The following is a 57,671-nucleotide window of genomic DNA, read 5'->3' on the forward strand; positions in this document are numbered from 1 at the left end:
CGTGGGGCCCGAGATGACGGCCGAGTGCAGGAAGTTGCGCTGGCCGAAGCGGCACGGCACGCTGCCGAGGCATTCCCGGTGCACCTGGATGTTGGCACCCATCCGGAGGAGCGCTTCAGTGAAGCCGAAACGGTTCTCGTAAACGGTTTCGTGGACGATTGATACGCCCTCGGCCTGCGTCAGGGCAACAACGAGCGGCTGCTGCCAGTCGGTCATGAACCCCGGGTGCACGTCCGTTTCCAGGACGAGCGGGTTCAGCTTGCCGCCGCGGTGGTAGAAACGGATGCCGTCCTCGCCGATGTCCATGCCGCCGCCCACCTTGCGGTAGGTGTTCAGGAACGTCATCATGTCGCGCTGGGATGCACCCTCGACAAAAATGTCTCCGCGCGTCACAAGCGCAGCTGAGGCCCAGGATGCGGATTCGTTGCGGTCGGAGAGGGCGCGGTGGTTGTAGCCGCCCAGGTCCTTCACGCCTTCGATCCGGATGGTGCGGTCCGTCTGGACGCTGATGATGGCGCCCATCTTCTGCAGCACGGCAATGAGGTCGATGATTTCCGGCTCCGTGGCGGCACCGGAGAGCTCCGTAATGCCTTCGGCACGGGTGGCGCTGAGCAGCACCTGTTCGGTGGCTCCCACCGACGGGTACGGCAGGGAGATCTTGGCCCCCTGAAGTCCCTTGGGCGCGGAAATGTGGATGCCGCCCGGGCGCTTTTCGACGACGGCCCCGAACTGACGCAGGACGTTCAGGTGGTAGTCAATCGGGCGGTCGCCGATCTTGCAGCCGCCCAGGTCCGGAATGAAGGCCTCACCGATCGCGTGGATCAGCGGCCCGCACAGCAGGATGGGGATCCGGGAGTCGCCGGCGTGGGCGTCAATGGCGGTGCTGGACGCGGTCTTGGCGCCTTTCGGATCCAGGGTGAGGTCCCCGGTGACGGGGTCCTTTTCGACGGTGACGCCGTGGAGCTGGAGCAGGCTGGTGACAACCTCGACGTCCTTGATTTCAGGGACGTTGCGCAACACGGACGGCTCGTTGCCCAGGAGGGCAGCCACCATGGCCTTGGGGACAAGATTCTTGGCCCCGCGAACGGTGACGCGGCCAGTCAGCGGGACGCCTCCGCGGATTGTCAGAACACTACTCATATACCGGTTTCCTCACGACTACTCGCCCCCAAATCCTTACAAAGGCTCCAGCTAAGCATAGGAGCTTGCGTTACCGATCTGAAATACGGCGCGCTCCGCCAGGGTCCATGAGGGGGCACAGCAGGGACCGGGCCCGGGCGCGGCACCGTCCAGGAGCGGACCCGCAGCGTGGCGCGCCCGTCCGACAATACCGTCCGGTAATACCGTCCCGTCTAGGACAGCCGCGCCGGGAGGGTCTTCGGCTTGAAGGCAGGCCTGGTCGTCTCGTAGATCGTGATGTCTTCCTCATGCTGGAGGGTCAGCCCGATGTCGTCCAGGCCTTCCAGCAGGCGCCAGCGCGTGTAGTCGTCAATCTCGAACGGTGCCACGATGTTGCCGCACATCACGGTCTTCGAGACGAGGTCCACCGTCACTTCGGTGCCGGGGGCGTTCTCAAGCACCTTCCAGATGAGCTCAATGTCATCCTGGGCGAGTTCAGCCGCCAGGAGGCCCTGTTTGCCGGAGTTGCCGCGGAAGATATCGGCGAACCGGGAAGACAGGACGGTCTTGAAGCCGTAGTCCTTCAGTGCCCACACGGCGTGCTCACGGGAGGATCCGGTGCCAAAGTCGGGCCCCGCTACGAGCACGGAGCCGGCGTTGAACGGTGCCTGGTTCAGGATGAAGGCCGGGTCCTTGCGCCAGGCGGCGAAGAGTGCGTCCTCGAAGCCGGTGCGGGTGATGCGCTTGAGGTAAACGGCGGGGATGATCTGGTCGGTGTCCACGTTGCTCTGGCGCAGCGGTACGCCGATCCCGGTGTGGGTGCTGAACTTTTCCATGGCGGATCCTTCGGTGCTGGGTAGGTCTAGGCGTCGTCTAAACGGCGTGAACTAGTCGGCGTTATCTAGGCTGCGCTGGTGCTGACGGCGGCGGACTCCGGGGCGGGGTCCAGATCCGACGGCGAGCTCAGCGTTCCTCGGACCGCCGTCGCCGCCGCGACTACCGGCGAGACGAGGTGGGTGCGGCCGCCCTTGCCCTGGCGCCCCTCGAAGTTGCGGTTGGACGTGGAGGCGCAGCGCTCTCCCACTTCCAGCTGGTCCGGGTTCATGCCCAGGCACATGGAGCAGCCGGCGAAACGCCATTCGGCGCCGAACTCCTTGAAGACCTTGTCCAGGCCTTCCGCTTCGGCCTCGAGCCGGACGCGTGCCGAGCCCGGTACAACGAGCATGCGGATGTTCGGGTCCTTGGTACGGCCGCGAATGACGTCCGCGGCAGCGCGCAGGTCCTCCATCCGGGAGTTGGTGCAGGACCCCAGGAAGACCGTGTCCACCCGGATCTCCTTCATCGGCGTGCCGGCTTCCAGGCCCATGTACTGCAGGGCCCGTTCGGCCGCGGCCTTGGCGTTTTCATCGCCGAAGTCCTCGGGCGAGGGAACCTTGGAGGACAGCGAAACGCCCTGGCCGGGGTTGGTGCCCCAGGTAACAAAAGGTTCCAGGGTGTCGGCGTCCAGGTCCACCTCGACGTCGAACGTCGCGTCGTCTTCGGTGCGCAGGGTGTTCCAGTATTCGACGGCGGCGTCCCACTCCGCGCCCTGCGGCGCGTGCGGGCGTCCGTACATGTAGTCATAGGTGGTCTGGTCCGGGGCAACCAGGCCTGCACGTGCACCGGCTTCGATGGACATGTTGCAGATGGTCATCCGGGCTTCCATGGACAGCGCACGGATGGCGGAGCCCCGGTATTCCAGGACGTAGCCCTGCCCGCCGCCGGTGCCGATCTTGGCGATGACGGCCAGGATGATGTCCTTCGCCGAAACACCGGGACGGAGCGTGCCCGCGACGTTGATCGCCATGGTTTTGAACGGCTTCAGGGACAGCGTCTGCGTGGCCATCACGTGTTCCACCTCGGACGTGCCGATGCCCATGGCCAGTGCGCCGAATGCTCCGTGCGTTGACGTGTGCGAGTCGCCGCAGACCACGGTCATGCCCGGCTGGGTGAGCCCGAGCTGGGGGCCCACCACGTGGACGATTCCCTGCTCGGCGTCGCCCAGGGAATGCAGGCGGACGCCGAATTCCGCGCAGTTGTTGCGGAGGGTCTGGATCTGCGTCCGGCTGGTCAGATCGGCGATAGGCTTGTCGATGTCCAGCGTGGGGGTGTTGTGGTCCTCGGTGGCGATGGTGAGGTCCGGGCGGCGCAGTTTGCGGCCGGCCAGGCGGAGCCCCTCGAACGCCTGCGGGGACGTGACTTCGTGCACGAGGTGGAGGTCGATGTAGAGAAGGTCCGGCTGGGCGTTGGCACCTTCGCCGTCGCCTTTGCGCACCACGTGCGCGTCCCAGACTTTCTCGGCCAATGTCTTTGCCATGGCCATCTCCCTTCACTGCTGTTGGCTGTTTGTATCCACTGAACCAGCACGCCCGCGTAATACGCCAGCCAAATGATTTGCATCTCAGATATTGAGACGGCAATATCAGTACATGGACAATTCTAGTGGAGTCGGCGTCATCGATAAAGCGGCCCACGTGCTTGACGCACTTGAGGCCGGACCCACCACCCTGGCGCAGCTGGTGGCTGCCACCGGACTGGCGCGTCCCACCGTGCATAGGCTTGCACTTGCACTGGTTCATCACCGGTTGGTGAGCCGCGACATCCAGGGGCGCTTTGTGCTGGGCAGCCGCCTGGTGGAGCTCGCGTCCGCCGCGGGCGAGGACAGGCTGATCGCTTCCGCGGGGCCGGTCCTGATGCAGCTGCGCGACGCCACCGGCGAAAGCGCGCAGATCTTCCGCCGGCAGGGTGACTGGCGCGTGTGCGTTGCGTCGGCTGAACGCCCCATCGGCCTCCGGGACACCATCCCGGTGGGTACGCAGCTTTCCATGAAGGCCGGCTCCGCCGCCCAGGTGCTGCTTGCCTGGGAGGACCACGACCGCCTCCTCGAAGGACTGCAGGCCGCGCGCTTTACGCCCACGGTCCTGGCGGGAGTACGACGGCGGGGCTGGGGCCAGAGCCTCGGCGAACGCGAGCCGGGGGTCGCCTCCGTTTCGGCGCCTGTCCGCGGTCCGTCCGGACGGGTGATTGCCGCCGTCTCGATTTCCGGACCGATTGAGCGCCTGACGCGCCAGCCGGGCCGGCTGCATGCCGAAGTCGTCTGCAATGCCGCCCGTGTCCTCACCGAGGCCCTCCGCAAAAACAACGACTGACCCGGCATACCACCCGCCGGACGCGGTTTGCCCGGCGTCCCCAGCCCGTTCGCGGGTTATAGGCTGTGCCCATGAAGAGCTATGCGGTATTCCTGCGCGGCATCAATGTGGGCGGCATCAACATCAAAATGTCGGACCTCAAGAACGCGCTGGCGTCCCGCGGCTTCACCGGAGTGAAGACCCTCCTGGCAAGCGGCAACGTGGCCCTGGCCAGCAGTCTCGGGGCGTCAGCGGTCAAGAAGGACGTCGAAGCCTGCCTGCGTGAAACCTTTGGTTATGACGCGTGGGTAGTGGTACTGACCGCCGACAGGGTTGCCGCGATCGTGGAGGCGTGCCCGTACCCGGCCGAAGACAAGGCGACCCACACCTACATCACGCTCAGTTCGGACAAGGCCCTGCTGGACGAACTGTTCGAGTCAGGCGCCCGCCTGGACGGCACCCGGCAGCAAAGACTGGGTCCTGAGGCGATGGCCTGGCTGGCACCCGCCGGCGGCACCCTGGACAGCCCGTTCAGCAAGGTGTCGTCCAAGGTCCGCTACAAATCCAGCACCACCACACGCAACCTGCGCACCATGATCAAGGTGCGCGACGCCACGGCAGCGCTGCAGGAAGGCTGACCGCGGCAGGAACGCTAGCCGCGGCCCGCGGACTTCAGGGCCGCGTTGAAGGACTTCAGCCTGCTGACCTCGACTTCCACCGGTTCGACCACCAGCCTGTCCGCCACGGCAGCGACGGCCGCGTTGAGCTTTTTCCGCGCCGCGGCGGCCCGCAGTCCGGCAGCAGCGCCGGCGATGACCTTCGCGGCAATGGCCAGGACAATGCCAAGCACCGCTCCCCCGGCAATCAAGAGGGTGGGCACAGGCCACCCCTCCACCCTGGGCACTTCCGGAACCGGCAGCTGGAGATAGCCGAGGCCTGCAAGGACGCCCAGCCAGGCGAGTCCTCCCAGGGCTGCCAGAAGGGCCAGCCACTGGACGGTGTTGAAAAGGCCCCACCACCACGATTTGCGTCCGGCCAGCAGGTCGGTGCCGGCAATGGCCTGGTCCAGCGCGTCCGGCAACTGGTCCCGCCCTTCGCGCGCCGCACTGCGGATGGCCGCACGCCAGGGCCCGGGAGCTCCGGTACTGGCCGCGTCCGCGAATTCCCGCACAGCCGCGTCCGTCCTGGCGCGTTCCGGCGCACCCGCCGGCGGCAGCGATGTCCTGTTGACCTCGGCGCTGGCCCCTTCACGGCGGAGGTTGAGCCGCCGCAGCGGGTCGGGACGGAACCGGACCAGCCAGCGGGTCAGGGGCCAGCCGGTGCTCCGCGTTGCTTCGTGCCGGTACGACCGCGACACGGCTTCGACCACGAGCGGGACGTTGGCGGCCGCCGCAAGCTCGTCGGCCAGGCGCGACCGGGTGCCGGCCCTGACACCTGCCGCTTCCCCGCTTCCGGAGGCCGCCGCGAGCTGCGCCGAGGCCTTGGAAACATCCGCCGCCAGCCGCTGGGATAACGCCTGCCGTTGCAGCGCCACGTGGCGGATGGCCGCCCGGACTTTGTCCACGCCGGTCCCCGTCAGGGCAGAGGCACCGAGGACCTGGACTTTGCCCAGTCCGTCACGGGCCAGAATGGCTTTGAGCGATTCCAGCACGGGGGCAATGTCCGGTGGCGGAAGCAGGTCGATCTGGTTGAGGACCACCAGGGTGACCGCTCCGTGCGAAGCCAGCGGCGCAAGGAAGTCGTTGTGCACTGCTGCGTCCGCATATTTCTGCGGGTCCAACACCCACACGAGTACGTCCACCTGCCCCACCATCCGCTGGACAATTTCCCTGTTGGCGGCTTTCGTTGAGTCGAAGTCGGGCAGGTCCAGCAGGATCAGGCCCGTGGATTCATCGGCGAATCCCGGCACTGCCGAGGAAAGGTGCCGCTTGTTCACCCCGAGCCAGTCCAGCAGCGGTTCACTGCCCTCTGTTCCCCAGACGCCGGCCAGGGGTTCCGAGGTTGTGGGACGGCGGGCTGCCGCCGTCGCGACGTCAGCGCCGCTTACCGCGTTGAAGAGCGAGGACTTGCCGCTGCCCGTGGCACCAAAGAATCCCACCACCGTGTGCTCCGAGGACAGCGAACGGCGCGAACTGGCGCGTTCAAGGACCTGCAGCACGTCATCCAGCGACTCCTCGGGAAGCACCCCGCCGGCAAGCTCCCGCGCGTCGTTCAGGGCTTCCAGCCGGGTGTGGAGCCGGGAGGCTTCCCTGGTCCCGCTGTGCCTGCTCACGCGGACTCCGCCAGCCGCTGCAGGGCGCGGGCATGGCCTGCCAGCACGTCCGGTGACTCGCCGGCGGCAAAGTCCAGCCGTTCGAGGAAGCGCTGCTGCTCTTCCTGCAGCAGGTTCTGGCACCGCGCGTTCAGGTCCTCACGCGCCGTCTGAGCCAGGCGCCGCACGGCATCTTCACCGAAGACGGCTTCCAGGAGCCTTTGACCGACGATGGCGGTCCCGCCTGCCACGCCGACCTCCAGGCCACTGAGTCCGGCAGTCATGGAGAATACAACGATCATGAGGGCGGCACCGAGCCCGTTGACCCCGAAGGAGAGCCACCGGGCCTGCGTGCGCTTGCCTTGGCCTTCGGTGCGGATGAGCTCCATCAGCCCTCCCTGCCACGCCCGGATCTCTGCCGCGACCCGGTCCGGGAAGCCCGCGCTGGTGCCGGAAAGGTCGTCGGTGCCCAGCAGTTGCCGGCCCGCAGGGTCCGAGCGCCAGCGCTGGTCTGCATCCTCGGCCGCATTCGCCGCTTCGTCCATGATGACGGCCTGCAGTCCGGTTTCGATGGCTGTTTCGACTCTAACCGCCGGGGCAGGCTCTCCACGGAAGAACGCACCCACCCGGTCCCGCATGCGCCCGATGTTTTGTTCCAGGACGCGGAAGAACTCGCCGGTGCCCACGAAGTCCTGCCAGCGGGCAAGGACTTCACCGCGCAGGAGGGCACCGTCCCGTGTGGCCTCCAGAATCCGGGCCACCGCGTCCTGATAGGCGGTGCGGACATCCTTGGCCAGCACTTCCGCCGCCTGCTGCTGCTCCTGCGAGGCCTGGGCGAGGGCCGCGACGCGCCCGCTGAGCGAGCGCACGGTGCCGTTCAGCGTCCGCCGGGCAATCTCGGCCCGACCCGCCGCATCTGCCGCCAGTTCGCGCAACCACCGCCCCAGGGGTTCCACGGCTTCGGCGGGCAGCATTCCGAGGCGATCGAGGGCGACCTCCCGGACAATGAACAGCTTCGCTGCGCCGAGGCCTTCCTGCTGCAGCATCGCCCGGAGGTCCGCGCTCACCTCCGCCTCTGCGGCAGGGGGCACCCGGTCCAGTACCACGGCCACCATGATGTCCCTGGCTGCGGCGTTGAGGAGCAGTTTCCAGGGGACGGCGTCAGCATAGCGATTGGCTGTTGTGACAAATACCCAGAGGTCGGCCGCCGCGAGCAACTGTCCTGCGAGCTTCCGGTTGTCATCCGAGACAGAGTCGACGTCCGGAGCATCCAGCAGCGCAATCCCTTCCGGCACGGCCGGATGCCCCACCAGCACCAAGGACGATATTGCGGCGGCATCCGGTGCGGCGCCGGCGCGGTTGGCTGGCACCTGAGCGTCCACCACAACACCCCTGATACGGCTCAGGCTCGGCAGCACGCGCTGGTCTTCGAACCAGCCTGAGTCAACCGGATTGTGCAGCAGGATCGGCTGTCTGGTGGTTGGGCGGATGGCACCGGCCCTTGTGACGGGGTGGCCCACGAGGGCATTCACAAGGGTGGATTTCCCGGCACCGGTGGATCCTCCCACGACCGCCAGAAGCGGAGCGTCGAGGCTGCGGAAACGCGGAAGGATGTAGTCATCCAGCTGCGACAACGCATTCCTGATGTCAAGGCGGGCGGAGTCCGCTCCCGGCAGTGCCAGCGGCAGCACGGCCGCGCTGAGGTCGCCGCGGACGGCTTCGAGCAGCTCCACGGCAGCAGCAGCCCGTGAGTTTGGCGCTGCCGGGCCCGGGGGCGGACTCTCAGATGGGGACGTCACAGCTTCATCATGCCAGTTCAGCCCCGGTCCGGCGCGCGAATCCGGCGGCAGTAACGCACGGAATGCACGGACGACAGGAAGAACCCAATGGCCCGCGGTGGAAAGAAGAAGGAAAAGCAAAACGGCCCCGGGCTGTTGCCCGGGACCGTTTCAATGGTGACCCCAGCGGGATTCGAACCCGCGTTACCGCCGTGAGAGGGCAGCGTACTAGGCCGCTATACGATGGGGCCGCGTACTTCCGGATAGCATTTCTGCTATCAGGCTCAGTGATTGTTTCATACACAGAGCCGGTGTTTCAAATCGACTAAACCGCTTTGAAACCGCTGATCCGCAGCACCGGAGTGCAGTTTTTCAGAGCTGGGATACCAGGACTCGAACCTAGAATGACGGTACCAGAAACCGTAGTGTTGCCAATTACACCATATCCCAATGACGCTTTCGGGCCGGATATTCAGGTCTAAACCTTTGCTCCGAGCGCCTCAGCACGAGTAATTACTTTACCCGAGAGTTTTGGCTGGCACAAATCGGGGCCCCTGGGCGCTCCAGGGAGAACGCCGCACGCCCCAGCCGGGAGGCAATCCGCACTGCGGGCCGGGAAATTCCTTGCAATTCCGGGCGAAACAAGTTTACTCTCGGTAAGTTACCAATCAGTAACTACTCACCTGGCCCCTTCCCGACCGGCAGTTTCACGTCCAGCTCCACGTGTTAGCTGCGTCACGGTCGGGGGCGTCCAGGGACAACAGCTACAGCCAGAACCGTCGAGAGGAACCTCCGTGCCACAGAGTCGTGCCACTGCTCCCCCCAACAACCGCATCCGCACCCGCACCCAGCAGATCGCCATCGCGGTACTTGCCTTGCTCCTGATTGCACTGCTGGGCTTTTACACCGTGGTCACCGGGCGCATTACTGACGGATCAGCGCGGCTCAAGGACGGGGCCGGCCAGGCCTCCGCAGGTGCCGACCAGCTCCAGGACGGCGCCGGAAAACTTTCCACGGGTGCCGCGCTGGCAGACACGGGGGCGGGAAAGCTCTCGGCCGGGGCAGAGAAGGTCCGTTCCGGCATCAGCGATAAGCTCGCTCCCGGCGCCGATCAGCTCCAGGCGGGCGCCGAGAAGCTCGCGGCCGGAGCGGTCAGGATCGAGGCGGACGTCAACAACAAGCTCGCCCCCGGCGTGTACAAGGTTGATGACGGTGCGCAGAAGCTCGCCGCCGGAGCGGTCCAGCTTTCCGCAGCTTTGACTCCCACACCCGCCGGAAACGCGGAAAACAATCTGGCCGACGGCGCCACGCAGCTCAGCGACGGTGCCTCACGGCTGGAAGCCGGCGCTGGCCGGCTCGCTGCCGGGACGAATCAGCTCATGGGCTACCGCGGGGCCAACGGCAATCCGGAGGCGGGTACGGGTACCGCTGCCCTGGCCCAGGCCCTCGAGCTGTTGCAGGCCGCCGCCGAAGACCCCGTCCAGGGGCTCGTACCGCTGTCCGTAGTGAAAGACAAGATTGCAAAAATCACGGCAGGTGCCCACAAGCTCGACGCCGGAGCCGCCCAGCTCCAGTCCGGCGCCGCACGGCTCCACGAAGGCAGCGGGCAATTGCAGGCCGGCGCTGGCAGGCTGGCCGCCGGCTTCACCACCCTGGGCGGCAAGCTCAACAGCCAGGACCCGGCGAGCCCCGGCGTTGTCCTCGGCACGCAGCTCCTGGCCGAGGGCACCGCCAAGATCAGGGTGGGGATGGACGGCGTGCCCGGAAACGCCGAGCGCCCGGGCCTGCTCAAGGCCACTGCCGGCATGACGCAAGGCTCCTCCCGGCTTGCAGCCGGGGCTGTGGCCCTGAACACCGGCATCAAGGGCGACCCGGCTGACCCTGCCAAACCCGGGCTGCTGAGCGGTTCCGAGGCCCTGGCCGCCGGAGCCTCGGAACTATCCGTGGGCAACACCAAGCTTGCCGCCGGTTCCACGCAACTGGCCGCAGGGGCCGGCAGGCTCGCGGAGGGGAACGCCAAGGTAGCGGCTGGCACGGAAACGCTGCACTCGAGCGCCGCAGCGGTGTCGCCGTCGGATATGGCGGGACGGCCCGACGCCGGCACGGCCATCGGCATGGTGGGAGTGCTGGGACTGGGTTCCGTGGGTGCTTTTGTGGCCCTGCGCAACAAACGGCCGCGTCGGGATGGTGCCTGAAGCCCGCCGCCGGCTCCCTTACCCGAGCAGGTCCGCCAGTGAACCTACCTGGTGACCGGCGAAAGCCGACTCGGTTTCACCGCTGCGGTTCAGCCAGACGCCCAGCAGGCCCGCCGCCGTCGAACCTTCTGCGTCAAGCAGCCGGTTGTCGCCCACGTAGAGGGTCTCGGCGGCGCTGCTGCCCAGGAGGCGGACCCCTTCAAGGTAGATGGCCGGATCCGGTTTGGGCACGCCCACCGTGTCCGTTCCCACCAGCACCCTGATGCGCTGCAGTCCCGCCGTGTCCAGCTTCACCCGCTGGTAGTCGTGGACGTTGTTGCTCACCGCCCCGTAGGGAATCCCGGCAGCGTCAAGGGCGTCCAGGACCGGAGTAACGTCCTCAAACGCACGTACGTAGCCGTGCTGCAGGGCCGCGTAGGATGTAACCCAGGCATGGGACTCCTCACCCTCCTCGAGCTCCACGCCGAAGTGGCCCAGGGCAGCCCGTCCCCGGAGGAGCCGCTGCTCGTTGAAGGTCAGTTCGCCGGCCAGGTAGCGGTCATAGAAGTGTGTGGTTTCGTGCGTGAAGATCCGCCCGAACTTCTCCCACCCGGCCTGGTCCAGGCCGGGCAGGAGATGTTCGCTGACATCACGCAGCGCGGTGGTCATGGCGAATTCAAGGTCCACCAGGGTGTCGTCAATATCGAACAGCACACCCCGGATGACGCCAAAGCCCGTATGGAGGACACCGCCGCCGTCACCGCGCATGGCAGTCATCAGCCGCGGAACGCGTGCAGGCGGGCCAGCGATGAGGCCTTGCCCAGGATGACCATGGATTCAAAGAGCGGCGGGGAAATCCGCCGCCCCGAGATGGCCGTGCGGACAGGACCGAAGGCCAGCCTCGGCTTGATGCCCAGGTCCTCCACGAGCGCCTGCTTCAGCGCCGTCTGGATGTTCTCGGCGTTCCAGTCCGTGACGGCGTCCAGGGCGGCGGTCGCGGCGTCCAGGACCTCGGTGAGGTTTTCCGGCAGCCCCTTGCGGGCATCGTCCGCAACGTCGATGGCGTCGTCGTTCTTGAACAGGAAGGAAATCATTTCGGGCGCTTCGCCCAGCAGGGCAATGCGCTCCTGGATCAGCGGTGCGGCCTCGGCGAGGATCTCCTCCTCGCGTGCGGTCAGGGTGTCCCCCACCAGGTTGGCGGCGCGGAGGTACGGGACCAGGCGGGCCCTGAAGTCTTCCGCCGCCAGCATCCGGATGTGCGTTCCGTTGATCGCTTCGGCCTTCTTGATGTCGAAGCGCGCGGGGTTGGCCAGGACGTCGTGGACGTCGAAGTTTTCGATGAGCTGTTCCACGGTGAAGATATCCTCATCGGCGGACAGGCTCCAGCCCAGCAGCGAGAGGTAGTTGAGCAGGCCTTCGGGGATGAAGCCGCGGTCCCGGAGCAGGAACAGGTTGGACTGCGGATCGCGCTTGGACAGCTTTTTGTTGCCCTCGCCCATGACGTAGGGAAGGTGGCCGAACACCGGCATGTAGCTGGCGACGCCGATCTCCATCAGGGCGCGGATCAGTACCACCTGGCGGGGAGTTGAGGAGAGCAGGTCCTCGCCGCGCAGCACGTGGGTGATCGCCATTAGGGCGTCGTCAACGGGGTTCACCAGGGTGTACAGCGGGGAGCCGTCCGCGCGGACAATCACATAGTCCGGGATGCTGCCGGCCTTGAAGGTGATTTCGCCGCGGACCATGTCAGTGAACGTGACGTCCTCGTCAGGCATGCGGACGCGGAGCACAGGCTCGCGGCCATCGGCTTTGAACGCGGCAATCTGCTCGGCACTGAGGTTGCGGTCGAAGTTGTCGTAGCCGAGCTTGGGGTCGCGGCCGGCGGCACGGTGACGCGCCTCCACTTCCTCCGGGGAGGAGTAGCACTCGTAGGCGTAGCCGGCGTCCAGGAGCTTGGCCACCACGTCCTTGTAGAGGTCAAGGCGCTGTGACTGGCGGTACGGCTCGTGCGGGCCGCCCGTTTCCACGCCCTCTTCCCACGAGATGCCCAGCCACTTCAGCGCCTCGAGCAGCTGCTCGTAGCTCTCTTCGGAGTCGCGCGCCGCATCCGTGTCCTCGATACGGAAGACAAACGTTCCCTGGGTGTGCCGGGCGTAGGCCCAGTTGAACAGCGCCGTCCGGATCAGGCCCACGTGCGGGGTGCCGGTGGGCGACGGGCAGAACCGCACCCGGACCGGGGTTTCGGGGGTGACGGCAGGACTGGAGACGGCGTTGGACACAGAAGGAGTAGTCATAGTGACTCCAACTTTACCGCCTGCCCGGGGGCGCCGCCCGCCGCCAAATCCGCCGCCGGTTCCGCTGCAGAAACGGGCAGCCGCCCCGGGAATTCCCGGGACGGCTTCCCGCATTTCTGTGCGGTTTGGTGTCTAGCGCCGGACGATCGGATTGGACAGGCGGCCGATGCCTTCGATCTCCACCTCAAAGCGGTCACCGGCTGTAACCACTCCCACACCCGCAGGTGTGCCGGTCATGATCACGTCGCCGGGAAGCAGCGTGAAGGCCTGCGACACGACCGAGACGAGTTCGCGGACGCCGCGGATCATCTGGCTGGTGCTGCCGTCCTGGCGGAGTTCGCCGTTGAGCCAGCCCTGGATCCGGAGGTCGTCGGTATCCAGTTCGGTCTCGATCCACGGGCCCAGCGGAGCCGAGGTGTCAAAGCCCTTGGCCCGCGCCCACTGCAGGTCCGTCTTCTGAACGTCACGGGCGGTCAGGTCGTTGCCGCAGGTGTAGCCAAAGATGACGTCGTCGACGCGGTCCTCGGGAACGTCCTTGCAGATCCGTCCGATCACCACGCACAGCTCGGCTTCGAAGGAAACCTCGTCCGAGAATTCCGGCAGCACTATGGGATCGTTGGGGCCCACGACCGAGGTGTTCGGCTTAAGGAATAGGAGGGGCTGCTGCGGCACGTCGTTGCCCAGTTCCTTGGCGTGCTCAACGAAATTTCGTCCGACGCCCACAACTTTGCTGCGCGGGATGATGGGGGCAAGCAGCCGCACATCCTCAAGCTTGTACTTGACGGTGCTGCGTTCAACGCCGTTGAAGAAAGGGTCACCCTTGATGACAATGACTTCCTCACTGCCGGGCTCGCCTTCAACAACGCCGTAGAGGGGATCGGAATCAGCTACAAAACGGGCGATACGCATGGTTCCTAGCGTACCGTCTCCGGTCAGCCGTCCTGCCGCGTGCTCAGCCCCGGATGTACTCCAACTGCGCAGCCACGGAGTTCTCCGCTGCCGGACGGACGGCGGGATCGATGTCCGAATAAACGGCGTCGGTGATTTCACGCACTCCTGCACCGGAGCCGAGCTCCGTCAAAGCCGCACGGATCTGCGCAAGCCGTTCGTGGCGGTGCTCCCGATAGGCGCGGACGACGGCATCCAGCGCGGGGAGCACCGGCCCGTGCCCGGGAAGGACAGTGGCCGGTCCCAGCTCTTCGAGCCTGTCCAGGGTTGCCAGGTAGTTGCCCAGTTTGCCGTCGGGAAAATCCAGCACCGTGGTGCCGCGTCCCAGGATGGTGTCGCCGGTCAGCACTGATCCGTGCCGGCCGTCGCCGGGCAAGTGGAAGCACAGCGAGTCCGAGGTGTGGCCGGGGGTGGCAATGACGCGCAGCTCAACTCCGGCCGCGAGGATCGTTTCACCGTCAGTGAGCGGATGACCCCCGTGGCAGTGCCGGGCGTCCGCAGCGCGGACCGGAGCCCCCGTGAGTTCGTGGAAGCGTGCGGCCGCTGCTGTGTGGTCCGCGTGACGGTGCGTGAGCAGGATGAGCTCCACACTCCCCTCCCCGGCCAGCTCCAGCAGATGCTGTTCATCCAACGGCCCGGGGTCCACCACTACCGAGCTCCCGGACTCCGGGCCACCCAGCAGGTACGAATTGGTCCCGTCCAGGCTCATGGGTCCGGGATTGGGTGCCAGCCGGAAACGGGCCAGGTCGCTGGCGGGAAGAATCGACGTTGAGGATGCGGGATTCACCTGTCCATCTTCGCATTTCTGAGCCGGCAGGACCCGTCGCGGGGGCGGCGGCTGTTGGTGCTCGCCCGTTACGCCGTTGGTGCTCACCTATTAATAGGGAGAAGAAGTCCCATTGTGAGTAAAACTCTGGAAAGCACGACGCCGGGTGGCCCGCAGGCGTTGCGGGCCACCCGGCGTCGTGCGTCAGTCAGAAGGACCTAGGCGAGGCGCATCAGCCAGCCGTGGGTGTCCTCGACGGTGCCCGTCTGGATGCCGAGCAGCTGCTCGCGGATGGCCATGGTGGTCTCCCCTGCCTTCGCGTCCTCGGAACCGATGAACTCCGTGGCGTCTTTGAGGACACCGATGGGCGTGATGACGGCCGCGGTCCCGCAGGCAAAGACCTCGGTGATCTCACCCGATGCGACGCCGTCGCGCCATTCGTCCAGGGTGATCTTGCGCTCGGCAACGGTCCGGCCCATGTCCTTGGCCACCTGCATGACGGACATCCGGGTGACACCTTCAAGGATGGTTCCGGTCAGGGCGGGGGTCACCAGCGAACCGTCCTTCATGACGAAGAACACGTTCATGCCGCCAAGTTCCTCAACGGCGTTGTCGTTGAACTGGTCCAGGAAGAGGACCTGCTTGCAACCGTGGGCCTCAGCCTCCTGCTGCGCGATGAGGGACGCCGCATAGTTGCCGCCGCATTTGGCCGCGCCGGTTCCGCCGCGGCCCGCACGGGCATACTCACGCGAGATCCAGATCGAAACGGGCTTCAGTTCGCCGCCGAAGTAGTTGCCGGCCGGTGACGCGATCACGCGGAAGGAGACCTCCCTGGCTGCGCGGACGCCCAGGAACGCCTCGGTGGCGATCATGAACGGACGGAGGTACAGGGCCTCGCCGTCCCCCGCCGGGACCCATTCGCGGTCGGCCTGCACGAGTTCGCGGATGGCTCCGAGGAAATATTCTTCCGGAAGTTCCGGCAGCGCGAGCCTGCGTGCGGACTTGTTCAGTCGCGCGGCGTTGGCCTCGGGACGGAACGTCCACACGGATCCGTCGGCATGGCGGTAGGCCTTGAGCCCCTCAAAAATCTCCTGGCCGTAGTGCAGCACTGCCGCCGAAGGGTCGAGTGAGATGGGACCGTATGCCTCGATGCGCGCGTCATGCCAGCCGCCCTTGCCGGTCTCGTCGACGCTGTAGTCGACGACCGCGGTGTGGTCGGTGAAATAGTTGCCGAAACCTGGGTTGGCCAGGATGGCTGCACGCTCGTCAGCAGACTTCGGGGTTGCCGAGGGCTGCTGGGTGAATTCGACGCCATGGGCAGTCTGAGTCATGGTTCCTCCACGGTCGGCTGCCTGGTGTGTGAACGTGGTTCAGCGTCGGACCACGGCAGCATTTTGGTGATTCGAAACAAGCTTACGCCTGATGCGGGCCCCTACAGGGCGGCAGCGATTGCGTCGCCCACAGCACTCGTGCTGCGTGCCTCGCCGTTGCGGCCTTCGACGTCGGCGATGACCGCCGCCTCGATCTTTTTCGCCGCTTCGGTATAACCAAGGTGGTCCAGGAGCAGCGCAGCCGACAGGATGGCCGCTGTGGGGTCTGCCTTCTGCTGGCCGGCGATGTCAGGAGCCGATCCGTGCACCGGTTCGAACATGGACGGGGCGGTGCGCTCCATGTTGATGTTGCCCGAGGCGGCCAGCCCGATGCCGCCGGTGACGGCAGCGGCGAGGTCCGTGATGATGTCGCCGAAAAGGTTGTCCGTGACAATCACATCGAAGCGCGAGGGGTCGGTGACCATGAAGATCATTGCTGCGTCAATGTGCAGGTAGTCGTGGGTGACGTCAGGGAATTCCTGTGCCACCGCTTCAACGGTGCGCTTCCACAGGTGGCCTGCGTAGACCAGCACGTTGTGCTTGTGGACAAGGGTGACGTGCTTGCGCGGACGTTCGCCGGCCCGGCGGAACGCATCGCGGACCACGCGCTCCACACCGTGGGCCGTGTTCAGGGAAACCTCGGTGGCAACTTCGTGTTTGGTCCCGGCGCGGAGCGTGCCGCCGTTGCCCACGTACGGCCCCTCGGTACCTTCGCGGACCACAATGAAATCAATGACGCCGGGGTTGGCCAACGGGCTGCCCACGCTGCCGAACAGGCGTGACGGGCGCAGGTTGACGAAGTGGTCCAGGCTGAAGCGGAGCTTGAGGAGCATCTCCCGCTCGATGATGCCGGACGGGATCCGGGTGTCGCCGGGGGCTGCGCCGACGGCACCGAACAGGATGGCGTCACGGGTCCGGAGATCGCTCAGCACTTCCTCCGGGAGGGTCTCGCCTGTCTCCAGCCAGTGCTGGGCTCCCAGCTTGTAGTGGGTCTGGTCCAGCGTGACGCCTTCAGCGGCAACAACCTTCTCCAGGACCTTCAAAGCTTCGGCGATGACCTCGGGGCCGATGCCGTCGCCGGGAATGACTGCAAGATTAATGGTGGATGCGCTCATGCTTTCAGGGTAGCCAAGGCATCCACATGATGGTCAAGTCGTCTCAATATTCGAACACACACTGCGGCCCGAGAGCCCGTCGGCGGGCCGGCCCTACTGCGCGGCGGCCGGTCCGGAAGGTCAGCGCCCCGGCACCGGCGAGGCCACTACAGCCACGTTCTTGCCCCACGGATCCTCGGTGTAGCAGCTGATGAGGACCAGACGGTTGGGGGCAACAGTCCAGATGGGGCTGTCCTTCAAGGTGGCCTTGGTATAGGTGGTGACGGACTCCACTGTGTATGTCATAGTGCCGGCAGCTGTGGCGACCGTCAGTTCGTCTCCGGCCGCGGCGGCTGAACTCAGGTGGTTGAAGGGTGCATCCAGGCCTTCCCAGCTATGGCCGATGACGTATGTCGTGTTGGTGGAACCGGCCCCGGGCGTCCCGAAGGGAGTCAGCCAATAGCCGTCCATCGTCTCCGGCGGGACGATGCTGTGACTCTCGGCATCAAGGGATTCGGGCTCCAGGGGACGCACTACCACGTCCATTCCGGCCGCCGGGTATGTGAGCCTTTGCGGCGCAGACGCAGCAGGGTAGGAAACGGCCGGCTGCGCCGCAGCCGCGCCGCCGTCGGCCAGCGGCACAGCGGGCGGCGCGGTCGGTGCCGGCGCCGCTACGGGTGCCGGGGTTCCCGTCGCCGGCGCCTCTGCCCGACCCAACGGATCGGGAAGCTGCCCCGACAGCACTATCGCTGTTGGCTCCCCGGCTGCCGGCGCACCGTGGTCACCGGTCCCCGTCACGCCGTAGACCAGCCACGCTGCGAGAAGCCCCGCGGCGCATACGGCGAGCACCAGGATGTCCCGGTAGCTAAGCAGCAGGCCGCGGATCCGGGCGGCACGCATTCGCCGGTTACGGCGGTGACTGACCATGAAAGGCTCCTGATGACGCTGAGACTGAAATGCTGAAACAGGAGGGCGGGTGCCGTAACTTCACGGCACCCGCCCCTGGGTTGAGTATCCTAGCCGTTCGCGCCGCGGGAGCGCAGGCCGCCCTTCACGAGCACCCAGGCGCCCACTGCCGTAAAGAGTGCGGTCAACCCGGCCAGCCAGGCCGGGATCCCGGTGCCGGGGCTCCCCACAGCAGTCTGGACGTTGTAGCCCACGTTGCTCGCTGCCGGAACAGCTCCGGCAGCAGCCCCCCGGGACATTGACGCAACAGGCGCCACCGTTGCCGCGGCCGGCGGGACAACCGCAGCCGGTGCAGCCGCAGGCGGCACGGCGGCAGGCGGCACTGCGTCCGGGACGACAACGGCCGCCGGCACAACTCCGTCAACAGTCTCCACCGGCCCGGGATCAACAGGGCCAGGGTCCACCGGGCCGGGATCGACCGGGCCCGGGTCCACCGGGCCTGGGTCCACCGGAACGGGCGGCGCCACGCAGTTGTTAGCCAGCAATATGAGGTTCGCAGCCGAGAGGTTCTGCCCGTTTGGAATGTCATTCCCCACGTTCACGGGCACAATGTCGGCGGTATCACCGACGTGTGCAGCCAACGCATTGAGGCTGATGGTTTCCAGGAGGTAGGGGTTTGACCCAGAGTTCGTGGCATGGCAAATGGTGATCTTGTCATTGGGGGCGGCGTTCGCTGCAACTGTGGCACCCATCAGCCCCAGCCCCACCACCCCCAGTGTGGCGATAGTGCGTTTCATTTTCGGTCCCTCCATAGCAATTCCGATTCGAACCGACCAGACTGCGTGGAGTAACCGTCTTGAGACCAGGAACTGCTAAACCTGCGTGAGACCTCAACAGCGAAATGAACGGTGACAGTTACTCCCCAGACTTCGTCATCAGTTCGCTTGCCTTTTCAGGCTAGGTTTGCGGCGAACGTTAAACCCGAGTAACAGGTACGCGATTACCCGGCCGGGCACGGCTGCCAATTACCTGCTTCATGAATATATTCACTCGCATGCATAGGCTGAACTACTTGGAAGCAGTACCTGCATGCTGCTGCCCACGGGTGACAGGAACCGTCGAAAGAGTGCCCAAAAGAACGCTCCCCCACCCTGTCGAAAAGGGTGAGGGAGCGTCGGGTATTTTGCTGGTGACGTACCGGAACAACCGGCGGGAACTACACTTCGGCGGGTTCCTCGTACTTCGGGAAGATCGGCGCGGGAGCGGGCAGCTCCGTGCCGGGAACCAGCGGCGCGGGAATCGCCGTGAACAGGCGGGCATCGCCGTCGGGCTGGCCGAGGGTCCCCAGCAGCGCGGAAGACGCCGTCGGCATCACCGGCTGGACTAGGATGGCCACGATCCGGAGCACCTCAAGCGTCACGTACAGCACCGTGTTCATGCGCTCGACGTCGGTCTTCCGCAGCACCCACGGGGCCTGCTCGGCGAAGTATGCGTTGGTGTCGCCCAGGACACTCCAGATCGCTTCCAGGGCACGGCTGAATTCCTGCTTCTCGAACGCAGCCCGGGCGGCGTCCAGCAGGCCGTTGGCCTGGGCCAGCAGGGCGGTGTCCTCCGCCGTGAAGTCGCCGGGGACCGGAACCCGGCCCTCGCAGTTCTTGGCGACCATGGACAGTGAGCGCTGCGCCAGGTTTCCGAAGTTGTTGGCGAGGTCCGAGTTCATCCGGCCCACAATCGCTTCGTGGTTGTAGCTGCCGTCGGCGCCGAAGGGAACTTCGCGCAGGAAGAAGAAACGCACCTGGTCCAGGCCGTACTGGGCCACGAAGTCCGCCGGCGCCACGACGTTGCCCAGGGATTTGGACATCTTGACGCCGTTGTTGTGCAGGAAGCCGTGGATCATGATCCGCTTGGGCAGCTCCAGTCCGGCGCTCATCAGGAACGCCGGCCAGTAGATGGCGTGGAACCGGGAGATGTCCTTGCCGATCACGTGGACATCCGCCGGCCAGAACTTCTGGAACGACTCGGAGTCAACGTCCGGATAGCCCACACCGGTGAGGTAATTCGTCAGCGCATCCACCCACACGTACATCACGTGCTTGTCGTTGCCGGGAACCGGAACACCCCAGTCGAACGTCGTGCGGCTGATGGAGAGGTCCTCCAGCCCGCGCTTGACGAAGCTGATGACCTCGTTGAAGCGGGACTGCGGGGCGCCGAATTCCGGATGCGCCTCGTACAGGGCCAGCAGCTTGTCCTGGTAGGAGGAGAGCCGGAAGAAGTAGCTTTCCTCGGCCGTCCACGTCAGTTCGGTGTCCGTCTCGCGGGAGTAGCGGAGGCCGTCTTCCTTGACCACGGTCTCGTCTTCGACGTAAAACGCTTCGTCTCGGACCGAGTACCAGCCTTCGTACTTGGACAGGTAGATGTCCCCGTTGGCCTCCATCTTCTTCCAGATGGCCTGCGAAGCGGCGTAGTGGTCGTCGTCCGTGGTCCGGATGAAGCGGTCGTACGAAATTCCCAAATCAGCGTGGGCAGCCTTGTAGATCTCGGCGTTCCGGTCCACCAGCTCCTTGGGCGTGACGCCTTCCTTCTCAGCAGCCTGCGCAATCTTCATGCCGTGCTCATCGGTGCCGGTCAGGAAGAAGACGTCAAACCCGTCCAGGCGCTTGAAACGGGCCATTGCGTCGGTGGCAATGTACTCGTACGCGTGGCCGATGTGCGGTACACCGTTGGGGTATGTGATGGCAGTGGTGATGTAGAACGGGGTTTGGGCTGAAGACGACACTCTGGGAAGTTACCTTTTTTCGGAAGCGGTGGCTGGGCCGGCAGACGGGAAACGCTACCCCTAAATCTAGATCAGTTCGGTCAGGGTATCGCTGAGCCGGACAAGTTCGTGGTCATGTGACGCCACCAGGACAGCAATACCGTCGGACGTGGTGTCCTTGAGGATGCTGATGATGCGGTTGGCCGACGTGCGGTCCAGGCTCGCGGTGGGTTCGTCCACTACCAGGACCCGGGTTCCCAGGATGAGTGCGCGGGCAATCGCCACGCGCTGACGCTCACCGCCGGAGAGCTGGGCGGGGCGGTGCCGCATGCGCCGGCCCAGTCCCACCAGGTCCAGGAGGTCCTTGGCCATGTCGCGGCGCTGGTCCACTTCGCCGTCCGGAACGGCGGGCAGCAGGACGTTCTCCAGGGCGCTCATGCCGTCAATCAGGGCGCCGCCCTGGTCGACGTAGCCGATCAGGGCCCGGCGGCGGTCGGCGATTTCGTCGTCGCCCATGCTCTCGAGGGACTGGCTTTCCCAGAAGACACGGCCCGACGTCGGCAGCGTCAGTCCCGCGCCGACGGTCAGGATGCTGGTCTTGCCGGAACCGCTTCGGCCGGCGACGCAGTGCATTTCGCCGGCGTGGAGGGTCAGGTCGAAGCCCTCGACGACGTTGACGGCGTCGGCTCCGCCTTTCTGGCCGCCGTAACGGATGGTGATGTTGCTCAGTTCCAGCGGGGTCCCGTGGTCTGCGGCCTTCAGGATGGTGTTGGCACGGGTCTGGAGCGAGCCGTCCCCGGCGTCATCCTGGGGAATCCGGTCGAGATTCACGTCGTTGTTCATTGGACCACTTTCGTTGCAATTGGAATCCAGCAAAGTACAGCCACGAGTCCGGCCACTGCGGCCCAGAGTGCGGCATAGGGTGCAAGCAGCAGGCCGATGCCGAGGGCGCCCACCACGCCGAGCGGCAAGGCCACCGTGCCCACGAGGGCGTTTTCGAACAGCCGGACCTGGCCGAGCATGTCGGGGTTCCAGCCCATCGCTTCGAGCGTGCCGAGGTACTGCCGCTTGGCCTGGAGCTCAAAGCGCCCGGTGACCAGGGTCAGCACCAGGCCCACGGCCACTCCGGAGAGCGCCAGGACGATGCTGGGCAGCGCCACACTGGCCGCGGCAAGTCCGCTCAGGGCGCTCGCGCCGGCAGCCCGGGGAATGTCGATCAGCAGTGCTATGAGCCCGCCCACTGCGGCCCCAAAGACACCGACCGCGACCGCAAGGGAGATGGTATTGAACTTGTTGGTGCTCAGCTGGCGGTTGGCGAACGTGAGCGGGGAGTCCACGGCGATCAGCCGCTCGTCGTGCTGCGGTTCCTGGTCCACTTCGTCGCGGTGCCTTAGCTGCCTCGCCGCAAAATAGGCCGCGGCGGCGTAGAGCACCAGGACCGATGCCGAGACGATGACCGTCGCGATGTTCCAGCTCACGAGGCTCAGGACGGTGCCGGCAATTGCCAGGAGGCTGGCTCCCACGGCGAATTCGGCAAGCACCCAGCTGCGGATCCTCGTCTGGGTCCAGCCCATGGCCCGCAGCGTGCCGGCCTCTAGGCGCCGTTGACGGATGTAGCTGACGGTCGATGCGCCGGTAAGCAGGGCCGCCCCGATGAGCGTCAGGAACAGGAGCGTCAGGTTCGTTCCGGTCAGGGAGCCGGAGACGGCATCAGCCGCATCCTGGCGAACCCAGGACTGGGTAACTGTGCCCAGCGCGGATTCCTTGCCGGCGTCGTCCTTGGAGTAGCCCGGAACAAAGATGTTGGCGTCTTCACGCGCTGAGCCGGCAACAACGGTGGCCTCGAGGCCCATGTCGCGGATTTCGTTGGCGAGCTGCTCGACCTCAGGCTGCGACTGCTTCCAGCTTCCCGGCGCCTTGGCACGGACACGGATAGCGTCGATGACGGATGCGTTCTCTTCGTATCCCCGCGCTGCGGCGAGGCCGTAGTAGTCGGTGATGGCGCCGGCGGACTGGCTGACCAGGCCCGTGGCGCTCAGTGACGGCTTGAGTTCCGTGTTTTCGACCTTTTTCCCCTGCGCGTCCTCCGTCAGGGTAAGTGGTGTGGGGTCGTAGCCGCCCAGCGGCAGCCGGTTGATGTCACCGGCGGCTTCCTGGACCTTGTCGGCGTCGAATGTGCCGTAGACCATGGCAAGCGGGGCGGCGAGTTTGCTGCCCGTCTCCAGGCTTTCGCGGTAGGAGCGCTCGTCGACCGGCTCACGCTGGGTCTGGTCGACCGGCGCGCCGCCGGCACCCTTCTCCGGGAGCCGGTTGACGGTCACCCACTCCCCCGGTGTGGCGGTCTTGTCCACAGCACCGTTTCCGGCGGTGGAGCCATCGGTGTATTTGGGAGCCGACGCGAAGTCGGTGCTCCAGGTCGCGGGGTTGTAGAGGCCCTGGCTGAAGTTGCCCGTGTTGCCCAGGAGCTTGGAGTAGTCCTGCGACCCGGGCCAGGAGAGCGCGAACGGCGACTTGGAGACGAACGGGAGGTAGTCCTTGTCGAGGGAGCGGGTCACGGTGCCCACGTCCTTGACCACGTTTCCGGAATCGTCGATTTCCTCGATCTTGACCGAGTACTTGAGGTCCAGGGAGGTGCCGGAGCGGACGATCAGCGGGATGGCCTGGGAATCGGCGGTGAGCTGGCCGTCCCGCTTTGCCTGCTGGTACTGGGTCATCAGCGGCGCCCAGTACTTGAGTTTGACGCCGAGGAAGTCCGGCCCCTCTTCGAGCTCTTTCATGCTGATTCCGGTGGTGAACAGGCTTTCGAAGTGCCGGCCGATCGCACCGGCGTTGCGGGCGTCCGCCGGCGGAGCCTTTTCGAGCGGTGCCAGGAAGTCACCGGCAGTGCCCAGCAGGGCACGCTCGGACACGGGGTCGACGGCGACGACGGACTCCGTCACCTGCGGCGCCAGCGGCAGCGACACCGACAGATTGAAGAGGTTGTGTTCGGAACCGCCAGCGGGAGCCGGGAACTTGACGCCGGTCTCGCCGTCGGGGCCCGCGATGCGGATGCTCTTACCGCCGGCGGTCTGCTCTTCGATGAGCCTCGCCTTGCCGAGCGAGCCTTCGGCCATGGACTTGAACAGGGTCTGTTCCGACTTGCCGTCCGAGCTGACGGCGCTGGCGGTCATCCGGTATTTCTTCGCATCGTCGGTGAGGACGGACTCGGCTGCCGGCCACTTGCTGGGGTCGGTTGCTCCCGGTTCCCCGGCGGTGGCGGTGCCTACGAGTCCGGCGTTGAATCCCAGGTAGTCCATGGCGTCAAGACGCGGGGACTCCAGGTTCTGCGATACCCGTGACACCAGGCTGATCGGAGCCGCCACGGACGTGCCTGAGAGCTTCCTGATGCCATCCATCTGGTCGAAGCTGATGCCGCCCTGGCCGTTGGCGATTTCCGGCTGCATCAGCGTTCCGCCGGATCCGGCCTTGGCCTGGACCAGGATGTCATAGAGGCCGCGGGAATTCTCGTCGACTGTTCGGTTGAGCGCCGCCTGTGACTGGCCCTGGACGAGGACGGACAGGCACATAGCGACGATCAAAATGGCCGCGGTCAGCAAAAGCACTCGGCTTCTGATGAACCTCTGGACGGCGTTCATTGGGCTCCCTGAAAGCTGGATTGCGTGTGTGCACACCTCAGTCACACCTAGTTAGGCGTGAAGGCGTCCCCTGCCGGGTGTGCAAAAAATAATGGCCGGTCTGCCGGCCGGATCCGAAAATCGGACCCAGCCATTGTACGCAGACCGGCCAATCATACGTGGCAGAAGTTAACCTCTGTCACAGGAAGTTCACCGAGTAGGCGGGAGGTCAGTCTTCGAGATCGACTTCGCGCACCATTTCGGCACCAATACCGGCCTTGATTGCGTCAAGAACCTGCTGCGGCACCGAGCTGTCGATGGTCAGGAGCGCCAGGACCTGGCCACCCTCCGCCTGGCGTGCAACCTGCATGCCGGCAATATTGATGTTGTTCATGCCCAGGATGTGCCCGATGGTGCCGATCACGCCGGGGCGGTCGGCGTAGGCCACCACCACCAGGTGCTCGCTGATCGGGATTTCCACCTCGTAGCCGTTGACGCCCACGAGCTTCTGGATCTGCTTGGGGCCCGTCAGAGTCCCGGCCACGGAGATCTGGCTGCCGTCGCTCAGGGCGCCGCGCAGGGTCAGGACGTTGCGGTACGACTCGGTGTCCGGAGTGGTGATCAGGCGGACGTTGATGCCGCGCTGCTCAGCAATGACCGGAGCGTTGACGTAGGAGACCTGTTCGGTCACGACGTCCGCGAAGATGCCCTTGAGCGCGGCCAGTTCCAGCACCTTGACGTCCAGCGAGGAAATCTCGCCGGCCACTTCGACGTCGAACTGGGTCAGCGATGCGTGGGTCAGTGCCGTGAAGATGCGGCCCAGCTTCTCGATCAGCGGGATGCCCGGGCGGACGTCCGGAGCGATGACGCCGCCGGCAACGTTCACTGCATCGGGAACCAGTTCCCCGGCCAGTGCCAGGCGGACGGACTTGGCCACGGAAACGCCGGCCTTTTCCTGCGCTTCGTCGGTGGATGCGCCCAGGTGCGGGGTCACCACGACGTTGTCCATGTCAAAGAACGGCAGGTCCGTGCTGGGTTCCTTGACGAAGACGTCGACGCCGGCTCCGGCGATCTCGCCGTCCTTCAGGGCCGCGTGGAGAGCTTCCTCGTCCACAAGGCCGCCGCGGGCAACGTTGATGACGTAGGCGGTCTTCTTCATCTTCTTGAACGCCTCGGCGCCGAGCATGCCCACCGTTTCCGGCGTCTTGGGCATGTGGATGGTGATGAAGTCCGACTGGGCCAGCAGTTCGTCCAGGGTGACCAGCTGCACGCCCAGCTGAGCTGCGCGGGCCGAGGTGATGTAGGGGTCGTACGCCAGGATCTTGGTGTCGAAGCCCTTCAGGCGGGCTGCCACGAGGGCGCCGATCCGGCCCAGGCCGATGATGCCGATCTTCTTCTCGTAGAGTTCAATGCCCGTGTACTTGGAGCGTTTCCATTCTCCGTCCTTGAGAGCGGCGCTGGCCTGCGGGATGTGGCGGGCGAGGCTCAGGATGTGGCCCACCGTGAGTTCGGCGGCAGAAACGATGTTCGACGTCGGTGCGTTGACCACCATGACACCGGCCTGGGTGGCGGCCCTGATGTCGACGTTGTCCAGGCCGACGCCGGCGCGGGCAATAACCTTGAGGTTCTTGGCCGCGGCGATGGCCTCGGCGTCCACCTGGGTGGCAGAGCGGACCAGGATAGCGTCAACATCCGCGATGGCTGCGAGCAGCTGGGAACGGTCGGCACCGTCGGTCTGGCGGATTTCAAAGTCCGGGCCGAGGGCCTCGACTGTGGCGGGGGAAAGTTCTTCGGCGAGCAGTACTACGGGTTTTGACACGGCTGATCCTCTGCGTTGCAGTCCGGGGGATAAATCAAGTCTAGGCTGACGGAAAGGCCGGGCTCACATTGTTAAGTGTGAACCCGGCCTCACTGTTGTCTTCTGCCTGGCGGCTGAATGCCGGGCTTAGCGGGCTGCCGAGCCCTCTACGTAGTCCTCGTCCTGCTGCTGCCAGGAGAACAAACCGCGCAGTTCGCGGCCGACGGCCTCGATCGGGTGCTGCTCTGCCTTGGCGCGCAGTGCCTTGAACTCAACGCCGCCGTTGTCCTGGTCCTCGATGAAGCGCTTGGCGAACGCGCCGTTCTGGATGTCGGCGAGGACAGCCTTCATGTTTTCCTTCACCTCGGGGGTGATGACGCGCGGGCCGGAGACGTAGTCGCCGTATTCTGCGGTGTCGGAAACGCTCCAGCGCTGCTTGGCGATGCCGCCTTCCCACATGAGGTCAACGATGAGCTTGAGCTCGTGCAGGACCTCGAAGTAGGCGATCTGCGGCTGGTAGCCGGCCTCGGTCAGGGTCTCGAAGCCGTACTGGACCAGCTGGGACACGCCGCCGCACAGGACAGACTGCTCGCCGAAGAGGTCGGTTTCGGTCTCTTCAGTGAAGGTGGTCTTGATAACGCCGGCGCGGGTGCCGCCGATGGCCTTGGCGTAGGACTTGGCCAGGTCCCAAGCGGAACCGGAGGCGTCCTGCTCCACGGCGATGATGTCCGGGATGCCGCGGCCGGCTTCGAATTCGCGGCGCACGGTGTGGCCCGGAGCCTTCGGGGCGATCAGGATGACGTCAACGCCCTCCGGTGCCTCGATGTAGCCGAAGCGGATGTTGAAGCCGTGTGCGAAGGCGAGTGCCTTGCCCGGGGTCAGCTTGTCCTTGATGGAGTCGTTGAAGATCGAGCGCTGGTACTGGTCCGGCGCCAGGATCATGATGACGTCGGCCCATTCGGCGGCGTCTGCGACGTTCTTCACCGAGAAGCCTGCATCCTCGGCCTTGGCGATCGACGACGAGCCTTCCTTGAGGGCGATGGTCACTTCGACGCCGGAGTCGCGCAGGTTCAGGGCGTGGGCGTGGCCCTGGGAGCCATAGCCGACGATTGCAACCTTGCGGCCCTGGATGATGGAGAGGTCTGCGTCGTCGTCGTAGAACATTTCAGTCACTTGCGTAACTCCTTTTGAGTGGATTCTCTGGTGTGTAAATAGTCTGTGGTTTTGCGGTACTGCACGGGCTTTGCGCCGCAGGTGAGGCTGTGCCCCGCCTGTGTCTTAGGCTGTTGCCTTACGCGGAGCGTAGTGCCCTGTCACTCATGGAGCGGGATCCCCGTCCAACGGCCAAGGTGCCGGACTGCACAATTTCGCGGATGCCGAAGGGCTCGAGCACTGAGAGCAGTGCGGTGAGCTTTTCGGGGTGGCCGGTTGCTTCAATAACGACGGAGTCTGTGGAGACGTCGACCACTGAAGCGCGGAACAGGTCTGCAGCCTGGGTCACCTGCAGACGAGTTGCGGCATCCGCACGTACCTTGACCAGGATGTGGTCACGCTGCACGGAAGATTCTGAGGTGAGTTCAACAATCTTGATCACATTGACAAGCTTGTTCAACTGCTTGGTGACCTGTTCGATCAGGTCACCATCGGCGTCGACGACGACGGTCATCCGGGACATGCCCGGAACTTCCGTCGGGCCGACGGCCAGGGAATTGATGTTGAAGGCCCGGCGCGCGAAGAGGCTCGCTACGCGGGTCAGCACACCGGGTTTGTCTTCGACCAGAACGGACAGCGTGTGGCGGCTCATGATCAGTCCTCCTCTTCCCATTCCGGGGTCATGTTGCGGGCGACCTGGATCTGGTCGTTACTCACTCCGGCAGGCACCATCGGCCACACCATGGAGTCGGGGCTCACCACGAAGTCGATGACCACGGGGCGGTCATTGATTTCAAGGGCCTTCAGGATGGTGGCGTCGATGTCCTCGTCGCGCTCGCACCGGAAGGATGCGCAGCCGTAGGCCTCGCCCAGTTTCACGAAGTCCGGAATGCGGACTGTCTCATGTCCGGTGTTCAGGTCGGTGTTCGAGTAGCGGCCTTCGTAAAAGAGGGTCTGCCACTGGCGCACCATTCCCAGCGAGGAGTTGTTGATGACGGCAACCTTGATGGGGATCTTGTTGATGGCGCACGTGGCCAGTTCCTGGTTGGTCATCTGGAAGCAGCCGTCACCGTCGATGGCCCAGACCACGCGGTCCGGTTCGCCCACCTTGGCGCCCATGGCAGCCGGGACTGCGTAGCCCATGGTGCCGGCTCCGCCCGAGTTCAGCCACGCGTGGGGGCGTTCGTATTTGATGAACTGTGCCGCCCACATCTGGTGCTGGCCGACGCCTGCCACGTAGATACCTTCGGGACCCGTCAGGGCGCCGATGCGCTCAATTACGCGCTGCGGCGCACTGAGGCCGTCCTCGGGCTCCGTCCAGCCCAGCGGATACGTTTCCTTCAGGTTGTTCAGGAACGTCCACCAGTTGTCCAGGTCCGGCTTCCCGGAAACCTCGAACTGCGTCTTCACGGCTTCGGTGAGTTCCGGAATGATCTCCTTGACGGATCCCACGATCGGAACGTCCGCCGTGCGGTTCTTGGAAATCTCGGCCGGATCGATGTCCGCGTGGATGACCTTCGCGTTGGGCGCGAACGTCTTCAGGATGCCGGTCACCCGGTCATCAAAACGGGCGCCCAACGTGATGAGCAGGTCGGACTGCTGCAGCGCTGTCACGGCGGAGACCGTGCCGTGCATGCCCGGCATGCCGACGTGCTGCGGGTGCGAGTCCGGGAATACGCCGCGGGCCATCAGGGTGGTTACGACGGGCGCGCCGGTGATTTCGGCGAGTTCCCGCAACTCTGCCGAAGCGTGCGCCTTCACCACGCCGCCGCCGACGTAGAGCACAGGCTTGCTGGCCGCGGCAATCAGCTTCGCTGCTTCGCGAACCTGCTTGTTGTGGCCGCGGACCACCGGGCGGTAACCGGGAAGGTCAATCTTGGGAGGCCAGGAGAAGGTCATCTGGCCCTGCTGCGCATCCTTGGCAATGTCCACCAGCACCGGACCGGGACGGCCGGTGGAAGCAAGGTGGAACGCCTCCGCCATGACGTGCGGGATGTCGCTGGGGTCGGTCACCAAGAACGAGTGCTTGGTGATCGGCATAGTGATGCCGACGATGTCCGCTTCCTGGAAAGCGTCCGTACCAATGACTCCGCTGGACACCTGGCCGGTGATGGCCACGAGCGGCACGGAGTCCATGTGGGCATCCATGATGGCGGTAACGAGGTTGGTGGCCCCGGGGCCCGAGGTGGCAATGCAAACGCCAACCCGCCCGGTAACCATGGCGTAGCCTTGCGCGGCGTGGCCGGCTCCCTGTTCGTGACGGACCAGGACGTGATTCATCCTGGAAGCCATCAAGGGGTCATAGGTGGGCAGGATCGCGCCACCGGGCAAACCAAAAATATCGTCCACGCCGAGTTCTTCGAGCGAGCGGACAATAGCTTGTGAACCGGTCATCACCGTCGGGGGTACGACGTTGTTCGGCCCAAGGACAGGAGAGACAGCAGCAGCGTGGTCGACACCGGCATCGGCCGTGCGGTCGGCGCGTTCCGGAGCTTTAGGGGCTCCAGCGGACTTTGTAGCCATCAGCGAGGGGCTGATCGGCGATCCTTTGCTCATCGGACTCTTCCTTTGTGGATCTTCATTAGCGGGTGGTTCTCATGGCGGATTCAATTACTGCAACAAATAAAAAAACCCCTCAGCCTGGTGGCTCTTCGAGGGGTTGCGCGTGACGGTTCGTTACCAGTCGGGCTATTGAGCCACGCGCTTGGTAAGGACGACGAGGATGTCGGCGGTAACGAATGCGGTCATGCGTTCAGTTTTCCCTCTCTGTGAGACACGTGTCAACGACGACGGCGCGCGTCTCACAGTGTGGACGTCATTGTCCACCAATTGGCCGCCCCTCCCAACTGACTCGCAGCTAACGCTCCGAAAAGCGCGTTTGCGGAGGTTAACTGCCAGTCAGTTGGGTTAGCGCGGCTACGGGGTGCTACCCGCAGTATGCGCCGGTGGAGGCGCTGTGCACCAGCTTGGCGTACTTGGCGAGCACGCCCTTCGTGAACTTGGCCGGCAGCGGCTCCCAGCCGATCTTGCGGGACTCGAGCTCGGCGTCGTCCACCAGCAGGTCGAAGCTGCGGGCGGCGATGTCCACGCGGATCCGGTCGCCGTCCTTGACGAAGGCGATGGGGCCGCCGTCGACCGCTTCCGGCGCAACGTGGCCGATGCACAGTCCGGTGGTACCGCCGGAGAAACGGCCGTCGGTCAGCAGCAGCACGTCCTTGCCCAGGCCGGCACCCTTGATGGCACCGGTGATGGCGAGCATTTCGCGCATGCCCGGACCACCCTTGGGGCCCTCGTAGCGGATGACCACAACATCACCCTTGTTGATCTGTCCGTTGTCAAGCGCATCCAGGGCGCCCTGCTCGCGTTCGAACACGCGGGCCGTGCCTTCGAAGACATCGGCGTCGAAGCCGGCGCTCTTGACGACGGCGCCTTCCGGCGCCATGGAACCGTGCAGGATGGTGATGCCACCGGTTTTGTGGATCGGGTTGTCCAAGGCGCGCAGGATCTTGCCGTCCAGGTCCGGCGGGTTGATGGACGCGAGGTTCTCGGCAAGGGTCTTGCCGGTAACGGTGAGGCAGTCTCCGTGCAGCAGCCCGGCGTCGAGCAGTGCCTTCATGATGACCGGCACGCCGCCGATCTTGTCCACGTCGGTCATGACGTAGCGGCCGAAGGGCTTCAGGTCACCCAAGTGCGGGATCTTGTCGCCGATGCGGTTGAAGTCGTCCAGGGTCAGCTCAACCTCGGCCTCGCGGGCGATGGCCAGCAGGTGCAGGACGGCGTTGGTGGAGCCGCCGAATGCCATGGTCACGGCGATGGCGTTCTCGAAGGCCTTCTTGGTCATGATGTCCCGGGCAGTGATGCCGAGGCGGAGCAGGTTGACCACCGCTTCGCCGGACTTTCGGGCGAATTCATCACGACGGCGGTCTGCCGAGGGCGGAGCAGCGGAGCCCGGCAGGGACATGCCCAGGGCCTCGCCGATGCAGGCCATGGTGTTGGCCGTGTACATGCCGCCGCAGGCACCTTCGCCGGGACAGATGGCCTTTTCGATGCGCTCCAGGTCCCCGAGGCTCATCTTGCCTGCGGCGCAGGCGCCCACGGCTTCGAAGGCGTCGATGAGGGTGACTTCCTTTTCCGAGCCGTCCTCGAGCTTGACCCAGCCCGGCATGATGGAGCCCGCGTAGAGGAAGACGCTGGCCAGGTCCAGGCGGGCTGCTGCCATAAGCATGCCCGGGAGGGACTTGTCGCAACCGGCGAGCAGGACGGAGCCGTCGATGCGCTCGGCCTGCATGACGGTTTCCACGGAGTCGGCGATGACCTCGCGGGAAACGAGCGAGAAGTGCATGCCTTCGTGGCCCATGGAAATTCCGTCGGAAACGGAGATCGTCCCGAACTGCATGGGGAAGCCGCCGCCGGCGTGGACGCCTTCCTTGGCGCCCTGGGCCAGCCGGTTCAGGGAGAGGTTGCAGGGAGTGATTTCATTCCAGGAGCTCGCAACGCCGATCTGGGGCTTCGCGAAGTCGTCATCGCCCATGCCGACCGCGCGGAACATACCGCGCGCGGGGGCGGCATGGATCCCGTCGGTGACGACCCGGCTGCGGGGCTTGATGTCGATCTTGTTCTCGGTTGCTGTTTGGGTGTCCTCACTCATGGGTCAAAGTCTATGACTCCGATTGGGACGCCAACGACCCCGGATGGAGGGTTAAGCCGAAAACCGTGAATATTTCGATCAAATAGTGGACTCTCGTCTCAAATAATGAGATCAGGACAGTCGCTGCCGCCTTTGGATGTGTCATGCGTCACTCAGGCCGGCGGTGTTGATCGATGCGGCTTCGGCCTCGAGCATGGACAGGACCTGCTGGATGGTGGTCCGGGCCGCCACATCCGGGCGCGCGAGCGCGACGATGCTGCGGCGGGCAGTTACCCCCAGCAGGGGACGCAGCACAAAGCCGCGCTCCTGGTTTCTCAGGGCCGTGTACCGGGGCAACAGGCTCAACCCGTGGCCGGCGCTGACAAGCGCTTCCAACACCCGCAGGTCGGGAAACAGCTGCGCGCGCAATGCCGGAGCCCCCGCCTGCACCTCGATCTGGCGAAGCACTGTGTCGAACGGAAAGCCCTCCGGCACGCCCATCCACGGAAATCCCACAACATCGCTGGCCGTCAGCGATGGCTTTGTCGCCAGGACGTGGCCGGCCGGCATGGCCACGTCCAGCGGCTCGTTCAGCAGCGGAACAACCACGAGCCCCTGCCGGGCGAAAACATCGGGGCCATCCACGCTATGGGCCAGAACGATGTCGTAATCAGCGGCCAGGGCAGTGAATCCTGCGACGCCCGGGTCCTCGAAGCAGGCCTCGAACCGAAGGCCCTCCACTGCCTTGACGCGATGCAGGAGGCCGGGGAGGAACATCTCAGCCGCGCTCGGAAAGAAGGCCGCCTTGACGTGCGTCTGCCAGCCCTGCCGGTACGTGTCGATGGTGGCTTCAGCGCGAGCCATGGCCGTGGAAACGTCCGCCGCGGCCGCCGCCATGGCTCGACCCGCCTCTGTGAGCCGCACTCCCCTGCCGGACTTTTCAACCAGGACAACACCCAGTTCGTCCTGGAGTGTCTTGAGCTGTTGGGAGACGGCGGAGGGCGTCACCTCCATTGCTTCGGCAGTGGCGCCCACGGTGCCCCGGTCCGAAAGTTCGCGGAGAATCCGGAGCCGTTTCAAATCCATGAGGCGAGGCTACAGGACGGCCTCGATTCCCCCATGTAAGCCTTTACAGCCGTAATCACACCGACGTAACGTCAAGCAACGGCAACCTTGCCTTGTGGACAGAAGGGCTCTGCTATGGACTGGATTATTTGGGTCATCGTCATCGTAGTCATCGTCGGGGTCGTCTGGTGGCTCCTGAACCGCAACAGTTCAGGGAATACCACCGGGACATCGGCGTCCTCCGATTCCGGTGCGTCCGCTCCACAGGCAGAGCGGGCCGCCTCAGGCAGGCCCGCGGGAGCCGCACCGGCTGGCGGAAGCGCGGCAGTGTCGGCAGAGGCAGCCGCGACTGCCGGAATGGCGAGTGCCGCAGGCTTCGGCTCTCCTGCGACACCTGCGGCGCCCACGACTGCGGACGATGCCAGGGACCGGCCGCAGGCGCCCGTTGCCGCCGAGGTGCCGGTTGCCGAATCTTCGACTCCACGTCCTTCATCGCAAGCTACCGCGGCGGCTGAACCGGCTGAACCGGCCGCGTCCCCGCCGGTGGCGTCACCTCCCGCGAGCGCCGCTGCAGTGAGCCCGGATCCGGCGAGCGCCGGCGGCGGAGACGTGGATGACTGGGACGAGGATTCATCAGCGGACGCGCCTGCGGCAGGGACAGCCAGCACGGCGACACAGGATGCTACAGCAGCGACGGACCGCGCCGCTGTGGCCGACAAGGCCGAGTGGGAAGCGCAGTGGTCCGAGGCGGCCAGCACTCCGCATGCCGTCGAACCGCACCCCAAGGAGACAGCAGCGAAAGAACCGGCGGCACGGGAAACTCCGTCCGCCGACGGAGGCAAACAGGCACCCGTCCACCACCCTGAGTACACGGAACCCCACGCTCCCACCCTTCCCGGCGCCGAATCAGCCGCGGCCGAGGACGCCGCGACGGAGGATGCCGCGGCCGCTGAAGGCGGAGCGGAACCGTCAGCCGCCGGCGGGGCCGAACCGGCTGACGGGACCCACACAGGCGTCCTCTCCGAGGGAGATGCTGAAACACTGCAGGCGGCGGCGTCATCAGCGGCCACGGAAGCGGCCGCAAGTCACACGGCTGAGCCCGCCGGACACCTTGCAGCCGACAAGCCTTACGGTGACGGATCCGCAGCTCCGGGCCCGGACGGCAGCGGACCGGAGGGCTACACGGTCAAAGGCAATGCGCAGTCGATGATCTACCACGATGAGACCAGCCCGGACTATGAGGAGACCACCGCAGAGGTCTGGTTCGAGTCGGCCGCGCACGCTGAAGCGGCAGGGTTCCGGGCTCCGCGTCGGAGCCGGCACTAGGCCCGGCCGTCAACGAGGCGGGGGTACACAATGAACCCGGAGGAGGCGGGGTGCACAGCCAGGCGTGCGCTCCGCCTTTTTTGTGCCTCCACCGCGCTATTCTCATCGCTCACTCTGGCCGCGTGCACCGGCGGCGGCAGCGGCATTCCCACAGGCAACGCCGGTTCAGTCACGGGTAGCAACGCGGCCGCCCAGGAACCCCAGGTGCTGCGGACCGTTGAAGGGCTGCAGCTGCCCTGGTCCACGGTGTTCCTGCCGGATGGCACCGCCGTCATCTCGGAACGTGACAGCGGTGAACTCAAATCGGTCAAGGACGGGAAGACCACGGTGGTTGGCAGCGTCCCCGGAGTTGTTCCCGGAGGAGAGGGCGGCCTCCTGGGGTTGGCAGTGTCACCCGAGTACGAATCCGATATGTCGCTGTTCGCCTATTTCACCTCCGGTGCGGACAACAGGATTGCCCGTCTCACGCTGACGGAGGCCGAACCCGGGGACCCGTTGAAGCTTGGACAGCCGGAGATCATCTTCGCCGGCATCCCCAAGGCCTCAACCCACAACGGCGGCCGAATCCGCTTTGGACCGGACGGAAATCTGTACGTGGGAACCGGTGATTCACAACGCCGGGACCAACCGCAGGATCCGAACGCGCTGGGCGGCAAAATCCTCAGGATTACCGCCGAAGGCCGGCCCGCCCCCGGGAACCCGTTTGGCGACAACCCCGTCTACAGCCTTGGCCACCGGAACGTGCAGGGCCTGGACTGGGATGACTCCGGCAGGCTGTGGTCCAGCGAATTCGGTCCAAACGTGGATGACGAACTGAACCTGATCCAGCCGGGCGGCAACTACGGCTGGCCGGAGGTCACAGGGGCGCCGGGCAGGCCAGGCTTCATCGATGCCAAGGTGGTCTGGCCCTCCACCGCGGAATCATCCCCGAGCGGGCTTGAGATTGTGGGCTCCACGGCTTATCTCGGCGCACTCAGGGGCCAGCGGCTGTGGGCCGTCCCCCTCGAAGGCGAAAATGCCGGCAATCCTGTGAGCCATTTCACAACCCGGTACGGGCGCATTCGGGACGTTTCGCTTGCCCCGGACGGCACCTTGTGGATGCTTACCAACAACGAAAACCCTGATTCCGCGCTGATTTTGGCCCTTCCGACCCGGCCGGGGAGCTGAGGCGGGCGCCGATTTCACACGGCGCTAAATCTCGTGTAGAGTTTCATGTCGTTGCGGAGATGAACGCGGGAAACAAAAGCCCACGGGAACAGCCAAAACAACAGCTGCACCTCTAGCTCAACTGGCAGAGCAATTGACTCTTAATCAATGGGTTCCGGGTTCGAGTCCCGGGGGGTGCACCACAGAAACCCCGTCTTCACTGGCCACAAGCCATGAAGACGGGGTTTCGTTTTGCCCGGAAATCACCCGTACGGCGGCGGTGCTGATACCGGATATGTTTGCGGACCGCCCCGGGTCCGGGAACAGCAAAGGGCGGCCGGGGTGACCGACCGCCCTTGGCGATTACTACTTGGTGTTCAGCACGTTCCAGAGGATCAGGTCATGGGCATGCCTGGCCTTGTCGTCGCCGCGGAAGTCCGCTTCCTTGATGCTGCCGCCCGTGTCGATTCCGATGCTTGGGGTCGATGCGAACCGGCCCATCATCGACTTGTTGGACAGCATGGAGACGGAGCGAATGTTCTTGTAGGGAATCGAGACGACGGCGAGCTTGTTGCCGACGAAGCTCTTGTCCTGGAGGATGACGCGCATGTTCGTGATGCCGACAAAGCCGGTGCCAACCCCGATGCAGTCGTAGACCGCGTAGATGGTTTCGCCCTGCAGGAGGCCGGCTCTGATCTGCTCGAGCTGCTCCGGCTTGTCGCTGATGATCTCAGTCAAAGTATTGCCCCGTTCCGGTCAGTCGCGTAGCGGGATGCCCTGGGCATCCGTCCGGAAATACGACGAGCCGGCGATGATCATGATGCCCTCGACGACGCCCCACAGACCGATAAGGCCGAAGGTGAAGATTCCCATGACTAGCGTGAGGATCAGTGGATGACCCCGATCTCGGTGAAGCCAAGGTAGAAACGGTGGATGCCGATGCCGCCGAGGAAGATGCCCAGGAGCCCGGCGACGAGCTTGGACTTCGGCTGCGGGTAGCCGTAGGCCGGGTTCGGCATCGGAGGCTGGGACGAGTACTGCGGCTGCTGTGGCGTCGGCGGGTAGGCCTGGTACTGCTGCTGCTGATAGGGCTGCTGGGGTCCGGCCGGGAAGCCCTGCTGATGGCCGGCATGGGGCTGCTGGACCTGGAGTCCCGGCGTGTACTGTCCGCCGACGTACGGCGGGGCTGCCGGCGGCTCGCTGCCCTCAGGGGCAGCGTTTGCGTCGGGGTGGGGCTGTGTCATGGTGATGCCTTCCGATGAGTGATGATGCAGCCCAGCCTCGATCGGGCGACAGCGGTCAACGACGGCATCCCCCAAGAATCCATGTGCCGTCATCAGTGTGGCGGAACATCTCCGTGATTGCGCTGTTTGGCGCACTATTTGCCCGGAAAGCACCCGTTGGATATTGAAGGGGCGCGCCTGCGAAATGAGCGGGCTACCGACGTTGGAGCACGAACGGGAGTGGATCCGGACCACACCCCGTACTGCGAAAGCAGCCCCAACGGGGAGCTAAACGACGTGCTCACCAAAGAGTGGCCCACAGCATTCTCGCCTCACTGCCCTGACGCTTATTGAGAACGCCGGCCCTGATACTCGGCCGGGGCCCTGAACCAGGGCATTATCTTTGGCAAAAATTCAGCTAAAGCATCGGAATACCTGCGAACTACTGGATAAAGTGACCTCATTACTCGGTGTGGGGGGCAAACCATGGCTGTCTTTCGGTTTACTGTGACGGGAACGATTGAAGCGGACGTCGACGCCCTTGGCGCCGCCATGGCTGCCTCCCTGCCGACCCAGCTCTGTGACTCCGACGCACTAGTCGCGCTGGAAAGCAGCCTGGAGTTCAGCGAAAACCCCGGCTCTGCTTTACAGGCGTTATTGGAGATGGGTGTGATGGGGATCCTGCAGGCCAAGCTGGGCCCCTTGAACAAGGGCTGGGACATTCAGGCCCTGGAGGCGATAGCCGTCCGGCTGCTGGGATAGGAAAGCCCCGCCAGCCAGCGCCGATCGCCGGCCCTGTCGACTATCCGGCCCTGTCGACTACGGGGCTTTCAGTTGGCGCTGTTGGCATCCACGGTGAGCCCGGATTCGGCGTTGGCCACGATGGCTTTGGTCTCCGGCGAGGAAAAGCGGCTGGCCAGGACGGACACTACGGCCTGGAGCTCTTGCCGCAGCACGTCAGGGTCGATCGAAGCAGCAGCCAATACGGTTCGTTCCATGTCCGCTGCCGCAGCCACGGCCTCAACACCCCGGTCGGTGAGGGACACCACATGGCTTCGGCGGTCAGACGTGCTGCGCTCCCGGCGGATGTGTCCATGCGACTCAAGCCGGCTAAGGGTTTTCCCCATCGTCTGGGCCTGGACGCGGACCAACTGGGCAAGCTGTGCCTGGGTCATGGGTCCGTTGAGGGCGAGAACCTCCATGGCGATGACCCCGGCATGGGTAAGCCCGATGGCTCCCAGCTTCTCATTCCAGGAATGTTCGACGAGGCGTGCCGCCGTGGACAAGAGGCGCCCTGTGGGCCAGCGATCCATATCAGGCATACCACTTAGTATAGCCAGCGTGGGATTCGTCGCCCGCTCCCCCACTCACTAAGCTTGGATGTCCACAACATTCCAGAGGAGAACATCTTGGTTGAACGACTCATTCCCGGCACTCCGGCACCGGACTTTACGCTCAAGGATTCTGCAGGGAACGATGTCAGCCTGAAGAGCTACCGTGGCCGGAACACCATTGTGTACTTCTACCCGGCAGCGTCCACGCCCGGCTGCACCAAGGAAGCGTGCGACTTCCGCGACACACTCGCCTCCCTGCAACGGGAAGGCTATGACGTCCTGGGCGTGTCTCCCGACCCGGTTGAGAAGCTCGCCAAGTTCGCCGGGGCGGAGGGGCTAACCTTCCCGATCCTGTCCGATGAGGACCACTCCGTGGCTGAGGCCTACGCCGCCTGGGGGGAAAAGAAGAACTACGGACGGACCTACGAGGGCCTCATCCGGTCCACGATTGTGGTGGATCCGGACGGCAAGGTGGCGGTGGCACAGTACAACGTGCGGGCCACCGGCCACGTAGCCAAGCTCCGCCGGGACCTCGGCCTGGCCTAAGTTTCCTTCCCTTGCGGGTAGGAACCGCCTCTTCCGCCACCGAGCGAAAGGCCCGGCCGGCAGGTACACTGGAGCCTGGCATCCGCCGTCGAACGTCCTTTCGCTTTCGCAGGAACAGCGTCAGGATCACGCACGTCGGCGCCGCGCGCGAGTGGTGAAATTGGCAGACACGCAGGATTTAGGTTCCTGTGCCTTCGGGCGTGGGGGTTCAAGTCCCCCCTTGCGCACAGCAGTAGGAACCCCGGAATCCCGGACCTCACGGTCCGGGATTCCGTCGTTTAACGCCAATGCCCAGTGCCCGAAAAGTCCGCAGGAAAAGAATTCTCCAAGTCCACCCATCCGGTGCCGCCGAACTGCCGAATACCCATTGAGACACCAACCAAGGGTCGGTGCCCACAGTCGGAATTGAGCCAGTGCAGTGATCGAAAGAGTCGTTCGCCGCACGCAATGATCGGCACTAACAAGGAGAATCGAAATGCAGTCATTCAAGCGCACTACCTTCACCGTTGCAGGCGTTGCAGCTGCCGCTCTGCTCAGCCTGACCGCCTGCGGAGGCTCCGCCACGACGGCAAACAGCTCGTCGGCACCGGCTTCCACGCCCTCCGCTTCGAGCATGGCACCGTCCCCGTCGGCCAGCTCCTCGGCCGCCATGGGCCCGGCCGCCAACCTGGTGGGTCCCGGCTGTGCAGGCTACGCAGAGCAGGTTCCGGACGGCGCAGGCTCGGTGGCCGGCATGGCCCTCGATCCGGTCGCCGTTGCAGCATCCAACAACCCGCTGCTGAAGACCCTGACGGCAGCAGTGTCCGGCAAGCTCAACCCGAAGGTTGACCTGGTGGATACGCTCAACGGCAGCGAATTCACGGTCTTCGCACCGGTGGATGACGCGTTCGCCAAGATCGACGCCGCCACCATCGAAACCCTCAAGACCGACGACGCCCTGCTGAGCAAGATCCTGACTTACCACGTGGTTCCCGGCCAGATCACCCCCGACAAGATTGTGGGCACCCACAAGACTGTCCAGGGCGGTTCCGTCACCGTGACCGGCACCAAGGATGCGCTGAAGGTCGATGACGCCAGCGTCATCTGCGGCGGCGTCAAGACCGCCAACGCCACGGTCTACCTGGTGGACTCCGTCCTGATGCCGAAGTAGGCAACCCGCAAACGCTCCTGATCCGGCTCCAGCCTGACTCCCTGGGCCGACCCTGGAGAAACCGAAGGTCCGCACCGATGGTGCGGACCTTCGTTTTTGCCCCTGCCGCCGCGCCCCCGGACCCGGCCAGCGTCCAGGATCGGTCAATTAGACTGGGGAGCGGTCCCGGCCCGCGGACCTCCCAGCCGTCCAGAGGCCTTCCGGCCGTCCAGAGGTGATAATAGAGTGCCCAGCAGTAAATCGCGCCGCATTGCAGTCAGTATCGGTGCAGGTGTCCTGTCGCTGCTGCTTGCCTCGTGCACGGGAGTGCCCGCCCCCGCGCCGGCGTCGTCCTCTGCGGTTCCGACCAGCTCGGCCCCCTCCGCCCCGACGGCGACGTTCACGTTCGGCACCGGGGCCCAGCCGCTGGGACTCGATCCCGCGCTGGCATCGGACACGGAGTCCTACCGGATCACCCGCCAGGTCCTCGAAGGCCTGGTCGGGGTGGACCAGACTACCGGCCTGCCCACTCCCCTGCTCGCGACCGAGTGGGCAGAATCCAACGAGGGCAGCTCATACACGTTCAAGCTCCGTGAGGGCGTCACCTTCCAGGACGGGTCACCGTTCGATGCCGCGTCGGTCTGCACCAACTTCAACCGCTGGTTCAATTTCCCGGAAAGCCTGCGGAAGCAAGCCCCCGGCACGTCATTCAAAGGTGTCTTCAAGGCCCACGCCGACCAGGCCTCGCTGTCCATCTACAAGGGCTGCACCGCGCTCTCCGCCGGGAACGTCCGGATCGACCTCACGCAGCCCTTCACCGGTTTCCTCCAGGCGCTGACGCTGCCGGCCTTCGCCATGTCGTCCCCGAAGGCCATGGCGGAGCAGAAGGCCGACACCCTCAGCCAGACCCGCGACGGCCAGCCGGTCTCAAACTATGCACTGCATCCCGTGGGCACGGGTCCCTACAGCTTCGCAGCGTGGGAAGACTCGAGCGTCAAGCTGGTCAGCAACAAGGAATATTGGGGCGACAAGGGCCAGATCGGCACCATCAACTTCATCACTTACGACCAGCCCCAGTCGAGGCTGCAGGCCCTCCTCGACGGGAAGATCGACGCCTACGACACCGTCACTGTGGGGAACTTCGATCAGCTGGTCAAGCGCGGAAAACAGATCATCCAGCGCGACCCCTTCTCCGTGATGTATCTCGGCATGAACCAGGAAGTGCCCATCCTGCAGAACCTCAAAGTGCGGCAGGCCATCGAAATGGCGGTGGACAAGGAAACACTGATCCGCAGGTTCTTCATCGACAACACAACGCAGGCAACCCAGTTCGTCCCACCCAAACTCAGCGGGTTCAACAACAACGCCCCTTCCCTTGGCTACGATCCGGCCAAGGCGAAGGCGTTGTTGGAGGAAGCCGGGTACAAGGGCGAGGAACTCAAGTTCTACTACCCCCTTAATGTGACAAGGCCGTACCTCCCCACACCCGAAAAGGTCTACGCCGAGCTCAGCAGGCAACTCACCGCAGTGGGCCTGAACGTGAAGCCTGTTCCGGTGGAATGGTCGGACGGGTACCTGCAAAAGGTGCAGTCACCGGGCGACCATGCCCTGCACCTGCTTGGCTGGAACGGTTCGTACGCCGACCCGGACAACTTCGTCGGCCCCCTGTTCGGCGAGAAGACCGGCGAATTCGGCTACCAGGATCCGCAGGTCTTTTCCAAGATCGCCCGGGCCAGGGGCCTGCCGGAGGGCGAGGAGCGGACGGAGCAGTACCGCACCATCAACGCCCAGATTGCCCAGTCTGTCCCGGCCGTCCCCATCGCCTTCCCCATATCGGCCCTGGCGCTTTCCGACCGGGTGCTGAAGTACCCCGCGTCCCCGGTATTAAACGAAGTTTTCACAAAGGTCGAGCTGAAACCTTGACGGACTGAACCAATTTCAGTTAGTGGGGTGCTCGGGGATATTCTGTGACAGCCAGAGCCGCTGCTATCGGAGACTCATTGTGACTTTCATTTCCAAGACCCAACATGCCGACGTCGTCCTGATTGGCGGCGGCATTATGAGCGCCACGCTGGGTGCGTTCATCAAGCAGCTCGAACCGAACTGGACCGTCTCGCTGTTCGAACGGCTCGACGAAGCCGGCCTGGAAAGCTCAGACCCGTGGAACAACGCAGGAACCGGCCACGCCGCCCTGTGTGAGCTTAATTACTCTCCCGCAGCCAAAGACGGCTCGGTTGACCCCTCCAAGGCGCTGCACATCAACGAGCAGTTCCAGCTGTCCCGCCAGTTCTGGTCCCACCTGGTCAGCAACTCCCTCATCGGGTCCCCCAAGGGCTTCATCAACACGGTCCCGCACATGAGCTTCGTGATCGGGGACGCCAACGCGGACTTCCTGAAGACCCGGTATGAGGCACTGAAGCCGAACACCCTCTTCCGTTCCATGGAGTACTCCGAGGACCACGCCCAGATTTCCAAGTGGGCGCCCCTGATCGTCAAGGGCCGCGACGCCAAGCAGCGGATCGCCGCTACCCGCGCAGCCGAGGGCACCGACGTCGACTTCGGCGCGCTGACCCGCGAGCTGACCACTTACCTGGGCAACAACGGCGTTGAGATCAACTACGGCCACGACGTCAACGGCATCCGCCGCGCCCCGGGCGGAGGATGGGACCTCACGCTCAAGCACAAGAAGTCCGGCGAGCACGGCAACATCCGCGCGAAGTTCGTATTCGTCGGCGCCGGCGGCGGCGCCCTCCACCTGCTGCAGGCTTCCGGAATTCCGGAGAGCAAGGGCTACGGCGGCTTCCCGGTGTCCGGCCAGTTCTTCCGCTGCACCGATGAGGCACTCTCCGGCCAGCACAGCGCCAAGGTCTACGGCCAGGCATCCGTCGGAGCCCCGCCCATGTCCGTCCCGCACCTCGACACCCGCTACGTCAACGGCAAGCGTTCCCTGCTGTTCGGACCGTACGCAGGGTTCTCCACCAACTTCCTGAAAAACGGATCGTACCTGGACCTGCCGCTGTCCATCCGCCCCAGCAACATCATCCCGATGCTGGCTGTGGCCAAGGACAATATGGACCTGACTGCCTACCTGGTCAAGGAAGTCGCCAAGCGCCACGGCGACAAGGTGGAGGCCCTTCGCGAGTACTACCCGGAAGCAAAAGACGGCGACTGGGAACTCATCACCGCCGGCCAGCGTGTTCAGATCATCAAGAAGGATCCGAAGAAGGGTGGTGTCCTGCAGTTCGGCACTGAAGTGATCGCGGCCCGCGACGGTTCCATCGGCGCGTTGCTTGGGGCATCCCCGGGAGCGTCAACCGCTGTTCCCATCATGATCGAACTGCTCCAGAAGTCCTTCCCGAAGAACTTCCGGAGCTGGCAGTCGAAGCTCAAGGAGATGATGCCGGGCTACGGCGTCAAGCTCAACGACAACCGGGAACTGGCCGCAAAGCTGGAGGCAGAAACTGCCAAGACCCTCCAGCTGGAGGCCGTGGACGCACCTTCCAGCTGACGCCCTGTTCGGGTTACGGCAGGTTTCACCCCCAACCACAAGTCCGATAACCCACCAGGAGACGATGAGATGTACCGGCTGGCAAAACTTTCGCTGGCAAACAGGGCCCTGATCGCGCTTATCACCGTCTTCGCGTCGGTGTTCGGCGTGATCACCATGTCCTCGCTGAAGCAGGAACTCATCCCTTCCATCGAGTTTCCGCAGATCACGGTCATCTCGTCCATGCCCGGGGCGTCTCCGGAAGTCGTGGACAAACAGGTGAGCGGGCCCCTCGAAACCGCACTGAACGGTGTCGAGGGGCTGGAATCGACGTCGTCCACCTCCCGCACGGGCGTCTCGCAAATCACCATGGTGTTCACGTACGGGACAAACCTGGACCGGGCGCGGAACCAGATCGACCGTGCCATCTCCAACGCCAAGCGCGCGCTGCCGGATGATGTCCAGCCGCAGGCCATCGCCGGCAGCATCAGCGATTTCCCGATCGTGTTCCTGGCGGTCTCGTCCGACAAGCCGCTCAGTGAGCTGAACGCCGACCTGAAGCGCCTCAGCGTCCCCCACCTTCAGAAGCTCCACGGCGTCAGGGGCGCCGACGTCACCGGCGGCGCCACCCAGCACATCCAGATCCTTCCCCGCCCTGAGGCCATGGCCGCCAAGGGTGCCACCATCCAGTCCATCAGCAATGCGTTGAAGAACAACGGGGCCCTGATTCCGGCGGGCACCATCGAGGAACAGGGCAAGACGCTTTCGTTGCAGATCGGCAGCCCGGTGGACTCCCTGGACGCCGTCAAGGCCCTGCCGCTCGGCGGTGCCAAAGACGCCGCCACCATCGGCAGCGTGGCCGATGTCAGCATCAAGGACGACGTCCGGACGTCGATTACGCGGACCAACGGCAAGGAAACGCTTGCCTTGTCCGTGACGAAAAAGCCCGAAGGCGACACTGTGGCCATCTCGCACGCGGTGAAGGATTCCATCGGCCAGCTCGAAGCGGAGCTTGGATCCAACGCCAAGTTCACCCCGGTGTTCGACCAGGCCCCGTTCATCGAGAAGTCCATCAAGGACCTGACCACCGAAGGCCTGCTGGGCCTCGGATTTGCTGTGGCAGTGATCCTGGTGTTCCTGATGTCCGTGCGGTCCACGCTGGTCACGGCCGTCTCCATCCCGCTGTCCCTGCTCATCACGTTCATCGGACTGTCCGCGACCGGATACTCCCTGAACATCCTGACCCTCGGAGCGCTCACCATAGCGATCGGACGCGTGGTGGACGACTCGATTGTGGTGATCGAGAACATCAAGCGCCACCTCAGCTACGGCGAAGCAAAACTGGAGGCCATCCTCACCTCCATCCGTGAAGTGGCCGGCGCCATCACGGCATCCACACTGACTACCGTGGCTGTCTTCCTTCCCATCGCCTTCGTCGGGGAGCTGGCCGGCGAGCTGTTCCGGCCCTTCGCCCTGACGGTGACCATCGCGCTGCTTTCGTCGCTGCTGGTGTCGCTCACCATAGTTCCCGTTCTGGCATACTGGTTCCTCAAGACACCCGCCGGCAGTGCCGGCGCCGCACTGTCCGCCGCGGCCGCCCGGGAAGCCGCCGCCAAGGCGCATGAGGCAGAGCAGCGCAGCCGGCTGCAGCGCGGCTACCTGCCGATCCTCAACAAGACGCAGAAGCATCCTGTGGTGACCCTCATCGCGGCGGTCCTTGTCCTCGGCGGAACGGCTGCCATGACGCCGCTGCTCGCCACGGACCTGCTGGGCCGGTCCGGTGAGAACAGCATGACGGTCCGCCAGGTCCTGCCGGCGGGAACCAGCCTGACGGACACAAGCGCGGCCGCCGTGAAGGTCGAAGAGGTACTGCGGAGCATCGACGGCATCAAGGACGTCCAGGTCACCTCGGGCAACGCACAGACCGGCTTCACTGCGCTGACCTCCAGCGGTGCCTCGAACTCCTCGTTCACCGTTGTCACCGAGGAGAAAGCCAACCAGGCCCGTCTCCAGGAGACCGTCCGCACCGAACTGGCCGGGATCAGCGACGCGGGCAAGATCTCCGTCGGCTCCCAGCAGGGCGGGTTCGGCACCACATCCACCGTGGACATCACGCTCAAGGCCGCCAACTCGGCGGACCTCCGCGCTGCGAGCGATACCATGGTCAAGGCGATGGAGGGCGTTCCCGGCAGCACGGAGGTTGCCACCAACCTGGCAGCCAGCCAACCCGTGGTGCAGGTCAAGGTGGACCGTGCCAAGGCAGTCGCCGCCGGCCTGAACGAGGAACAGGTGGCGGGCGTCCTGGCTTCCACCATCAGCCCGATTCCGGCCGGTACCGTGCGGATCGACACCAATGACTTCCCGGTGCAGATCGGGGAGGGCACCCGCTTCACGAGCGTCAGCGCCGTGCGGAACATTCCGCTGCCCACGTCCGGCGGAGCCGTGACGCTGGGAAGCATTGCCTCCGTGGAACAAGTGGACATCCCGGTTTCCATCACCGCCAGCAACGGCCAGCGCACCGCCCGCGTCTCAGTCACACCGTCGGGCGCCAACCTCGGCGAGGTCAGCGCAGAGGTGCAGAACCGGCTCAAAGGGGTCGGGCTTCCCGCGGGCGTCACGGCAGAGATCGGCGGGGCCACCACCCAGCAGACGGAATCATTCCAGCAGCTGGGCCTGGCCCTGCTTGCCGCCATCGCCATTGTGTACGTGATCATGGTGGCCGCCTTCAAGTCGCTCATCCAGCCGTTGATCCTCCTGGTGTCCGTCCCGTTTGCGGCGACCGGGGCAATCGCGCTGCTCCTGGTAACCAGGGTGCCGCTCGGCCTGCCGTCACTGATCGGCATGCTGATGCTGGTGGGCATTGTGGTGACCAACGCAATCGTCCTGATCGACCTCATCAACCAGTACCGCCAGCCGCGGAACGGCCAGCCGGGGATGAACGTGGCCGACGCCATCACGCACGGCGCACGGCAGCGCCTCCGTCCCATCCTGATGACCGCCCTGGCCACCGTCTTCGCACTGACGCCCATGGCGCTGGGACTGACCGGCGGCGGCGGCTTTATCTCCCAGCCGCTGGCCATCGTGGTGATCGGCGGCCTGATCTCCTCAACCGCTCTCACGCTGGTCCTGGTACCGGTGCTTTACCGGCTGGTGGAGGGGCGCCGGGAGAGGAAGGCCCTGCTCCGCGCGATGCACGAACGCCCTGATTTCGGGCCGGCGGTTGACGTCGATGCAGAGTTCGTCGACTGGACAGCGGGGACGGTTCCCAAGGTCTCCGGCCGCCGGGCTGCGGCCGGAGAGCCCGAATAGCATCAGCGGCTCAATCATGACAACGCCTGAAAAATAGCAGTGCCCGATGAAAAGCAGTGCCCGTGCCGCCCCGGTGGTACGGGCACTGCTGCTTAACCGTGCGGGAATATCCTGGCGTGCCGGACGTTACACTCACCGATAGATGCAAATGCATGTAAATCGGCTACACTGGAACAAGACCCGGAACAGTTCGGAAATCGGAAAGGCACATCATGCAGATCGGCGTATTCAGTGTCAGTGACATCACCACTGATCCCACCACGGGGCGCACGCCCACAGAACACGAGCGCATCAAGGCGTCCGTGGCCATCGCCAAAAAAGTCGAAGAGATCGGTATGGACGTCTACGCCATCGGCGAGCACCACAACCGGCCTTTCTTCTCCTCATCCCCCACCACCACGCTGGCGTACATCGCGGCGCAGACAGAACGCATCATCCTGTCCACTGCCACCACGCTGATCACCACCAACGACCCCGTGAAGATCGCCGAAGACTTTGCGATGCTGCAGCACCTGGCCGACGGCCGCGTGGACCTCGTGATGGGGCGCGGCAACACGGCCCCCGTCTACCCCTGGTTCGGCAAGAACATCCAGGACGGCATCGAGCTGGCCATCGAGAACTACAGCCTGTTGCGCAAACTCTGGGATGAAGACACGGTGAACTGGTCCGGCAAGCACCGCACGCCACTGCAGAACTTCACCTCCACTCCGCGCCCGCTCGACGGCGTGGCCCCCTTCGTGTGGCACGGCTCCATCCGCACTCCGCAGATTGCGGAAGTGGCCGCGTACTACGGCGACGGATTCTTCGCCAACAACATCTTCTGGCCCAAGGAGCACTACCAGCAGCTGATCAGCCTCTACCGCGAACGCTACGAGCACTACGGCCACGGCAAGGCCGACCAGGCCATCGTAGGACTGGGCGGACAGTTCTTCATGCGCAAGAACTCCCAGGACGCCGTGAAGGAGTTCCGCCCCTACTTCGACAATGCGCCCGTCTACGGCCACGGCCCCTCACTGGAGGATTTCACGTCGCAGACACCCCTGACCGTCGGCAGCCCGCAGGAGGTCATCGAAAAGACCCTCACGTTCCGTGAGTACTTCGGCGACTACCAGCGCCAGCTCTTCCTGATTGACCACGCGGGCCTGCCGCTGAAGACCGTGCTGGAACAACTGGACCTGTTCGGCGAGGAAGTCCTGCCGGTGCTGCGCAAGGAGTACGCGGCCCTCACGCCCGCCCATGTACCGGAACCGCCCACGCATGCAGGGCGGGTGGCAGCGCGGATGGCTGCCCAGGTGCAGGAGGACACCCTGAGCAAGCCGACGGCGCAGGACGCCTGATGGGCGCCCAGCCAGGCGGGTCGCCTGTACGGCTCGCCGCCGAAACCTGGGAATCGCTGTTCCGCGCCCAGGTGGCGGTGATGCGCAGGCTCCAGTCCGGCCCTGCTTTCAAGGAACTGGCGGTCAATGAATACGACGTCCTGTTCACGCTCTCCCGCTGCCCCTCCGGCTGGCTGCGCCTGAACGAACTGAACGACAACGTGCTGCTCAGCCAGTCCAGCCTCAGCAGGCTTGTGGAGAGGCTGGAAAAGCGCGGACTGTTGGAGCGGATGCCGGCCCCCCAGGACGGCCGGGGTGTCCTGCTGAAGCTGACGGACGCCGGCCGGGACCTGCAAAAACAGATCGGGCGGGAGCACGTGCGCGATATCTCCGCCCTGATTACTCCGGCGCTGACCGCCAGCGAACAGCGCGAGCTGCTGCGGCTCACCGAAAAACTGCGCGGCGCCGTGACAGGGCGATAAGAGGTACCGGGCAGTGCCTCAGGTGATGGCGACAAGCTTCGTGGGATCCTCCACGGGCAGGTCGCCGTCCACCACGGCCGTAACGCGAAGCTCCCTCAGGGACAGGCTTCCGCCCACGGTGGACAGGAAGGCCGTGTCCGAGGAGTCCCTGCCGGCGGTGATCCTCAGCATGCTCTCCCGCGGGGCGAGGCCGGTGGGGTCGATGACGTACCAGGCACCGTTGATGTAGGCCTCGGCAACCGCGTGGAAATCCATCGGACTAAGCCCGGGTGCATAGACGGCCACGAGCCTTGCCGGGACGTCCTTGGACCGCAGCAGGGCGATGGCCAGGTGCGCAAAGTCCCGGCACACGCCGCGGCGGTGCAGGAGCGTCTCCACCGCACCGTCGGTCCCGCGGGATGAGCCGCTGACATAGCGGAGCTCGCTGAAGACCCAGTTGCGCACAGCATGGAGAAGCTCTTCGCCCTGGGCCCCGCCGAATTCCGCATAGGCCGTGGGGAGCAGCCGGTCGGACTCCGCGTACCGGCTGGGCCGGACGTAGCGGATGAGCTCCATGCGGTTCGGCTCTTCCGGAACGGCCAGCCCGGAGACGGCGGCCGTGTAGTCCACCGTCACCTCCGTGGGTTCCGCGAACTCCATGTAGTGGAAGCGCCCACCATGATGGTCGGACAGTTCCGTGACGGGAACCTGGTCCGCCCCTGACGTCACCGAAAGCGTTTCAATGAGGGACGAATACCCCGGGTTCCTGGCGACGGAAACCGCCAGTGCGACTTTGGTTTCAGCTACGGTCTTGAAGACGAGCCGGGCGGCTACGCTGCGTTCCATGTATCTCCGGGGTGTGAGGTAGCGGCAGAACAGTCCCCAGTGCCGGCCGGTTGGGTTTACAGGAGGGCGGCGGGACTAACTTTTGATCTTCAGAGACATTAGCATCCGCTGGACATTCGCGAATTCGGACCCCTCGTTGACGTACTTGGACGCCAGGTCCAGGGTATCGAACGCCTTGGCGGGGGCCACTTTCTCGTCGGTCGCGAAGGTCTTCAGTGCGGTCAGGTCGCCGAACGAGACGTCCCCTTTGCCTTCGGGTCCGCGGACGATGTTCTGGAGGGCGCAGGCCCTGCCATCGCTTCCTCCCAGCACGTTGGTGATGCCGTAGGAGCCGAAGAACCTGTATCCCTGGATGACACGGAACACCACATGCGGGGCGATGAGGCCCTCGCCCTCACGGTGCGGCAGGTCCACGGGGACGCTGCTGACCACAACATATGGCTTCCGGTCCGCCTCAGCGCACGGGGCAGCGGTCGGCGATGGCAGGCCGGTCTGCAGTGTGGCCAGGTAGCTGCCCTTGGCATCCTTGACCTCGATCTTGAGGGCGCCCGGAAGCGTCCCCTGGTCCGGCGTGACTGACTGCGCTATCCAGTCCTGGGGCAGTTCAAAGCTGACGTTCTTGGCGGAATCGGAGAAGGCCTTCCATGCCGACGCCGTCGCGTCGGGGGACGCGGATTCCGTACCGGTGGCGGAGGCTCCGGGAGTTGTTCCGGGTGCCGACGCCGACGGGGTGCCCGCCGGCGTCGCGCTTTCCGTTGGGCTGCTGCCCGCCGTCCAGGCGGGTTCGCCCTTGCCGTCGCCGCTGCAGCCGGACATCACCGCGGCAACAACGATCAGCGCCGTGCCAAACCGGGCCCTGCGGGCTACTGCCTTGCCTGTCATGAGGCAAGCGTAGCCGCGCCGCCGCCGCAGCCCCTGCGTTCCGGACGGAGTGTTGTTGCATCCGCGCCCGCCGCCGCGGGCGGCGTTGCTCTTGCGTGCGGGCTTTCCCGCCCGCAAAGAGGGATACGCTGGGGACATGGCGGAACAGCACTTTGACGCGGACCAGGACAGCGTGGCGGACATCTCGGCCCTGGACATTGCCGACTGGCGGGTCCGGACGTTCGCCATGTACCAGGACGTCCGCAGAATCGCCGCGGACAGCCCAGCCGAGGCTCACTCGTATTGGCGCCAGGAACGGGACCGGATGTTCGGCACGCACCCCGCCTCCGCCCTCACTGCAGCGGACAAGGCCACGTTCAGCGGCCTCCGGACCGCCGACTACGACCCCATCTACCGGTTCCACGTGCCCCTGACAAAAGAGGGCGAGGGCCGCGAAATGAACGTCGAGACCGCGACCGACGGCGTTGTCAGGTTTGTGCGCCTGGGCACCTTTGACCTGCCGGAGATGGGCCAGCTGGCCGTCTGGAAGCTGCACGGTTACGGCGGCGGCATCTTCGTGCCGTTCCGGGATGCGACGGCGGGCCAGCCTGGCGGCAGCTACGGCGCCGGGCGCTACCTCCTGGACACGATCAAGGGAGCCTTCCACGGCGTACTGGGATCCGGTCCCGACGCCGAATTCATCCTCGACTTCAACTTCGCGTACAACCCGTCCTGCGCCTACAACGAAGCGTGGGCGTGCCCGCTGGCGGGTCCGTCCAACCGGCTGGCCGTAGAGATCCCGGTGGGCGAACTTTACTGACACGCTCCCGCGCCGATAGGTAACCGTAAGAAAAACCGCGGGACGCCACGCTCGCACGGCATTTAGCCTTTGACTATGGGAAAACCCCGACGACGCACCCTCCTGGCCTTGGCCTCCGCGGCTTTCCTGGTGTCGCTAGTTGCGGGCATGGGACTGTTCCAGCCATGGCGACTGTTCACCAGCAGCTCGATCGATGAACCCTTGACGCCGCGCCCTGCCGCCACTTCACCGGCCGGTTCAACGCCGGCCGCTGCAATCACCGCTCCCGTCGCTACGGCGGCCGTACGGCCCAATGTTCTGGCCACTGGGCCGTTCCAGTCCCAGGAACATCCCACCTCAGGCAGCGCGAGCCTGGTGCAACTGCCTGACGGTTCGCATGTGGTCAGACTCGAGAACCTTGCCAGCAGCGACGGCCCCGACGTCAAAGTGTGGCTCAGCGACCGCGAGGCAGGCGGAGACTGGTTCAAGTACCGTTCCGGCAGGTACCTGGATCTCGGCCCAGTCAAGGCAACCCACGGCAACCAGAACTACGCCGTCCCGCCGGGAACGGACCTCAGCGGGCTGGACACCGTGGTGCTTTGGTGCGACAGGTTCAGTGTGGCATTCGGATCTGCCGCCCTCGCCTAACGGCCCAGACCTGAGCCGGCAGCTTGCGGACGACACACCGCGCCCAAGCGCCGGACAGGACGTAGGATGTCATGATGACCGCCATGCCAACGCGCCGAATTGCCCGAGTCCGTCCGCATTCCCCTGCCTCAGAGCTGGAACAGTTCTTCGTGGCCAATGACGCCCAGGATTTTGCCAGCGATGCGGGAAAGGTCTGGACGGTAATCGATAGCCCGTTCCCCGGGTCCCTGGCGAACGCCGGGGATCCTCCGCGGACAGGCTGGCAGCACGGATCCACTGTTGGCGAAGACTCATTCATCTTCCTTGCGCCCAGCGTTCCGGCCAACGTCCTGGGCATGGCGCACAACACCGGCCAGGCGGGCCGGGACCATCCGCCCCAGGCGTTCCACAAGGCGGCCACCAGCGTGGTGGGACCGGGCGATGCGATCGAACTCGCGCCGGGCGTGGGGCATGTGGACCCGGAAGCGGAACTGACTATCGTCGTCGGGCGCCGGGCACGCGGATTGACCCTGGAAAATGCACGGACAGCCGTCCTCGGCTATACCGTCGGCAACGACGTCACGGCCCGCGAGCTGCAGAAAACGGACGACCTGTGGATCAGCGCCAAGAGCCAGGACACGTTCACGCCGGCGGGACCGTGGATCGTGACGGGCCTGGACAGCAGCGCGCTTTCCATTGGTATCGTCCACAACGGCAAGGAACTCCGGCATGCCAGCTCAGCGGACCTCGGCTGGGGCGTGGACGAAATCCTGGTGTACCTGACGTCCTTCATGACGCTGCACCCCGGCGACCTCGTCCTCACGGGGTTCCCCGCCGAAAGCGCGCGGCTTCACCCCGGAGACACCGTCACGTGCCGGGTGGAGGGAATCGGCGAACTGACGAACCCGGTGAGGGCCTCAGCCTGACGGGAATCGGCGCTGCCGTATGGCAGGCTTGATGGATGGAGTCACCTGCTGCGACCGCGGCCCCGCTGACGCAACAGCCCGGTTCCGGCCTCCATATGCCCGATGCCCCCGCTCCCGGAGCCGCCCTCCGGCGCCTCCCCGCCACGAAGCACTACCCGGGCATCCTTCGTTTTCCCGCAGTCCGGCAGCTCCTCCGGTTCACCGGCGTAGGCATCGTGTGCACGGTGACATCGCTTGCCCTGTATGCCCTGCTTCGGCCCTGGCTGGGACCCCAGCTGTCCAATGCCGCAGCGCTGATCATTACCTCGGTGATGAACACTGCCCTGAACCGGCGCCTCACGTTCAAGATCGCCGGACGCGGAAAAATTGCCAGGGACCATCTCAGCGGACTGGTTGTCATCGTGATTGCGCTGGTGATCACGGGCGGCAGCCTTGGCGTGCTGCACTGGCTCAATCCCGACGCCACGATGTCAGACGAGCTGTGGACCACCACGCTGTCCGGGATCCTGGCCACGGCCGTGCGGTTTGCCCTGTTGCGGCACTGGATTTTCCGCCGCGCGCGGCACCGCTGACGCCTAGCGGATGCCGAGCGCCAGCACGCTGCCGACGGCGTTACGAACGGCTGCTGCCGCTTCCTGCAGTTCCGCCGCCGTCACCGCGGCGTCAAAGCTGAACCGGACGGCGGTCTGGGCGACTTCGGCCGGAATGCCCATCGCCAGCAGCACCGGCGAGGCAGCGTCGGATCCGGCCGCGCAGGCCGACCCGCTGGAGCAGACCACACCCTGCCGCTCCAGCTCAAGGAGCACCGACTCTCCGCTGGTTCCGGGGAAACAGAACGAAGCCACCGACGGCAGCCGATTCACGGCGTGACCCGTCAGTTGTGCGCCGGGAACGCCGGCCAGGACCTCCCGGATGAAGTCGTCCCGCAGGGCGGCAACCCGCGCAGGCAGGCCCTGGTCGGGGCGGACCAGCGACAGCGCGGTGGCCAACGCAACGGCACCGGCAACATTCTCGGTCCCGGAGCGGCGACCGCGTTCCTGCCCGCCGCCGTGGAGGAGCGGTTCAAGCCGGGTGCGGCTCCGCACGAACAGTGCCCCGTTGCCTTTCGGTGCGCCCAGTTTGTGCCCGGAGATGCTCATGGCGTCCACGCCCAGCAGTTTCGTGTCCAGCGGGAGCCAGCCAGCGGCCTGGACCGCGTCGGTGTGGAATGGAATGCCGTGTTCACGGCTGATGGCCGCGAGCTGCCGGACCCGCTGCACAGTTCCCACTTCATTGTTCGCGTACATGATGCTGACCAGCGCCGTCTCCGGCCGGAGCACGGCGGCGAGGGCCTCCGGCGTGACCTGCCCGAAGCCGTCCACCGGGACGACATCAACGGCAAAACCGTGGAACCGTTCGAGGTACCGCGCCGATTCCTCAACCGCGGGATGTTCGACGGCGCTGATCACCACACGGTTCAGGGTCGGGTCGGCTGCCTGCCGGGCCAGGGCAATGCCCTTGACGGCGAGGTTGTCCGCCTCCGTGCCGCCGGACGTGAAGGTGATCTCTGCCGGCCGGCAGTTCAGCACCTTGGCGGCGCCCGTCCGGGCGCCGGCGAGCGCCGCCGCGGCGGACTCGCCGAGCGAATGATGGCTCGACGGGTTCCCGAAGTCGCCGGTGAGGTAGGGCCACATGGCTTCCAGCACCTCGCGGCGGACCGGCGTGGTGGCCGCTGCGTCCAGGAAGATCATGGCGGTTCAGCCCACCGTCAGCTCGACGTCCAGGCCCAGGTCGAGGGCGATGACGCTGTGGGTAAGGCCGCCGATGGAGATCACGTCCACGCCGGTGCCGGCAATAGCGGCCACTGTTTGGAGGTTGACGTTGCCGCTGGCCTCCACCCGGGCCCGTCCGCCGACCAGAGCCACGCCGGCAGCCAGCTCCTCGAGCGGGAAGTTGTCCAGCATGATGGTGTCCACTCCGGCGGCGAGGACCGGCTCCACCTGGTCCATGCGGTCCACTTCAACCTCGAAGTGGGTGGTGTGGCCGAGCTGTGCTCTGGCCGCCCTGAGCACCGCCGTGAGTTTCGCCGGGTCCCCTCCGGTGATGACCGCGAGGTGGTTGTCCTTGGCCAGCATGGCGTCCGACAGGCTGAAGCGGTGGTTGGCCCCGCCGCCGCAGCGAACGGCGTAGCGCTCCAGCACGCGCAGGCCCGGCGTCGTCTTCCGTGTGTCCGTGATCCTGGCCTTGGTCCCCTGGACGAGGTCCACGAATTCGGCGGTCTTGGTGGCGATGGCACTCATCCGCTGGACCAGGTTCAGTCCTACGCGTTCCGCCAGCAGGACTGCCCGGGCGTTGCCGGTGACCCTGGCCAGCGGCGTGCCGGCGCCGAACCTTTCGCCGTCCGCCACGAGCAGCTCGACGACGGCGTCCGGGTCCGTGAATTTCATGGCGGCGGCGAACACGGTTCCCCCGCTCAGGACACCCGGGACACGGGCGTTGAGCACCGCCGTCGCGCGTGCGTCCGCCGGGATGAGGACCTGGGAGGTGATGTCACCGTACGGAGCATCCTCGGCGAGCGCAGCCCGCAGCACCCCCAGCACGGCGGCTTCGGGAAGGCTTCCGGTGAGCTCAGCGGCCGTCAGGGCCGGCGTTTCCGGGGCGGTGGTGGTCATGAGGAAATCCTTTGCATGGAATGGGTGGGGGCTGACGCGTGGTCCGTATCGGCCCGGTAATGCGCGCCCACGGATACCGTCCGGTTCCGGGCGGCGTCCACAAGCAGCCGTGCGGCCAGCAGCAGGTTGCGGTCCTCGTACTCCCGCGGGTCCCGGGCTTCAGCCACGATCTCAGGGCGGACGACGGCGGCCCAGGCAGAAAGCGCAGCCTCCGCCTCACGGAGCCCCTCGCCACTGCGCAACACGCCGGCATGCGCGGTCATCAACCGCCCCAGGGCGTCACGGGAAAACGGCCCGGGATCCGGCAAAGACGTCACAACACCTTCGGCCGCAGCCGGCGAGGTTTCCTTCCCGGTGAAGTCGCGCGATAGTGCTACGGAAGCGTGCGTAAAAGGGAGGCCGCCCGCGGCCGAGCTAGCACGCGGAGCAGTGCTGTCGTGCGCCGGTTCAGGTGAAAGGAAGGCCTCAACGGCGCGACGGCCGAATACCAATCCTTCGAGCAGCGAATTGCTGGCCAGTCTGTTGGCGCCCTGGGCGCCGGTGCAGGCCACCTCGCCTGCTGCGTACAGGCCCGGGATGGAGGTTCGTCCGGCCAGGTCGGTGGACACCCCGCCCATCCAGTAATGGGCTGCCGGGGACACCGGAAGCGGTTCGGCGGTCCAGTCGTAGCCTGCCGCCCGTGTGGCGGCATTGATGGTGGGAAAGCGCCGCGCCAGGAAGCCGGAGCCTCTGGCGGCCTCTATCCCCCGGGCGTCCAGGAACACCGGGCTGTCCGCGGGAGCCCCGGTGCGGGCAAGGTGCAGCGCGATGCTGCGGGAGACGACGTCGCGCGGTGCAAGCTCGGCGTCGGGATGATAGTCCGGCATGAAGCGGTGGCCGTCGGCGTCGAGGAGTACCGCGCCTTCGCCGCGGACAGCTTCGGAAACCAGCAGCGGCGGAGGCCCTCCTGCTGTCTCGCGCATGGCCATGGTGGTGGGGTGGAACTGGAAGAATTCAAGGTCACCCACCGCGGCACCTGCACGCCAGGCGAGCGCCAGTCCGTCCGCCGTGGCAACGGCGGGGTTGCTGGTGCGCGCAAAGATCCTGCCGGCGCCGCCGGTGGCGAGCAGCACGCCCGCGGCATCCAGGCTCTTGAGTTCGCCGTTCTGAAGGTACTCAACCCCGGCCACCCGGCCGCCCGCCGTCGTCAGCTCCGTGACGAACGCACCGGTTTCCAGCCGGAGCCGGCCGGACACGGCGCGTTCCAGGACGGCGGCGATCAGGCCGCGGGCAACACGGGCGCCGGTGGCGTCCCCGCCGGCGTGCAGGATGCGCGGCGCTGAATGGGCAGCCTCCAGCCCCAGAGCGGTGTCCCCCTGCGGATCGGCGTCGAAGGTGACTCCGTACCGCCGCAGCCCTGCGATGTCCTGTGCTGCTTCCGTACAGAGGATCCGCACGGCTTCCCTGTTGTTCAGTCCGGCGCCGGCTGCCAGCGTGTCTGCGATATGGGCCTCCACGGAGTCGCCGGGGGCGGCCTCGCCGGATTCCAGCACGGCGGACACGCCGCCCTGTGCGTAGAACGTGTTGCTGTGTTCCAGCTGCCCCTTGCTCAGCAGGACCACCTCCGCCGCGGCGCCTCCGTGGGCGTCGGCCGCCAGCAGCGCCGCGTACAGCCCCGCGATGCCGCTGCCCACCACCACGAGTCGGTGCGGCGCGGTGCCCCCGTTGCGGGCCGCACCGCCGTCGGCCGCGGCTGGCCGGGCCACACCGGGCCTGGTCACGGCCGCGCCGCCAGCATCCGCTCGAGGGCCACCCGCGCCGGAGCGGCAACGTCGTGATCCACGGTGATGCGGTTCAGGGTTTCGCCGTTGACCAGCCCCTCCAGCACCCAGGCGAGGTAGCCCGGGTGGATCCGGTACATGGTGGAGCACGGGCAGATCACCGGGTCCAGGCAGAAGATCGTGTGCTGGGGGTACTCCGCTGCCAGCCGGTTGACCATGTTGATCTCGGTGCCGATGGCAAACGTGGTGGGTTCCGTGGCGGCGGCGATGGCCTTCTTGATGAAGTCGGTGGATCCGGCGGAATCGGCGGCGTCCACAACTTCCATGGGGCATTCAGGGTGGACGATCACGTTGACGCCCGGGAAGTCGGCGCGGGCCTTCTCGATCTGGGCCACGTTGAAGCGCTTGTGCACCGAGCAGAAGCCGTGCCAGAGGATCACGCGGGAATCGAGCAGGGTCTGTTCGTCGTTGCCGCCGAGGTCCTTGCGCGGGTTCCACATGGGCATCTGCTCCATCGGCACGCCCATGGCCTTGGCAGTGTTGCGGCCCAGGTGCTGGTCGGGGAAGAACAGGACCCGCTGGCCCCGCTGGAAGGCCCATTCAAGGACGGTGGCGGCGTTGGAGGACGTGCAGACGATGCCGCCGTGCTCCCCGCAGAAGCCCTTGAGGGCGGCGGAGGAGTTCATGTAGGTGACAGGGATGACCGGAACCCGGCCGTCGGCGTCGGGCTCGGTGCCGTAGAGCTCTTCCAGCTGCTCCCAGCATTCGGTCACGGAATCGATGTCTGCCATGTCCGCCATCGAGCAGCCGGCGGCGAGGTTCGGCAGGATGACGGCCTGGTCAGGCTTGGACAGGATGTCCGCGGTTTCCGCCATGAAGTGCACGCCGCAGAAGATGATGGCCTCGGCGTCCGGTTTGGTCAGTGCGGCATTGGCCAGCTGGAAGGAGTCGCCCACGAAGTCGGCGTACTCAATGACCTCGTCCCGCTGGTAGAAGTGGCCGAGGATGACGGCTTTGTCCCCCAATGTGGCCTTGGCCGCCCGGATGCG

At 65.4% G+C, this 57,671-nt stretch carries 48 protein-coding genes and 4 tRNA genes (2 of these 52 cut by a window edge); 19 read left to right on the forward strand and 33 right to left on the reverse strand.

The annotated features are described in order from the left end of the window. The 3 genes from murA to leuC all read right to left on the reverse strand — a co-directional run. Positions 1-1,140, reverse strand: the 5' portion of a protein-coding gene (gene murA, locus J7I79_RS10080; protein WP_104175386.1) for a UDP-N-acetylglucosamine 1-carboxyvinyltransferase. The gene continues 186 nt to the left of window position 1, outside the view; only the first 1,140 of its 1,326 coding nucleotides appear in the window; it begins with the start codon at positions 1,138-1,140; the stop codon falls past the left edge of the window. A 212-nt stretch (positions 1,141-1,352) separates the two neighbouring features. Continuing rightward, entirely contained in the window at positions 1,353-1,955 is a 603-nt protein-coding gene (gene leuD, locus J7I79_RS10085; RefSeq protein ID WP_214952810.1) for a 3-isopropylmalate dehydratase small subunit, read from the reverse strand. A 65-nt stretch (positions 1,956-2,020) separates the two neighbouring features. Then, a complete protein-coding gene (gene leuC / locus J7I79_RS10090) occupies positions 2,021-3,475 on the reverse strand; it encodes a 3-isopropylmalate dehydratase large subunit (RefSeq protein ID WP_214952811.1) in 1,455 nt (484 codons plus the stop codon). Between the two features lie 112 nt (positions 3,476-3,587). Here leuC and J7I79_RS10095 point away from each other — a divergent pair, with 112 nt between their 5' ends. Further along, positions 3,588-4,307 carry an IclR family transcriptional regulator gene (locus J7I79_RS10095; protein ID WP_011692361.1) on the forward strand — a complete coding sequence of 240 codons (720 nt, stop codon included), beginning with the start codon at positions 3,588-3,590 and terminating at the stop codon, positions 4,305-4,307. Between the two features lie 71 nt (positions 4,308-4,378). Beyond that, the gene (locus J7I79_RS10100; protein ID WP_214952813.1) at positions 4,379-4,924 is read left to right on the forward strand and encodes a DUF1697 domain-containing protein; all 546 of its coding nucleotides are present in this window, start codon (positions 4,379-4,381) and stop codon (positions 4,922-4,924) included. A gap of 14 nt (positions 4,925-4,938) precedes the next feature. Here J7I79_RS10100 and J7I79_RS10105 read toward each other — a convergent pair whose 3' ends face one another. The 4 genes from J7I79_RS10105 to J7I79_RS10120 form a co-directional block, all read right to left on the reverse strand. Next, positions 4,939-6,558 (reverse strand): GTPase, encoded by a 1,620-nt coding sequence (locus tag J7I79_RS10105; protein WP_214952815.1) that lies wholly within the window; start codon positions 6,556-6,558, stop codon positions 4,939-4,941. Continuing rightward, positions 6,555-8,336, reverse strand: coding sequence for a dynamin family protein (locus J7I79_RS10110; RefSeq protein WP_214952817.1), 1,782 nt, complete (start codon positions 8,334-8,336; stop codon positions 6,555-6,557). The genes J7I79_RS10105 and J7I79_RS10110 overlap by 4 nt, the downstream gene beginning before the upstream one ends. A gap of 154 nt (positions 8,337-8,490) precedes the next feature. Continuing rightward, a tRNA-Glu gene (locus J7I79_RS10115) sits at positions 8,491-8,566 on the reverse strand. 127 nt (positions 8,567-8,693) lie between these two features. After that, positions 8,694-8,765: transfer RNA gene (locus J7I79_RS10120), tRNA-Gln, on the reverse strand. A 344-nt stretch (positions 8,766-9,109) separates the two neighbouring features. Between J7I79_RS10120 and J7I79_RS10125 the strand changes: the two genes are divergently transcribed. Then, positions 9,110-10,510 carry a hypothetical protein gene (locus tag J7I79_RS10125; RefSeq protein WP_214952819.1) on the forward strand — a complete coding sequence of 467 codons (1,401 nt, stop codon included), beginning with the start codon at positions 9,110-9,112 and terminating at the stop codon, positions 10,508-10,510. 18 nt (positions 10,511-10,528) lie between these two features. Here the strand turns inward: J7I79_RS10125 and J7I79_RS10130 are convergent, their stop codons facing one another. The 17 genes from J7I79_RS10130 to J7I79_RS10210 all read right to left on the reverse strand — a co-directional run bounded on the left by J7I79_RS10130 (position 10,529) and on the right by J7I79_RS10210 (position 32,896). Next, entirely contained in the window at positions 10,529-11,266 is a 738-nt protein-coding gene (locus J7I79_RS10130; protein WP_214952820.1) for an HAD family hydrolase, read from the reverse strand. Next, on the reverse strand, positions 11,266-12,780 hold the full coding sequence (gene gltX / locus J7I79_RS10135; RefSeq protein ID WP_214952822.1) for a glutamate--tRNA ligase: 1,515 nt from the start codon (positions 12,778-12,780) through the stop codon (positions 11,266-11,268). The genes J7I79_RS10130 and gltX overlap by 1 nt, the downstream gene beginning before the upstream one ends. 132 nt (positions 12,781-12,912) lie before the next feature. Further along, a complete protein-coding gene (locus tag J7I79_RS10140; protein WP_214952824.1) occupies positions 12,913-13,689 on the reverse strand; it encodes a fumarylacetoacetate hydrolase family protein in 777 nt (258 codons plus the stop codon). A 43-nt stretch (positions 13,690-13,732) separates the two neighbouring features. Continuing rightward, positions 13,733-14,515: an MBL fold metallo-hydrolase gene (locus J7I79_RS10145; RefSeq protein WP_214952826.1), complete on the reverse strand. Its 783-nt coding sequence runs from the start codon at positions 14,513-14,515 to the stop codon at positions 13,733-13,735. Positions 14,516-14,712: 197 nt separating this feature from the next. After that, positions 14,713-15,825: a branched-chain amino acid aminotransferase gene (locus J7I79_RS10150; protein WP_214952828.1), complete on the reverse strand. Its 1,113-nt coding sequence runs from the start codon at positions 15,823-15,825 to the stop codon at positions 14,713-14,715. Positions 15,826-15,926: 101 nt separating this feature from the next. Next, positions 15,927-16,979 carry a 3-isopropylmalate dehydrogenase gene (locus tag J7I79_RS10155; RefSeq protein WP_214952830.1) on the reverse strand — a complete coding sequence of 351 codons (1,053 nt, stop codon included), beginning with the start codon at positions 16,977-16,979 and terminating at the stop codon, positions 15,927-15,929. 120 nt (positions 16,980-17,099) lie between these two features. Next, the gene (locus J7I79_RS10160; protein ID WP_214952832.1) at positions 17,100-17,885 is read right to left on the reverse strand and encodes a class F sortase; all 786 of its coding nucleotides are present in this window, start codon (positions 17,883-17,885) and stop codon (positions 17,100-17,102) included. A gap of 89 nt (positions 17,886-17,974) precedes the next feature. Beyond that, positions 17,975-18,661 carry a hypothetical protein gene (locus tag J7I79_RS10165; RefSeq protein WP_214952833.1) on the reverse strand — a complete coding sequence of 229 codons (687 nt, stop codon included), beginning with the start codon at positions 18,659-18,661 and terminating at the stop codon, positions 17,975-17,977. 419 nt (positions 18,662-19,080) lie between these two features. Further along, positions 19,081-20,640 (reverse strand): methionine--tRNA ligase, encoded by a 1,560-nt coding sequence (gene metG, locus J7I79_RS10170; RefSeq protein ID WP_214952836.1) that lies wholly within the window; start codon positions 20,638-20,640, stop codon positions 19,081-19,083. Positions 20,641-20,706: 66 nt separating this feature from the next. After that, positions 20,707-21,462 carry an ABC transporter ATP-binding protein gene (locus J7I79_RS10175; protein ID WP_214952839.1) on the reverse strand — a complete coding sequence of 252 codons (756 nt, stop codon included), beginning with the start codon at positions 21,460-21,462 and terminating at the stop codon, positions 20,707-20,709. Further along, positions 21,459-24,254, reverse strand: a complete 2,796-nt coding sequence (locus J7I79_RS10180; RefSeq protein WP_214952841.1) for an ABC transporter permease — start codon at positions 24,252-24,254, stop codon at positions 21,459-21,461. Before J7I79_RS10180 ends, J7I79_RS10175 begins: the two co-directional genes overlap by 4 nt. 208 nt (positions 24,255-24,462) lie before the next feature. After that, the gene (gene serA / locus J7I79_RS10185) at positions 24,463-26,052 is read right to left on the reverse strand and encodes a phosphoglycerate dehydrogenase (protein ID WP_214952843.1); all 1,590 of its coding nucleotides are present in this window, start codon (positions 26,050-26,052) and stop codon (positions 24,463-24,465) included. Positions 26,053-26,178: 126 nt separating this feature from the next. Then, positions 26,179-27,204, reverse strand: a complete 1,026-nt coding sequence (gene ilvC / locus J7I79_RS10190; RefSeq protein ID WP_214952845.1) for a ketol-acid reductoisomerase — start codon at positions 27,202-27,204, stop codon at positions 26,179-26,181. Between the two features lie 118 nt (positions 27,205-27,322). Continuing rightward, a complete protein-coding gene (gene ilvN, locus J7I79_RS10195) occupies positions 27,323-27,835 on the reverse strand; it encodes an acetolactate synthase small subunit (protein ID WP_055796055.1) in 513 nt (170 codons plus the stop codon). A gap of 2 nt (positions 27,836-27,837) precedes the next feature. Further along, complete coding sequence (locus tag J7I79_RS10200; protein WP_104175367.1) at positions 27,838-29,739, reverse strand: acetolactate synthase large subunit; 1,902 nt, start codon at positions 29,737-29,739, stop codon at positions 27,838-27,840. A gap of 370 nt (positions 29,740-30,109) precedes the next feature. Then, the gene (gene ilvD / locus J7I79_RS10205) at positions 30,110-31,831 is read right to left on the reverse strand and encodes a dihydroxy-acid dehydratase (RefSeq protein ID WP_214952847.1); all 1,722 of its coding nucleotides are present in this window, start codon (positions 31,829-31,831) and stop codon (positions 30,110-30,112) included. Between the two features lie 141 nt (positions 31,832-31,972). Next, positions 31,973-32,896 carry a LysR family transcriptional regulator gene (locus tag J7I79_RS10210; RefSeq protein ID WP_214952849.1) on the reverse strand — a complete coding sequence of 308 codons (924 nt, stop codon included), beginning with the start codon at positions 32,894-32,896 and terminating at the stop codon, positions 31,973-31,975. Between the two features lie 114 nt (positions 32,897-33,010). Here J7I79_RS10210 and J7I79_RS10215 point away from each other — a divergent pair, with 114 nt between their 5' ends. The 3 genes from J7I79_RS10215 to J7I79_RS10225 all read left to right on the forward strand — a co-directional run bounded on the left by J7I79_RS10215 (position 33,011) and on the right by J7I79_RS10225 (position 35,550). Next, positions 33,011-34,201 carry a hypothetical protein gene (locus tag J7I79_RS10215; protein ID WP_214952851.1) on the forward strand — a complete coding sequence of 397 codons (1,191 nt, stop codon included), beginning with the start codon at positions 33,011-33,013 and terminating at the stop codon, positions 34,199-34,201. Positions 34,202-34,231: 30 nt separating this feature from the next. Then, entirely contained in the window at positions 34,232-35,368 is a 1,137-nt protein-coding gene (locus J7I79_RS10220) for a sorbosone dehydrogenase family protein (RefSeq protein ID WP_214952853.1), read from the forward strand. A gap of 106 nt (positions 35,369-35,474) precedes the next feature. Next, a tRNA-Lys gene (locus J7I79_RS10225) sits at positions 35,475-35,550 on the forward strand. Positions 35,551-35,713: 163 nt separating this feature from the next. Here the strand turns inward: J7I79_RS10225 and J7I79_RS10230 are convergent. Then, positions 35,714-36,085 carry a PH domain-containing protein gene (locus tag J7I79_RS10230; RefSeq protein WP_214952855.1) on the reverse strand — a complete coding sequence of 124 codons (372 nt, stop codon included), beginning with the start codon at positions 36,083-36,085 and terminating at the stop codon, positions 35,714-35,716. Positions 36,086-36,234: 149 nt separating this feature from the next. After that, on the reverse strand, positions 36,235-36,591 hold the full coding sequence (locus J7I79_RS10235; protein WP_214952857.1) for a TM2 domain-containing protein: 357 nt from the start codon (positions 36,589-36,591) through the stop codon (positions 36,235-36,237). 465 nt (positions 36,592-37,056) lie between these two features. Between J7I79_RS10235 and J7I79_RS10240 the strand changes: the two genes are divergently transcribed. Beyond that, positions 37,057-37,332 carry a hypothetical protein gene (locus tag J7I79_RS10240; protein ID WP_214952859.1) on the forward strand — a complete coding sequence of 92 codons (276 nt, stop codon included), beginning with the start codon at positions 37,057-37,059 and terminating at the stop codon, positions 37,330-37,332. A gap of 68 nt (positions 37,333-37,400) precedes the next feature. On the opposite strand, the gene J7I79_RS10245 is transcribed toward J7I79_RS10240, so the two are convergent. Next, entirely contained in the window at positions 37,401-37,883 is a 483-nt protein-coding gene (locus J7I79_RS10245; RefSeq protein ID WP_214953116.1) for a MarR family winged helix-turn-helix transcriptional regulator, read from the reverse strand. 96 nt (positions 37,884-37,979) lie between these two features. On the opposite strand from J7I79_RS10245, the gene bcp reads away from it, so the two are divergent. From bcp to J7I79_RS10285, 8 genes are all read left to right on the forward strand, one after another. Then, positions 37,980-38,450, forward strand: a complete 471-nt coding sequence (bcp, locus tag J7I79_RS10250; protein ID WP_214952861.1) for a thioredoxin-dependent thiol peroxidase — start codon at positions 37,980-37,982, stop codon at positions 38,448-38,450. 145 nt (positions 38,451-38,595) lie between these two features. Next, a tRNA-Leu gene (locus J7I79_RS10255) sits at positions 38,596-38,677 on the forward strand. Positions 38,678-38,925: 248 nt separating this feature from the next. Next, positions 38,926-39,600 carry a fasciclin domain-containing protein gene (locus J7I79_RS10260; RefSeq protein WP_214952863.1) on the forward strand — a complete coding sequence of 225 codons (675 nt, stop codon included), beginning with the start codon at positions 38,926-38,928 and terminating at the stop codon, positions 39,598-39,600. A gap of 225 nt (positions 39,601-39,825) precedes the next feature. Beyond that, positions 39,826-41,502 (forward strand): ABC transporter substrate-binding protein, encoded by a 1,677-nt coding sequence (locus J7I79_RS10265; RefSeq protein ID WP_214952865.1) that lies wholly within the window; start codon positions 39,826-39,828, stop codon positions 41,500-41,502. 79 nt (positions 41,503-41,581) lie between these two features. After that, on the forward strand, positions 41,582-43,087 hold the full coding sequence (locus J7I79_RS10270; protein ID WP_214952867.1) for a malate:quinone oxidoreductase: 1,506 nt from the start codon (positions 41,582-41,584) through the stop codon (positions 43,085-43,087). A gap of 69 nt (positions 43,088-43,156) precedes the next feature. Then, a complete protein-coding gene (locus J7I79_RS10275; protein WP_214952869.1) occupies positions 43,157-46,375 on the forward strand; it encodes an efflux RND transporter permease subunit in 3,219 nt (1,072 codons plus the stop codon). Between the two features lie 212 nt (positions 46,376-46,587). Further along, positions 46,588-47,712, forward strand: a complete 1,125-nt coding sequence (locus tag J7I79_RS10280; protein ID WP_214952871.1) for an LLM class flavin-dependent oxidoreductase — start codon at positions 46,588-46,590, stop codon at positions 47,710-47,712. After that, positions 47,712-48,173: a MarR family winged helix-turn-helix transcriptional regulator gene (locus J7I79_RS10285; RefSeq protein WP_214952873.1), complete on the forward strand. Its 462-nt coding sequence runs from the start codon at positions 47,712-47,714 to the stop codon at positions 48,171-48,173. Before J7I79_RS10280 ends, J7I79_RS10285 begins: the two co-directional genes overlap by 1 nt. A gap of 18 nt (positions 48,174-48,191) precedes the next feature. On the opposite strand, the gene J7I79_RS10290 is transcribed toward J7I79_RS10285, so the two are convergent. Next, complete coding sequence (locus tag J7I79_RS10290) at positions 48,192-48,998, reverse strand: transglutaminase family protein (RefSeq protein ID WP_214952875.1); 807 nt, start codon at positions 48,996-48,998, stop codon at positions 48,192-48,194. Between the two features lie 75 nt (positions 48,999-49,073). Then, positions 49,074-49,880 (reverse strand): hypothetical protein, encoded by an 807-nt coding sequence (locus J7I79_RS10295; protein ID WP_214952877.1) that lies wholly within the window; start codon positions 49,878-49,880, stop codon positions 49,074-49,076. Positions 49,881-50,016: 136 nt separating this feature from the next. On the opposite strand from J7I79_RS10295, the gene J7I79_RS10300 reads away from it, so the two are divergent. The 4 genes from J7I79_RS10300 (at position 50,017) to J7I79_RS10315 (ending at position 52,783) form a co-directional block, all read left to right on the forward strand. Next, positions 50,017-50,679 carry a DUF1684 domain-containing protein gene (locus J7I79_RS10300; RefSeq protein WP_214952879.1) on the forward strand — a complete coding sequence of 221 codons (663 nt, stop codon included), beginning with the start codon at positions 50,017-50,019 and terminating at the stop codon, positions 50,677-50,679. A gap of 75 nt (positions 50,680-50,754) precedes the next feature. Then, positions 50,755-51,306: a DM13 domain-containing protein gene (locus J7I79_RS10305; protein ID WP_214952881.1), complete on the forward strand. Its 552-nt coding sequence runs from the start codon at positions 50,755-50,757 to the stop codon at positions 51,304-51,306. Between the two features lie 74 nt (positions 51,307-51,380). Beyond that, entirely contained in the window at positions 51,381-52,211 is an 831-nt protein-coding gene (locus J7I79_RS10310; protein ID WP_214952883.1) for a fumarylacetoacetate hydrolase family protein, read from the forward strand. A gap of 35 nt (positions 52,212-52,246) precedes the next feature. Next, the gene (locus J7I79_RS10315) at positions 52,247-52,783 is read left to right on the forward strand and encodes a GtrA family protein (protein WP_251042640.1); all 537 of its coding nucleotides are present in this window, start codon (positions 52,247-52,249) and stop codon (positions 52,781-52,783) included. Positions 52,784-52,786: 3 nt separating this feature from the next. Here J7I79_RS10315 and J7I79_RS10320 read toward each other — a convergent pair whose 3' ends face one another. The 4 genes in view from J7I79_RS10320 to nadA are tightly spaced (at most 11 nt apart) and all read right to left on the reverse strand, a layout consistent with a single transcriptional unit that may run on beyond the window. After that, entirely contained in the window at positions 52,787-53,941 is a 1,155-nt protein-coding gene (locus J7I79_RS10320; RefSeq protein WP_214952885.1) for a cysteine desulfurase family protein, read from the reverse strand. Between the two features lie 6 nt (positions 53,942-53,947). Then, positions 53,948-54,862, reverse strand: coding sequence for a carboxylating nicotinate-nucleotide diphosphorylase (gene nadC, locus J7I79_RS10325; protein ID WP_214952887.1), 915 nt, complete (start codon positions 54,860-54,862; stop codon positions 53,948-53,950). Beyond that, positions 54,859-56,607, reverse strand: a complete 1,749-nt coding sequence (gene nadB / locus J7I79_RS10330; protein ID WP_214953120.1) for an L-aspartate oxidase — start codon at positions 56,605-56,607, stop codon at positions 54,859-54,861. The genes nadC and nadB overlap by 4 nt, the downstream gene beginning before the upstream one ends. A gap of 11 nt (positions 56,608-56,618) precedes the next feature. Continuing rightward, on the reverse strand, positions 56,619-57,671 hold the 3' portion of the coding sequence (gene nadA / locus J7I79_RS10335) for a quinolinate synthase NadA (protein WP_214952889.1). It continues 264 nt past the right edge of the window; 1,053 of the gene's 1,317 nt are visible here — the last part of the coding sequence; its start codon lies off the right edge, out of view; the stop codon is at positions 56,619-56,621.

Source organism: Arthrobacter sp. ISL-69 (assembly GCF_018613775.1).
Taxonomy (GTDB): domain Bacteria; phylum Actinomycetota; class Actinomycetes; order Actinomycetales; family Micrococcaceae; genus Arthrobacter.

What these genes read in the sequence shown, in the direction of transcription:
- leuD (WP_214952810.1), bottom strand. Translation starts at nt 1,955, where the DNA reads ATGGAAAAGTTCAGCACCCACACCGGGATCGGCGTACCGCTGCGCCAG.
- leuC (WP_214952811.1), bottom strand. Translation starts at nt 3,475, where the DNA reads ATGGCAAAGACATTGGCCGAGAAAGTCTGGGACGCGCACGTGGTGCGC.
- J7I79_RS10095 (WP_011692361.1), top strand. Translation starts at nt 3,588, where the DNA reads ATGGACAATTCTAGTGGAGTCGGCGTCATCGATAAAGCGGCCCACGTG.
- J7I79_RS10100 (WP_214952813.1), top strand. Translation starts at nt 4,379, where the DNA reads ATGAAGAGCTATGCGGTATTCCTGCGCGGCATCAATGTGGGCGGCATC.
- J7I79_RS10130 (WP_214952820.1), bottom strand. Translation starts at nt 11,266, where the DNA reads ATGACTGCCATGCGCGGTGACGGCGGCGGTGTCCTCCATACGGGCTTT.
- gltX (WP_214952822.1), bottom strand. Translation starts at nt 12,780, where the DNA reads ATGACTACTCCTTCTGTGTCCAACGCCGTCTCCAGTCCTGCCGTCACC.
- J7I79_RS10140 (WP_214952824.1), bottom strand. Translation starts at nt 13,689, where the DNA reads ATGCGTATCGCCCGTTTTGTAGCTGATTCCGATCCCCTCTACGGCGTT.
- J7I79_RS10150 (WP_214952828.1), bottom strand. Translation starts at nt 15,825, where the DNA reads ATGACTCAGACTGCCCATGGCGTCGAATTCACCCAGCAGCCCTCGGCA.
- J7I79_RS10155 (WP_214952830.1), bottom strand. Translation starts at nt 16,979, where the DNA reads ATGAGCGCATCCACCATTAATCTTGCAGTCATTCCCGGCGACGGCATC.
- J7I79_RS10160 (WP_214952832.1), bottom strand. Translation starts at nt 17,885, where the DNA reads ATGGTCAGTCACCGCCGTAACCGGCGAATGCGTGCCGCCCGGATCCGC.
- J7I79_RS10165 (WP_214952833.1), bottom strand. Translation starts at nt 18,661, where the DNA reads ATGAAACGCACTATCGCCACACTGGGGGTGGTGGGGCTGGGGCTGATG.
- J7I79_RS10175 (WP_214952839.1), bottom strand. Translation starts at nt 21,462, where the DNA reads ATGAACAACGACGTGAATCTCGACCGGATTCCCCAGGATGACGCCGGG.
- J7I79_RS10180 (WP_214952841.1), bottom strand. Translation starts at nt 24,254, where the DNA reads ATGAACGCCGTCCAGAGGTTCATCAGAAGCCGAGTGCTTTTGCTGACC.
- ilvN (WP_055796055.1), bottom strand. Translation starts at nt 27,835, where the DNA reads ATGAGCCGCCACACGCTGTCCGTTCTGGTCGAAGACAAACCCGGTGTG.
- J7I79_RS10200 (WP_104175367.1), bottom strand. Translation starts at nt 29,739, where the DNA reads ATGAGCAAAGGATCGCCGATCAGCCCCTCGCTGATGGCTACAAAGTCC.
- ilvD (WP_214952847.1), bottom strand. Translation starts at nt 31,831, where the DNA reads ATGAGTGAGGACACCCAAACAGCAACCGAGAACAAGATCGACATCAAG.
- J7I79_RS10210 (WP_214952849.1), bottom strand. Translation starts at nt 32,896, where the DNA reads ATGGATTTGAAACGGCTCCGGATTCTCCGCGAACTTTCGGACCGGGGC.
- J7I79_RS10215 (WP_214952851.1), top strand. Translation starts at nt 33,011, where the DNA reads ATGGACTGGATTATTTGGGTCATCGTCATCGTAGTCATCGTCGGGGTC.
- J7I79_RS10220 (WP_214952853.1), top strand. Translation starts at nt 34,232, where the DNA reads ATGAACCCGGAGGAGGCGGGGTGCACAGCCAGGCGTGCGCTCCGCCTT.
- J7I79_RS10235 (WP_214952857.1), bottom strand. Translation starts at nt 36,591, where the DNA reads ATGACACAGCCCCACCCCGACGCAAACGCTGCCCCTGAGGGCAGCGAG.
- J7I79_RS10240 (WP_214952859.1), top strand. Translation starts at nt 37,057, where the DNA reads ATGGCTGTCTTTCGGTTTACTGTGACGGGAACGATTGAAGCGGACGTC.
- J7I79_RS10245 (WP_214953116.1), bottom strand. Translation starts at nt 37,883, where the DNA reads ATGGATCGCTGGCCCACAGGGCGCCTCTTGTCCACGGCGGCACGCCTC.
- J7I79_RS10260 (WP_214952863.1), top strand. Translation starts at nt 38,926, where the DNA reads ATGCAGTCATTCAAGCGCACTACCTTCACCGTTGCAGGCGTTGCAGCT.
- J7I79_RS10275 (WP_214952869.1), top strand. Translation starts at nt 43,157, where the DNA reads ATGTACCGGCTGGCAAAACTTTCGCTGGCAAACAGGGCCCTGATCGCG.
- J7I79_RS10280 (WP_214952871.1), top strand. Translation starts at nt 46,588, where the DNA reads ATGCAGATCGGCGTATTCAGTGTCAGTGACATCACCACTGATCCCACC.
- J7I79_RS10285 (WP_214952873.1), top strand. Translation starts at nt 47,712, where the DNA reads ATGGGCGCCCAGCCAGGCGGGTCGCCTGTACGGCTCGCCGCCGAAACC.
- J7I79_RS10290 (WP_214952875.1), bottom strand. Translation starts at nt 48,998, where the DNA reads ATGGAACGCAGCGTAGCCGCCCGGCTCGTCTTCAAGACCGTAGCTGAA.
- J7I79_RS10295 (WP_214952877.1), bottom strand. Translation starts at nt 49,880, where the DNA reads ATGACAGGCAAGGCAGTAGCCCGCAGGGCCCGGTTTGGCACGGCGCTG.
- J7I79_RS10300 (WP_214952879.1), top strand. Translation starts at nt 50,017, where the DNA reads ATGGCGGAACAGCACTTTGACGCGGACCAGGACAGCGTGGCGGACATC.
- J7I79_RS10305 (WP_214952881.1), top strand. Translation starts at nt 50,755, where the DNA reads ATGGGAAAACCCCGACGACGCACCCTCCTGGCCTTGGCCTCCGCGGCT.
- J7I79_RS10310 (WP_214952883.1), top strand. Translation starts at nt 51,381, where the DNA reads ATGACCGCCATGCCAACGCGCCGAATTGCCCGAGTCCGTCCGCATTCC.
- J7I79_RS10315 (WP_251042640.1), top strand. Translation starts at nt 52,247, where the DNA reads ATGGAGTCACCTGCTGCGACCGCGGCCCCGCTGACGCAACAGCCCGGT.
- J7I79_RS10320 (WP_214952885.1), bottom strand. Translation starts at nt 53,941, where the DNA reads ATGATCTTCCTGGACGCAGCGGCCACCACGCCGGTCCGCCGCGAGGTG.
- nadC (WP_214952887.1), bottom strand. Translation starts at nt 54,862, where the DNA reads ATGACCACCACCGCCCCGGAAACGCCGGCCCTGACGGCCGCTGAGCTC.